Origin of the sequence: Halomonas sp. PBN3, from assembly GCF_000475415.1 — a bacterium.
Taxonomy (GTDB): domain Bacteria; phylum Pseudomonadota; class Gammaproteobacteria; order Pseudomonadales; family Halomonadaceae; genus Halomonas; species Halomonas shengliensis.
Window position 1 is genome coordinate 1 of sequence record NZ_AXCA01000013.1, and the last position, 42,839, is coordinate 42,839.

Genomic DNA, 42,839 nt, shown 5'->3' on the forward strand with positions numbered 1-42,839 from the left:
GGCCCGCCAGTGGCGGGCCCGATTGGAGTGGCGTGCCGGCAGGGAGCGTGCCCTATACCCAGCCGCCCAGCTCGTTGTCGATGATCGCGAGCAGCGCGGCGATATGGTCGTCGCGATCGTTGAGGCAAGGCACGTAGGTGAAGGTCTCCCCGCCCGCCTCCAGGAAGGCGTCGCGGATCTCCTCCTGAATCTCCTCCAGGGTCTCGACGCAGTCGGCGGAGAAGGCCGGCGATACCACCGCGATATGCTTCCTGCCCTGGCGGGCCAGCTCGGCCACATGCTCCACCGTCTGGGGCCCCACCCACTCCTCCGGCCCGAACTGCGACTGGAAGGCGGTCTGGATGGCGTCTCCCTCCCAGCCCAGCGCCTCGCGCAGCAGCCGCGTGGTCTTCTGGCACTGGCAGTGGTAGGGGTCGCCCTCCATCAGGAAGCGCTTGGGTACGCCGTGGTAGGAGGCCACCAGTACCTCGGGCGGCGTCTCGGCGGCGTCATACGCCTCGCGTACCGAGCTGGCCAGCGCCTCGACATAGCGGGGGTGCTCGAAGTAGGCGGGCACGGTACGTATCGCCGGCTGCCACTTGAGCTTCATCAGAGTGCGGAAGGCGTGGTCGTTGGCGGTGGCGGTGGTGGGCGAGGCGTACTGGGGATAGAGCGGGAAGAACAGGATCTTCTCGCAGCCTGCCGCCTGCAGGCGCCTGAGCACGCTGTCGGTGGAGGGGTTGCCGTAGCGCATGGCGAAGTCGACCATCACCCGCTCGCCGTAGCGCGCCTCGAGCCCCTCGGCCACCTTGCGGGTCTGCTCCCGGGTGATGGTCAGCAGTGGGCTCTCGTCCTTCTCGGTGTTCCAGATACCGCGATAGGCCTCGCCGGACTTGAAGGGCCGCCGCGCGAGGATGATCAGCTGCAGCAGCGGCTGCCACTTCCAGCTCGGGTAGTCCACCACCCGCTTGTCGGAGAGGAACTCACTGAGGTAGCGACGCATGGACCAGTAGTCGGTGGCGTCCGGGGTGCCCAGGTTGACCAGCACCACCCCGACCCGGGCGCGGGGGATGGCGGGATGGTCGGACGGGGCATGGGCCAGGCGGCCCTCACCAGGGCGGTCCATCTCGGGGCGAGCCGAATCCTGGGTCGGGGTGGTCATGGGCGGAGCTCCTTGGGTCGCTGCTCGGGCACTGCTTGAGGAGAGGCTAGTGTACCAGCCTCCTCGCCCCCGGCGGGGTGAAGTTGTACTATCAAGTGAATTTGTACAGCTCAGGATCAGCCCATCCCGCGGCCCGGGTGCTCGGCTATCGGCGCCTGGTGTGGCTGACTCGGTGTGGCTGACTCGGTGTGGCTGACTCGGTGTGGCTGAGCGGCCTGCCGGGTTCACAGGCGCGATGGACGCGGGATATCGATGGCCTGCCCGCCGCCGGGGGCGTCTAGGGCGCTGGCCGGTGGAGCGGCGGTGAGTCGTTCGCCGGGAAGCGGTCGACGGAAAGAGGTCAGGCCATAGCGCCGGAGCGATGCTCAGAAGACCAGCGGCATGCGTGAGGTCAGCGGGTCCTGGTAGTGAGTGGCGCGGCCGATCACCTCGTCGTGGGGCACCTGCTGGACCAGGTAGGCGCGGTGGATGCCGGCGCGCTTGAGCTCCACATAGACGTCGTCCAGGGCGCGGAACAGCACCGGCTTGCCGCGGCGGGTCAGCATGTGGCGCTGCCCCTCGATATCCTCCAGCTCCACCTGGTAGAAGCGGCTGCCGGCATGGCCGATGACGCGGATCTCGTAGTTGTCGTGATGGGCCACGAAGGCCTTGAGCTCGTGGAATTCCATGGATCCCTCCGGGGTATCTGGCAGGTGACATTCCCTGCAGCCTGAGGCCGCCCGATGACGCGGCGGTGACGGCTGCGTGTCGGGAATGTGACCCTCGCCACCCCGGGGAGTTCCTGGCGCTACTGGTAGTCGGAAGGGTCGATCGCCTTGCCCAGGGAGTTGCGGTCGACCCACTTGCCGGCCTTGGTCTCCTTGTAGCGGAACACCACGCGATCGCCCACCGCCACCGGCAGCTCGGCGTCCTCGGTCTGGTAGCTGTAGGTCTCACCCTCCACCACCAGCTGGTAGCGGTAGAGGTCGGGCATGCCCAGCCACTCCTTGAACGGGCCCTCGCGCTCCACCGACTGGAGCTCGCCGCGCGCCTCCAGCTTGGGGGTGCGGCGTCGATTGCCGCGCCGAAATCCACCTGCCATGCTGCCTCCTTCCTGTCCGGGTTCGAGGGGTGGGGATTATACGGCCCTGCCCCGCAGGCTCAAGCCGCGCCTACTCGCCGAAGGTGTCGCCGTAGCTGTCCGGCGCCAGGTCCTCGAAGCGGGTGTACTTGCCGATGAAGGCCATGTGCACGGTGCCGATAGGGCCGTTACGCTGCTTGCCGATGATCACCTCGGCGAGCCCTTGGTTGTCGGGGTTATCCGGATTGTAGACCTCGTCGCGATAGACGAAGGCGATGATGTCGGCATCCTGCTCGATGGCGCCCGACTCGCGCAGGTCCGACATCACCGGGCGCTTGTTGGGGCGCTGCTCCAGCGAGCGGTTGAGCTGGGAGAGCGCCACCACCGGGCAGCCGAACTCCTTGGCCAGCCCCTTGAGCGAGCGCGAGATCTCGGAGATCTCGCCGGTGCGGTTCTCGGAGAAGCCGGGGATCTGCATCAGCTGCAGGTAGTCGATCATGATCAGCGCCAGGTTGCCGTGCTCGCGCACCACCCGGCGGATCCGCGAGCGCATCTCGTTGGGCGAGAGCGCGGCGGTGTCGTCGATGAACAGCTGCTTGTCCTTGAGCAGGTTGACCGCCGAGGTCAGGCGCGGCCAGTCCTCGTCCTCCAGCTGGCCGGTACGCACCCGGGTCTGGTCGATGCGCCCCAGCGAGGAGAGCATGCGCAGCATCAGCGACTCGGCGGGCATCTCCATGGAGAACACCATCACCGGCTTGTCGCTGGCGATCACCGCGTGCTCGACCAGATTCATGGCGAAGGTGGTCTTGCCCATCGAGGGCCGCCCCGCGATGATCACCAGGTCCGAGGGCTGCAGCCCCGAGGTCATCTCGTCGAGGTCGCGAAAGCCGGTGGAGAGGCCGGTCATCTCCCCCTGCATGTTGAACAGCTCGTCGATGCGGTCCACCGCCTTGGCGAGCAGCTCGCTCATGCCCACCGGGCCGCCTGACTTGGGGCGCTCCTCGCTGATCTGGAACACCAGTCGCTCGGCCTCGTCCACCAGCTCATCGGCGGGGCGCCCCTGGGGGCTGAAGGCGCCATCGGCGATCTGGCTGGCGGCACGGATCAGCTTGCGCAGGGTGGCACGCTCGCGAACGATGTCGGCGTAGGCACGGATGTTGCTGGCCGAGGGGGTGTTGCGGGCCAGTTCGGCGAGATAGGCGAGCCCGCCCACGGTATCCAGCTGGTCGCGCCCCTCCAGCGCCTCGGAGAGGGTCACCACGTCCAGCGGCCTGGCACCCTCGGCGAGCTCCGCCATGACGTTGAAGATCAGGCGGTGCTCGTAGCGGTAGAAGTCGTCGGCCACCAGGCGGTCGGCGACGTTGTCCCACGCCTGGTTGTCGAGCATCAGCCCGCCCAGCACCGACTGCTCCGCCTCCAGCGAATGGGGCGGCACCTTGAGGGCGGCGGTTTCCTGGTCGTGCTCGAGGATCTCGGACATGCGCTGAATCACCCTGGGCGTTGCGGGGAGGCCATTCTACCCCAGTCGGCCCCATCGCCCCATGACTCTTCCCCCAACATGACGAGGGGCGCGGGGATCTCTCCCCGCGCCCCTCGTCAGGCGCTGCGGACGCGGCTTACTCGGCCACGACCACCACGCGCACGGTGGCGTCGACTTCCGCATGCAGGTGCAGCTGGATGTCGTACTCACCGGTGGCACGCAGCGGACCTTCGGGCATGCGCACCTCGCTCTTGGCCACCTCGATGCCGGCCGAGGAGATGGCCTCGGCCAGGTCGCGGGGACCGATGGAGCCGAACAGCTTGCCCTCGTCGCCGGCCTTGGCGACCAGGGAGAGCTCGATCTCGTTCAGCTGGGCGGCACGCGCCTCGGCCTCGGCCTTGCGCTCGGCGGCCTGGGCCTCGAGCTCGGCACGCTGGGCCTCGAAGGCCTCGATGTTGTCCTTGGTGGCCGGCACGGCGAGGCCGTAGGGCACCAGGTAGTTGCGGCCGTAGCCGGGCTTGACGGTGACCTGGTCACCCAGGCCGCCCAGCTTGCCAATCTTGTCGAGCAGAATGACTTCCATCTCGTAAACCTCTTGTCAGTCGCGGCTGGCCAGACGCCCGCGGATATCCGCGAAGACGTCGATGAAGGCCAGCAGCAGCACGATCAGAATCATGGGCCAGGTGGTGATCAGCAGCAGGTAGAAGGCGACCAGCCACAGCCCGTTCATCCCTTTCAGTCCGATAAAACCATGCACCAGCGCGATGCCGGCGACCAGCAGCGGCACCCACAGCAGCATGCCGAGCCCGGGCAGCCCCAGCACGCCGCCGACCACCCCGAGCACCACCAGCACGGCGAGCTCACGCGGCGAGAGGCGCAGGGCGTGGAACTCCTCGCGGAAGCCCCCGGGGTTGTAGAGCCCCGCCTGCCAGCTGCGCGCCAGGGCCAGGCAGGCCACGGCGGCGATCAGCACCATCAGGCCGGTGACCCCACCGATCAGCAGCGCCGCCAGCTGCTCGGTGTCGAGCCCCTGGCGGGTCAGCTCGGCAAGCAGGCGCGCCACCTCGGGGGAGGCCTGGCGCAGCTCGGCGAGCATCTCGCCGGTCCCCTGGGGCGGCAGGAAGACGCCCAGCTGGATCATCACCGCCCCGGCCAGGGCGCCGGCGATCAACGCCTCGCTCCAGCGCAGGCGGGCGCGCAGCACCACCGCCATCAGGGTGACCAGCAGCACGCTGGCCAGCGGGATGACATCCCCCTGCATCCACCACCAGCCCGAGGGCACGGCGGCGGCCAGGATCACCGGCAGCGCCGGGGAGAGCCCGCGGCGCAGGGTGACCAGGGCCGCGATGGCGGCCCCCAGCCAGAACAGCCAGGGGATCAGGGTGGCGACCACGGCCCCGCCGACGGCGTGGGGCGTGCCGCGCATCACCCAGCGGGCGATCGTCAGCATCGTGCCTGGCGCTTACTGGTGGCTATCGGTGTAGGGCAGCAGCGCCAGGTAGCGGGCGCGCTTGACGGCGGTCGCCAGCTGACGCTGGTAGCGGGCCTTGGTACCGGTGATGCGGCTGGGAACGATCTTGCCGGTCTCGGTGATGTAGGCCTTGAGGGTGTCCAGATCCTTGTAGTCGATCTGCTTCACGCCCTCGGCGGTGAAACGGCAGAACTTGCGGCGACGGAAAAAGCGTGCCATGTGAAGACTCCTTCAGACGTGCGATGGGGTGGGATCAGGCGGACTCGGCGCGGGGCTTCTCGTCGCGACGCGCGCGCTTCTCTTCCACCGGCTTCATCATCGGCGAGGCCTCGGTGACGGCTTCCTTGCAGCGCACCACCAGGCTGCGAATGATGGCGTCGTTGAAGCGGAAGATGTTCTCGATCTCGTCGAGGGTCTCGCCGCTGCACTCGACGTTCATCAGCACGTAGTGAGCCTTGTGGATCTTGTTGATCGGGTAGGCCAGGTGACGACGGCCCCAATCCTCGAGGCGATGCACGGTGCCGCCGTTCTCGGTGACGAGGCCGGTGTAGCGCTCGACCATGGCGGGAACCTGCTCGCTCTGGTCCGGGTGGACCATGAACACGATCTCGTAGTGACGCATGGGATCTCCTTGCGGTTTGGCAGCTTCCACGGGAGGACTCGGCGCTCCGGGGAAGCAAGGAGGTGATAGAAGAAACACGAACGCCCGCTCGATGGACGAACGGGCGCAAGCATTCTAAAGAGTGTGGACCTGGTGCGCAAGCGCATCAGCCGCGGCGCCAGGGCTATCGCAGTTACCGAACCAAGGGGCGCTGGGGATAAGCCGAAGAGGAGGTCCGAGGACCAGGGACGGCCGAGGTAGCGTACAGGGAGGTATTTACAGCGCCTCCTCGTAGGCTTATCGTCAGATCAGCCCCGAGCTATCGAGCAGCCAGGCTATCTGCGATAGCCCTGGCCGCGGCGCTGGCGCACGGCCTCGAACAGGCAGATGCCGGTGGCCACCGAGACGTTGAGGCTCGACACGCTGCCCACCATGGGCAGCTTGACCAGCTGGTCGCAGGCCTCGCGGGTCAGGCGCCGAAGCCCCTTGCCCTCGGCCCCCATCACCAGCGCCGTGGGCCCCGCCAGGTCGGCCTCGAAGACCAGCGCCTCGGCCTCGCCGGCGGTACCGGTGACCCAGACGCCCAGCGCCTTGAGCCTGGCCAGGGCACGGGCCAGGTTGGTGACCTGGTAGACCGGCACGCTCTCGGCGGCGCCGCAGGCCACCTTGCGCACCGTGGCGTTGAGTGGGGCGGCCTTGTCCTTGGGCACGATCACCCCGTCCACCCCGGCGGCATCGGCGCTGCGCAGGCAGGCGCCGAAGTTGTGCACGTCGGTGACGCCGTCCAGCACCAGCAGCAGCGGTGGCGCCTCACCGGGCCAGGCCTCCAGCCGGAACCACAGCTCGCTCTCGGCGGCGAAGGCGAGCGGCGCGGCGAAGGCGACGATGCCCTGGTGGGCGGCGCCCTGGGCCAGGCGGTCGAGCTCGTCGCGGGGGCGACGCTGCACCCGGGCGCCGCCGGCGCGGGCAGCCTCCACCAGCTCGGCCAGCCGCTCGCTGGCACTGCCCTCCTGGACCCACAGCTCGCGGGGCGTCTCGCCACGCTCGATCAGGGCACGCACGGCGTGCACGCCGAACACGCTCTCCAGCCCACCGGGGACGGCCGGCTTGCCCGTGGGCGGCCGGCGGCTTCGCTTCTGCTTCATGTCGCTCGCTTTCGTCAAACATCCCGGGCGGGCCGGACGGCCCGCCACCGCGGCTCAGCGCCGGCTGCGGCGCCGACGGTTGCCGCTGCGCTTGCGGCCATCGCCCTTGTCGGCCTTGTCACCCTGGGCGGCGGTGTCGCCTCGGGATGCCTCGGCCTTGGGCGGCTTGCCGCCGGCGCGGGCGCGCCCCTTATCGGGGGCGGCGTCCACCGCCCGGCGGCGGCGCGGCGAGCGCTTGGGACGGGGCTTGTCGTCGGCCAGGGCGAAGTCGATCTTGCGCTCGTCCAGGTCGACCCGGGCCACCTGCACGGTGACGCCATCCCCCAGGCGGTAGCTCATCCCCGAGCGTTCGCCCTTGAGGCGATGCTTCTCCGGCTCGTAGTGGTAGTAGTCGGAGGGCAGCGAGGTGACGTGCACCAGCCCCTCCACGTACACCTCGTCGAGCTGCACGAAGATGCCGAACTGGGTCACCGAGGAGATGGTGCCGTCGTAGACCTCGCCAAGCTTGTCGGACATGAACTCGCACTTGAGCCAGTCCTCGACGTCGCGGGTGGCGTCATCGGCGCGCCGCTCGGTCATCGAGCAGTGCTCGCCGAGCTCGAGCATCTGCTCGAAGGTGTAGGGCGCCCAGCGGCTGGGCGGCTCCACCGGGGCCCCGTCGGCGCGCAGCACGGTGTTGGTCTGGCGCGGGCCACGGATCACCGAGCGGATGGCGCGGTGCACGATCAGGTCGGGGTAGCGGCGGATCGGCGAGGTGAAGTGGGCATAGGCCGGATAGGCCAGGCCGAAGTGACCGTCGTTCTGGGGCGAGTAGACCGCACGGCTCATGGAGCGCAGCATCACCGTCTGGATGACGTCGGCGTCGGGGCGGTCGCGGATGACCTCGGCCAGCTCCTGGTAGTCCTGGGGGCTGGGGTCGTCGCCGCCGCCCAGGGAGAGCCCCAGCTCGGCGAGGAAGAGGCGCAGCTTGTCGAGGCGCTCCGGCGAGGGCTTCTCGTGGATACGGTAGAGCGCCGGCAGGTCATGCTTGTCGAGGAAGCGCGCGGTGGCCACGTTGGCCGCCAGCATGCACTCCTCGATCAGCTTGTGAGCATCGTTGCGGCTGCGCGGCACGATCTTCTCGATCTTGCGCTCGTCGTTGAAGACGATGGCGGTCTCGGTGGTCTCGAAGTCGATGGCCCCACGGGCCTCCCTCGCCTCGCGCAGCACCCGGTAGAGGGCGTGCAGGTTCTTGAGCGAGGGCACCAGCTCCCGGTACTCCTCGCGCAGCGCATCCCCGGCGGCATCGTCCTCGTCGAGGATCGCCGCCACCTTGTTGTAGGTGAGGCGCGCATGGGACTGGAACACCGCTTCATAGAAGCGGTAGCGACTGATGGTGCCGCTCTGGGAGATGTTCATCTCGCAGACCAGCGCCAGGCGGTCCACCGCCGGGTTGAGCGAGCAGAGCCCGTTGGAGAGCAGCTCCGGCAGCATCGGCACCACCTGCCCCGGGAAGTAGACCGAGTTGCCGCGGCGGACCGCCTCCTGGTCGAGGGGCGTGCCGGGGCGCACGTAGTGGGAGACATCGGCGATCGCCACCAGCAGCTTCCAGCTGCCCGACTTGGTCTTCCAGGCGCACACGGCGTCGTCGAAGTCCTTGGCGCTCTCGTCGTCGATGGTGACCAGCGGCAGGTGGCGCAGGTCGATGCGGTTGGCCTTGTCGGCCTCGGCCACCTCGGCGGACATCTCGCCGATCTGGTCATGCACCTCGGGCGGGAATTCGGCAGGGATCTCGTAGCTGCGGATGGCGATGTCGATCTCCATCCCCGGGTCCATGCGCTCGCCGAGCACCTCGATCACCTCGCCCACCGGCTGCACCCGGGTCTCGGGCTGCTTGACGATGCGCGCCGAGATCACCTGGCCATCCTTCGCCCCGCCGCAGGCGCTGTGGGGGATGATGACCTCCTGGGTGATGCGGGGGTTCTCCGGGATCAGGACCCCGAACTCGGGGGTGTTCTCGCGGTAGACGCCGACGATGGTCTGGGTGTTGCGCGACAGCACCTCGACGATGGTGGCCTCGTCGCGGCCGCGGCGGTCGCGGCCGCTGATGCGCGCCAGCACGTGGTCGCCATGGAAGACCCGGCGCATCTGCCGGGGCGGCAGCACCAGGTCGGGCTTCTTGCCGTCGTCGCGCAGCAGGAAGCCGAAACCGTCGCGGTGGCCGAGCACCTTGCCCTTGATCAGGTCGAGCTTGTCGATCAGCGCGTAGGCGCCGGCGCGGTTGCGCAGCACCTGGCCGTCACGCTCCATGGCCGCCAGGCGACGGCGCACCGCCTCCTGCAGCTCCTCGTCGTCGAGGCCGAGCAGGCGGCTCATGCTCTCGTGGGTGATCGGCTTTCCGACCTCCTCCAGGCGGGCGAGCAGGTACTCGCGGCTGGGGGCGGGCTTGTCGTACTTGTGGGCTTCGCGTTCCGCGTGCGGATCGTCGCTGAGCGTCCAGTGGGTCATGCGCAGAGCATCCTTGGCAGGGTCGCGGACGACATGGGGAGGGGGGCGCTCGGGCGCCGCGGGAACAGGGTGTCGCTTGGGGATTCGTTGGTCATGGCGCCAGTATAGCGCCGCGGGCGCGGCCACCCAACCATGGCGGCCGCCCGCGCGGGACAAAAAGTTGCTCGCGACCCGCCCACCCCTCTTGCAAAGCGCCAAGAATCGAGTACCATACGCGTCGCCTGCCCAGATGGCGGAATTGGTAGACGCGCTAGCTTCAGGTGCTAGTGTCCTTACGGACGTGGAGGTTCAAGTCCTCTTCTGGGCACCATCGCTCTTTCACAGCTCGACTCGCTCGTGTTTCGCCCAGGTGGCGGAATTGGTAGACGCGCTAGCTTCAGGTGCTAGTGTCCTTACGGACGTGGAGGTTCAAGTCCTCTCCTGGGCACCATCTCCTTCGGGAGACCGCGAACACGACGAGATGCATGATGCGCCCAGGTGGCGGAATTGGTAGACGCGCTAGCTTCAGGTGCTAGTGTCCTTACGGACGTGGAGGTTCAAGTCCTCTCCTGGGCACCACTCTTCGCGTCATGCAGGCTGAGAACAGACGATACCGACAGGAAACCGCGACCGTGATCGCGGTTTTTTTTTGTGCCTGCTCGATACGGGCTACTCGAAACGCCCGGGACGGTTCGCGACCTCCTCCAGGGCCCAGCCGCGGGGGCTCACCCCTCCCTCCAGCGCCTCGGCGGCGGCCTCGGGCAGGCGCGGGAAGAAGTCGAGTCCGGTGCGCGCCTCGATCGCATCGATGCTGACCAGGAAGTCGTCCAGCGGCTCGTCGCCCCGTACCCCCTGGGGCATCAGGAAGGCCAGGGCCATGGGGCGCTCCCCCGGCACCACCAGGATCTTGTAGAAGGCCTCCGGCACCTCCACCAAGCCCACCCGATTGAAGACGTTGTCGAGGAAGCGCTCGGGAAACACCGGCCCGGTGATCACCTGCAGCTCGCCGAGGCGCGGCGCGAAGTGATCCATCACCGCCTCCTCCAGGCGCTGCCACAGCCGCCGGTTGAGGTCGGGTCGCTGGGGACTCATGTTGCTCATGTAGAAGGTGTCACGCTGGGCCTCGCGCCCATGCACCGCGGCGATGGCGTAGTTGGGCGCCAGGTGGCCGCGGTCGAAGCCGCTACCGGCGTAGTGGTCGGTGCCGATGGGCCACAGGGTGCGCCAGTCCGCGCGGAAGTCGGGGCGTGCCCCGATGCGGCCGTCGCCCACCGGCGCGACGCGATAACCGACCCACAGCGCATTGACCCGCACATCAGACCAGCCGAGCAGGAAGCCGTCGTTGCGCAGCACCCGGTGGAAGCTGAGCGGCGAGGGCTCCTGCCACTCGGGCACGCCCATCCACACCAGAGTGTCGCGCAGCTCGCGCTCCTGGAGATGCCAGAGGCCCGCGGCCACCGCCACGAACAGCAGGGAAACGGCGAGGCGGCGCAGCGGGTGACCGCGGCGCCGGCGAGGGGAACGACGACTCATCCTTGACCGGCTTCCTGGGAATGATGGGCTGAGTGGCAGCGGGCGGGCTACCAGCCCAGCGAGAACATGGTCTCGAGATCGTGGCGGGAGTGCACCTGCATGGCGTTGAGGGTCTCGGTGTCGCGGATGCCCTCCACGGCGTTGAGGCGGCCGGTGACCAGCTCGGCGAGGCTCTCGAAGTCGCGGGTGCGCGCGATGGCCACCAGGTCGTAGCGGCCACAGGTGGAGTAGACCTCGCTGATCCCCTCCACGTCGGCCAGGCGCTCGGCCACCGCCTTCACCTGCCCCTTCTCGGCGTTGATCAGGATCACGGCATTCTGCATCGGGCTCTCTCCGGCATTCGCCCCGAGGGGCGCGTGGGCGGCGGGCGGCGACGGCCGCCCGGTGGTGGCAGGAGTATAACAGCGCCGGCGGGAGGGAAGAATCTCCCCGGGCCGCCCGCCGCGACGAGGTGTCGCAGGCAGGGAGTCGCGCCACCCGACGGGCTCGACTAGCATTGGGAAGAGCTCCGCCGGCCCCCGGCTGTCGGAACCTCGAGAGGTGGCCCACCACCCCCTGACGGGCAAGCGCCCGACCGTGACCGGAAACGCAACGAGAAGGAGATCCCATGGCCAACCATAGCCGCCGCGACTTCATGCGCCACAGCCTGATGGGCATCGCCGCCCTGCCGCTGGGCGCCGGTATCCTCTCCAGCAAGGCGTTCGCCCAGGACCTGCCGCCGCTGGACCCCTCCGCGGAGCAGGCCCAGGCGCTGAACTACGTGGAGAACGCCGCCGATGCCGCCGACCACCCCGCCTATGCGGAGGGCGAGCGCTGCGACAACTGCATGTTCTTCCAGGCCGACACCAACGGCTGCCAGCTCTTCCCGCAGAACAGCGTGGCACCGGGCGGCTGGTGCCAGTCCTGGACCGCCAAGAGCTGAGGCCGGGGCGACTCTGGTCGCCCACCGCCGCCTAAGGAGGACCCGCGCCACGGCGCGGGTCCTGTCGTTTGACGGGAAGGAAAACGGGCAGCGGCCAACGACGGAGAGAGGCGCGCCGTTCAGGCGCGCTCGGCTTCCTCGTCGGGCAGCGGCCACTGGTAGCGTCGCACCACATGGTCGTCATGCACCGACTCCAGGCACACGGGGAAGCCCCACAACTGGTGCAGGTGGCGGATCACCGGGTAGACGCTGCGCGCCAGGGGGCGACGGTCGTCCTGGACGTGGCGCAGGGTCAGCGAGCGGTCGCCACGGATGTCCGCCGAGTAGACCTGGATGTTGGGCTCGCGCACCGACAGCGCGTACTGGGCAGCCAGCGCCTCGCGGATGCGCCGGTAGCCGCGCTCGTCGTGGATCGCCGCCACCTCCAGCATCTCCTCCTGGTCATCGTCCACCAGCATGAACAGCTTGAGGTCGCGGATCACCTTGGGCGAGAGGAACTGCTGGATGAAGGACTCGTCCTTGAAATTGCGCATGGCGAACTCCAGGGTCTCGCGCCAGTCGCCGCCGGCGGTATCGGGGAACCAGCGGCGGTCCTCCTCGGTGGGCGCCTCGCACATGCGCCGGAGGTCGGTGAAGATGGCGAAGCCCAGCGCATAGGGGTTGATGCCGTTGAACCAGGGACTGTCGAAGGCGGGCTGCTGGACCACCGCGGTGTGGGACTGCAGGAACTCCAGCATCAATCCCTCGTCCACCGCGCCATCATCAAAGAGGCGGTTCATCAGGGTGTAGTGCCAGAAGGTGGCCCAGCCCTCGTTCATCACCTGGGTCTGGCGCTGGGGATAGAAGTACTGCGCCAGCTTGCGCACGATGCGCACCACCTCGCGCTGCCACGGCGCCAGCAGCGGGGCGTTCTTCTCGATGAAGTAGAGCAGGTTCTCCTGGGGCTCCGGCGGATAGCGGCCGCCGGCGTGCAGGCCCAACGGGTCCTCCGCGTCCTGCTCGCCGCCCAGCGCCTCCGGCGAGGGGCGCCCGGGGATGGTGCGCCACAGCATGTTGACCTGGGCCTGGAGGTGCTCCTCCCGCTCCTTCTGGCGGCGCGCCTCCTCGGCGGCGGAGATCGGCGAGGGGCGCTTGTAGCGGTCGACCCCGTAGTTCTGCAGGGCGTGGCAGGCATCGAGCAGCTGCTCCACCGCGGCGACGCCGTGGCGCTCCTCGCACTCGGCGATGTACTTCCGCGCGAACACCAGGTAGTCGATGATCGAACTGGCGTCGGTCCAGGTGCGGAACAGGTAGTTGCCCTTGAAGAAGGAGTTGTGGCCGTAGCAGGCGTGGGCCATCACCAGCACCTGCATCATCAGGGTGTTCTCCTCCATCAGGTAGGCGATGCAGGGATCGGAGTTGATGACGAGCTCGTAGGCCAGTCCCATCTGGCCACGGCGATAGGCCTGCTCCACGGCCAGGAACTGCTTGCCGAAGGACCAGTGGTGGTAGCCCACCGGCATGCCCACGCTGGCGTAGGCGTCCATCATCTGCTCGGAGGTGATCACCTCGATCTGGTTGGGGTAGGTGTCGAGGCGATACTCGTCCGCCAGCCGCGCGATCTCGCGCTCGAACTCGGCGAGCACCTCGAAGTTCCAGTCGGAGCCCGTGGCGATGGGCTTGCGTCGGGTCATGGGACCTCCTCGGCCTGGTGCCGGCACTCAGCCGCCGGCCATGCGGCGCTTGAACAGCTCGCGGAACACGGGATAGATGTCGCCGGCCTCGACGATCTGACGCATGGCGAAGCGCGCCGGGAACTCCGCGGCCACCGTCTCGTACTCCTCCCACAGCGCCTGGTGGGCATGGGGGGTGATCTCCACGTAGGTGAAGTACTGCAGGCGCGGCATCAGCCGCTTGACCAGCAGGTCGCGGCAGGCCACCGAGTCGTCGTCCCAGTTGTCGCCGTCCGAGGCCTGGGCCACGTAGAGGTTCCACTGCCCCGGGGGGTAGCGCGCCTCGATGATCTCGTCGACCAGGGTGAGGGCGCTGGAGACGATGGTGCCGCCGGTCTCCCGGGAGTAGAAGAACTCCTCCTCGTCCACCTCGCGGGCGGCGGTGTGGTGACGCACGAAGACCAGCTCGACCTTCTCGTAGTTGCGCTCCAGGAAGAGGTAGAGCAGCAGGAAGAAGCGCTTGGCGATGTCCTTGTGGGCCTGGGTCATGGAGCCGGAGACGTCCATCACGCAGAACATCACCGCCTTGCTGGAGGGCTGGGGCTGGTTGACCAGGTGGTTGTAGCGCAGGTCGTAGGTGTCGATGAAGGGCACCGCCTCCAGGCGCTTCTCCAGACGCTCCACCTCGGCCTTGAGCTCGGCGATGCGCGCCGGGTTGCGCAGCACCGGGTCCTTGCGCTCCTCGGCCTCCAGCGCCTCGCGGGCCTCGCGCAGGGCGCGGCGGATCGGGGCGCGCATGGCGATGCGCCGGGCGTGGGCCTCGCGCATGGAGCGCACGATGTTGATCCGCGCCGGCACCCCCTCCCGGGAGACCCCGGCACGCACCGGACGCACCTCGTCGAGGTCCACCAGGTTCTTGCGCTCCAGGTGGGGCAGCTCCAGGCCGTCGAAGACGAAGTCGAGGAACTCCTCCCGGGAGAGGGTGAAGGCGAACTCATCGACCCCCTCGCCCTGGTTGGAGGCGCTCCCCTCCCCCGCGCCGTCGCCGCCACCCCCGCCGCCGCCGGGGCGGCGCAGGCGATCCCCCTCGACGAACTCCTTGTTGCCGGGGGCAACGATGCGCCGCCTGCCGCCGGTACCGTGCTGGAAGACCGGCTCGGAGATGTCGCGGGCGGGGATCGAGACCTTCTCGCCACGCTCCATGTCGGTGATGGAGCGACGGTTGACCGCCTCCTCCACCGAACGCTTGATATGGGTGCGGTAGCGGTCGAGGAAGCGCTGGCGGTTGACCGCGCTCTTGTGCTTGGCGTTGGCCCGTCGATCGATAAAGTAGCTCATGCTCTCACCCTCGGCGCCGGTGTGTCTCGGCTGTTGCAGTGGCCTGCGGCGTTTCGGCGACAGGGGGAGACGGACACGCGGTGCCTCCCCTCCTTGGGCACTCGCTGTTTCATCCCTGGAAAGGATGCCCTTCTCCCCCTGTCCCCGTGCCGAGCGCAGCCGGCTACTGGGACTTGCGCACCCGCAGGTACCACTCGGAGAGCAGGCGCACCTGTTTCTCGGTGTAGCCGCGCTCCTTCATGCGCGCCACGAAGTCCTCGTGCTTCTTCTGGTCGGCGCTGGAGGCCTTGGCGTTGAAGGAGATCACCGGCAGCAGCTCCTCGGTGTTGGCGAACATCTTGTGCTCGATCACCCCGCGCAGCTTCTCGTAGGACTGCCAGCTGGGGTTCATGCCGTTGTTCTGGGCACGCGCCCGCAGCACGAAGTTGACCACCTCGTGGCGGAAGTCCTTGGGATTGGAGATGCCCGCCGGCTTCTCGATCTTCTCCAGCTCCTCGTTCAGGGCCTGGCGGTCGAGGAACTCGCCGGTCTCGGGGTCGCGGTACTCCTGGTCCTGGATCCAGAAGTCGGCGTAGGTGACGTAGCGGTCGAAGATGTTCTGGCCGTACTCGGAGTAGGACTCCAGGTAGGCGGTCTGGATCTCCTTGCCGATGAAGTCGACATAGCGCGGCGCCAGGTACTCCTTGATGAAGCGCAGGTAGCGCTCGAAGGTCTCCCGGGGCAGCTGTTCCTGCTCCAGGCGCTGCTCCAGCACGTAAAGCAGGTGCACCGGGTTGGCGGCCACCTCGTGGCTGTCGAAGTTGAACACCTTGGAGAGGATCTTGAAGGCGAAGCGGGTGGAGAGGCCGTCCATGCCCTCGTCGACCCCGGCGGCGTCGCGGTACTCTTGGATCGACTTGGCCTTGGGGTCGGTGTCCTTGAGGTTCTCGCCGTCGTAGACCCGCATCTTCGAATAGATGCTGGAGTTCTCCGGCTCCTTGAGCCGCGAGAGCACCGAGAACTGGGCAAGCATGCGCAGGGTATCCGGGGCGCAGGGCGCCTCGGCCAGCGACGAGTGCTCGAGCAGCTTCTCGTAGATCTTCACCTCCTCGGAGACGCGCAGGCAGTAGGGCACCTTGACGATGTAGACGCGGTCGAGGAAGGCCTCGTTGTTGCGGTTGTTACGGAAGGTCTGCCACTCGCTCTCGTTGGAGTGGGCCAGCACGACGCCCTCGAAGGGAATCGCCCCCATGCCCTCGGTGGGGTTGTAGTTGCCCTCCTGGGTGGCGGTCAGCAGCGGATGCAGCACCTTGATGGGCGCCTTAAACATCTCCACGAACTCCATCAGCCCCTGGTTGGCCTTGCACAGGCCACCAGAGAAGCTGTAGGCGTCGGGGTCGTCCTGGGAGTGCAGCTCGAGCTGGCGGATGTCCACCTTGCCCACCAGCGAGGAGATGTCCTGGTTGTTCTCGTCACCGGGCTCGGTCTTGGAGATGGCGACCTGGTTGAGCCGCGAGGGGTAGAGGCGCACCACCCGGAACTGGCTGATGTCGCCGCCATACTCCTTGAGGCGCTTGGCCGCCCAGGGGGACATCACGCTCTTCAGGTAGCGCCGCGGGATGCCGTACTCCTTCTCCAGCAGCTCGCCGTCCTCCTCCGGCGAGAACAGCCCCAGCGGCGACTCGAACACCGGGGAGTCCTTGATGGCGTAGAAGGGCACGCGCTCCATCAGCAGCTTGAGCCGCTCGGCCAGCGACGACTTGCCGCCGCCCACCGGCCCCAGCAGGTAGAGGATCTGCTTGCGCTCCTCGAGGCCCTGGGCGGCGTGACGGAAGTAGGCGACGATCTGCTCGATCGCCTCCTCCATGCCGTAGAACTCCGAGAAGGCCGGGTAGCGGCGGATCACCTTGTTGGAGAAGATGCGCGACAGCCGCGGATCCTTGGCCGTGTCGATGACCTCCGGCTCGCCGATCGCCTGGAGCATGCGCTCGGCGGCCGAGGCGTAGGCCATCGGCTCGTCGCGACACAGCTCCAGGTACTCCGGCAGGCTCATCTCCTCCTGCTGGGTGCGGGCGAAACGGTTCTGCACATGGTCGAAGATGCTCATCGATGCCTCCTTAAGCCCGATGGCTCGGCGCCGGGGCGGGGCGCGCGAGGACAGGGTCACCCTCAGCGTAGCCAGGCGCCGCTCCCGGGAGCGGACCATCCGTCAACGTTCGGGCCTATCCTCTGAGAGCCTGTGCCGTGGCAGGGGTTCGCTGAATCCTGTGCCGATCCATTCAACGCAGCGGGCCCGCCACCCCTCGATGGCGGGCCCGCGGGGCCAGGGCGTGGCGAGGAAGGGCGCGCTCAGAGGGCGGCGGCCACCCGCGTGCCCTGATCGATGGCGCGCTTGGCATCGAGCTCGGCGGGCTCGTCCGCGCCGCCGATCCGATGCACCTCGACCCCGGCGGCGCGCAGCGGCGCCTCGAGCTCACGCACCGGCTCCTGGCCGGCGCAGACCACCACGCTATCGACCTCGAGCAGGCGCGGCTCGCCCTGGTGGCGGATATGCAGGCCCGCCGCGTCGATGCGCAGGTACTCGCAGCCGGCCAGGGTCTCGACACCGCGCTGGCGCAGCGAGGCGCGATGCACCCAGCCGGTGGTCTTGCCGAGCCCCTTGCCCGGCTTGCTGGCCTTGCGCTGCAGCAGGAAGACCCGGCGCGGCACCTCCGGGGGACGGGGGGCGGCCAGCCCACCCGGAGTGGCGACCGAGAGGTCGACCCCCCACTCCGCGCACCAGGCGTCGCGGTCCAGCGCCGGTCGGTCAGCGTGGGTCAGAAGCTCCGCCACGTCGAAGCCGATGCCGCCGGCGCCGATGATCGCCACCCGCGGGCCAACCCGCTCCGGATGGCGGATCGCCGTGGGGTAGTCGAGCACCTCGGGGCGCTCGCTGCCGGGCAGCGTGAGGCGCCGCGGACGCACGCCGCTGGCCAGCACCACGGCGTCGAAGCCGGCCAGGGTCGCCGCCTCGGCCTCGCGGCCGAGGTGCACCGTCACGCCGTGGCGGTCGAGCATCACCCGGAAGTAGCGCAGGGTCTCGGCGAACTCCTCCTTGCCGGGGATCTGGCGGGCCAGGTGGAACTGTCCGCCCAGTTCGGCGCCACGCTCGAAGAGGGTCACCGCATGGCCGCGGCGGGCCGCGGTCAGCGCCGCGGCGAGCCCCGCCGGCCCGCCGCCCACCACGGCGATGCGCCGGGGCTCGGCGGCGGGGACGATCGCAAGCTCGCTCTCGTGGCCGGCGCGCGGATTGACCAGGCAGGAGGTGATGCGGCCGGCGAAGGTGTGGTCGAGGCAGGCCTGGTTGCAGGCGATGCAGGTGTTGATCTCCTCGCTGCGCCCGGCGGCGGCCTTGCTTACCCAGGCCGGGTCGGCCAGGAAGGGGCGTGCCATGGAGACCATGTCGGCATGCCCCTCGGCCAGCACGCGCTCGGCGACCTCCGGCATGTTGATGCGGTTGGTAGCGATCAGAGGCAGCGCCACCTCGCCGCGCAGGCGCCGGGTCACCTCGGTGAAGGCCGCCCGCGGCACGCTGGTGACGATGGTGGGAATGCGCGCCTCGTGCCAGCCGATGCCGCTGTTGAGGGCATCGGCGCCAGCAGCCTCGATGGCCCTGGCCAGCGCCACCACCTCGTCATGGGTGCTGCCCTCCTCCACCAGGTCGATCAGGGAGAGGCGGAAGATCACCAGGAAGTCGTCGCCCACCGCCGCCCGGATGCGCCGCACCACCTCCACCGGGAAGCGGATGCGGTTGGCGAAGGTGCCGCCCCAGGCGTCGTCGCGATGGTTGGTGCGCCGGCAGATGAACTGGTTGATCAGGTACCCCTCGGAGCCCATCACCTCCACCCCATCGTAACCCGCCCGCTGTGCCAGCACCGCGCAGCGCACATAGTCCTCGATCTGGCTTTCCACCTCCTCGCCGGTCAGCGCCCGGGGGGCGGCGGGGTTGATCGGCGCTTGGAGCGCCGAGGGGGCCACCGGCGAAGGCGTGTAGGCGTAGCGCCCGGCGTGGAGGATCTGCAGGCAGATCCGCCCCCCCTCGTCGTGCACCGCCTCCACCATCCGGCGGTGGTCGGCCAGCGGCGCCTCGTCCTGCAACGTCGCCGCGCCGTTGAACACCGCCCCCTCGGGGTTGGGGGCGATGCCACCGGTGACGATCAGCCCCACGCCCTCGCGCACCCGCTCGGCGTAGAAGGCCGCCAGGCGCGCAAAGCCGCCAGGCGCCTCTTCCAGGTTGGTGTGCATCGAGCCCATCAGGATGCGGTTGGGGAGGCGCAGGTGGCCAAGCGTCATGGGCTGGAAGAGGTGGGGATAGGCGGTCATGGCGCGGCTCCGGGCATCAGGGACGTGGTGGTCGGCATGCATTCAAACAACTGTATGATAGTTGACCGGAACGTGCAAAGCCGGCAGGCGTGGCGCAGGAGGCAGGGAGAACACGGAGGGGCGCATCGGGCGGGCGACGGCAAGGCGGCGGGCGCGCACACGAAGAAGCCCCGAGCATGGCTCGGGGCTTCAGGAATTCGTGGCGAACGATGGCGGACCGGACGGGACTCGAACCCGCGACCTCCGGCGTGACAGGCCGGCATTCTAACCAACTGAACTACCGGTCCGCGTGGTGGGTGATACCGGATTCGAACCAGTGACCCCCAGCATGTGAGGCTGGTGCTCTAACCAACTGAGCTAATCACCCACGATGTCGCACTGCGATGTCAGGCCTTGATGGCGGACCGGACGGGACTCGAACCCGCGACCTCCGGCGTGACAGGCCGGCATTCTAACCAACTGAACTACCGGTCCGCAACAGGGCTGACGATTCGGAAACACGGTGGCGGACCGGACGGGACTCGAACCCGCGACCTCCGGCGTGACAGGCCGGCATTCTAACCAACTGAACTACCGGTCCGCAGCGTGTTACCTACGTGATTCGGGACTGCCGAGGCAGTGGTGGGTGGTACAGGGTTCGAACCTGTGACCCCCAGCTTGTAAGGCTGGTGCTCTCCCAGCTGAGCTAACCACCCCCGGTCACGTGGCGCTGCATTCTACAGGGGCGGCCTTCAATGTCAACGCTTTTCGTCCACCGGCGTCGACGAGCGCTTTGGCCGTGGATTCATTCACTTGCGCCGCGGACTGGCGTGGCCATGAAGGCGGCGATGGCGGCGGCCCCCTGGTCGATCAGCGCCGCCTGGGTGAGCCCGGAGGCGCGCCGCGGTTTCCAGTCGTGGTCACCATCCTCGAGCCAGTGCAGGCGCGCCACCGACGGCAACGCATAGCCCGCCACCTCCTCCCGGGTGCCGAAGGGGTCCCGCGTGCCCTGCACCACCAGGGTGGGGCAGGCCAGTGCGGGCCAGTGATCGAGACGCAGGCGCTCCGGCCTGCGCGGCGGGTGGAAGGGGTAGCCACACAGCACCAGGCCCGCGGCACCGTCGCGGGCGGCGACCAGGCTGGCCACCCGACCGCCCAGGGACTTGCCGCCCAGCCACAGCGGCGGCAGCTCGGGGTGTGACAGAAGGTCGCACCAGGCGGTGAACTCCCCCACCAGGTGGTCGATGCGTGGCGGCGGAAGGCGGCGCCCCTCCCGGCGCATCCGCTGCAGGTAGGCGAACTCGATGGCCAGAGTCTGCACCCCCTGGTCGGCCAGGGCCTCGCGCAGGCGTTGCAGGAACGTGGAATCCTGGCCGGCGCCCGCTCCGTGGGCGATCAGCAGGCGGCCGAGGCGCGGCTCGCCGCGCACCTCCAGGTGGCCATGGGGTAGCCACCAGCGCCCCGTTTCGCCGTCGATCAGGCGGCGGAGGCACTCGCTCGCGCCGATGGGGACGTCATCCCGACAGGCAGCATGTGACACGGAATCTCCTCGTGAGTTCTCGGGCTAAGCCGATTGGCGTGTTCAGGATCATGCCCGGCTGGGGTAGAATCCCCCGCGAATTGACCTGCATCATCCTCAGGGAGGCGGCGTCCGTGACAAACTGACGCAGCTTTATCTCCTACCGCGTTCGATGGGAACCCGACATGAGCACAGCACTTGAACACCCGACCTACAACTACAAGGTAGTTCGGCAGTTCGCGATCATGACCGTGGTCTGGGGCATCGTGGGCATGACACTCGGTGTCATCCTCGCCGCCCAGCTGGTCTGGCCCGAACTGAACCTCGGACTGCCCTGGACGAGCTTCGGCCGCCTGCGTCCGCTGCACACCAATGCCGTGATCTTCGCCTTCGGCGGCTCGGCACTCTTCGCCACCTCCTACTACGTGGTGCAGCGCACCTGCCAGACACGCCTGTTCTCGGACAGGCTGGCCGCCTTCACCTTCTGGGGCTGGCAGGCGGTGATCCTCTCCGCTGTCGCCACCCTACCGCTTGGCTTCACCTCCACCAAGGAGTATGCCGAGCTGGAGTGGCCGATCGACATCCTGATCGCCGTGGTCTGGATCAGCTATGCCGTCGTGTTCCTGATGACCATCAAGCGGCGCCAGACCTCCCACATCTACGTGGCCAACTGGTTCTTCGCCGCCTTCATCCTGACAGTGGCAGTGCTGCACATCGTCAACAACGCGGCGATTCCCGTCACTCCGATGTTCGCGACCTCTGTCTACGCCGGCGCCGTCGACGCCATGGTGCAGTGGTGGTACGGCCATAACGCGGTGGGCTTCTTCCTGACCGCCGGCTTCCTGGGGATGATGTACTACTTCGTGCCCAAGCAGGCCGAACGCCCGGTCTACTCCTACCGGCTCTCCATCGTCCACTTCTGGGCGCTGATCATGGTCTACATGTGGGCCGGCCCGCACCACCTGCACTACACCGCCCTGCCCAACTGGGCGCAGTCGCTGGGCATGATCATGTCGATCATCCTGCTGGCCCCCTCCTGGGGCGGCATGATCAACGGCATGATGACCCTCTCCGGCGCCTGGCATAAGCTGCGCACCGACCCGACCCTGCGCTTCCTGGTGGTGGCCCTCTCCTTCTACGGCATGTCCACCTTCGAGGGCCCGATGATGGCGGTGAAGACCGTCAACGCCCTCTCCCACTACACCGACTGGACCATCGGCCACGTCCACGCCGGCGCCCTGGGCTGGGTGGCGATGATCACCATCGGCTCCATGTACCACCTGATCCCGCGCCTGTTCGGCCGCACCGAGATGCACTCGGTCAACCTGATCGCCGTGCACTTCTGGCTGGCCACCATCGGCACCGTGCTCTACATCGCCTCCATGTGGGTCAATGGCATCCTCCAGGGCCTGATGTGGCGCGCCATCAACCCCGACGGCACCCTGATGTACACCTTCGTCGAAGCCGTCGAGGCCAGTGGCCCGGGTTACATCGTGCGCATGATCGGCGGCCTGTGCTGGGTCGTGGGCATGCTGATCATGGCCTACAACGTCACCATGACCGTCAAGCGCGGTGAGGGTGCTCGCCAGCCGCTTCCGCAGACCGCCTGAGCCTAAGGGAACGAGACTTCCAATGAGACACGAGATCGTCGAAAAGAACGTCGGCCTGCTCGCCGTGCTGATCCTGGTGGTGATCAGTTTCGGCGGCATGGCGGAGGTAGTGCCGCTGTTCTTCCAGAAACAGACCACGGAGCCGGTGGAGGGCCTCGAGCCCCTCTCGGCCCTGGAACTCGAGGGACGCGGCATCTACCGTCGCGAAGGCTGCGTGGGCTGCCACTCCCAGATGGTGCGCCCGTTCCGTGCCGAGACCGAACGCTACGGCCCCTATACCGTGGCCGGCGAAACCGTCTACGACCACAACTTCCTGTGGGGCTCCAAGCGCACCGGGCCGGACCTGGCCCGCGTCGGTGGCCGCTACAGCGACGACTGGCACCGCGCCCACCTGTACAACCCGCGTGACGTGGTCCCCGAGTCGATCATGCCCGCCTACCCGTGGCTGTTCGAGAACACCCTCGACGGCGAGGACACCCCGAAGAAGATGCGTGCCCTGCGTGCCCTCGGCGTGCCCTACACCGATGAGCAGATCGAGAACGCCACCCGCGAGGTTCGCGGCGAGCAGGAGATCACCGCACTGATCGCCTACCTGCAGCAGCTGGGCACCGTCCTCAAGGACCAATGACATGGATAGCGGCACCGTCAGCGGCATCGTCACCGGCATCCTGATCGTGACCTTCATCGGCATCACGGTGTGGGCCTACTCGAAGCGGCGCAAGCCGGACTTCGACGAGGCGGCCAACCTGCCCTTCGCCGACGATGACGAGCAACCGAACCGTGACACGAGCGCCTCGCCGAACGGGGCCGATTCCCGCAAGCACAAGGGAGACAGGAACACATGAACAATCTCTGGGGTGACTCCCTTTCCGGGTTCTGGAGCGCCTGGATCATCGTCATCACGCTGGGCTCCATCGGGATTGCCTTCTGGCTGCTCTACGCCAACCGCAAGACCGACAAGACCCCTGATGCCGAAGGCAACGTCGACACCACCGGCCACGCCGCCGACGGCATCGAGGAGTACGACAACCCGCTGCCGCGCTGGTGGTTCCAGCTCTACGTGGGCACGGTGATCTTCGCGCTGGGCTACCTGGTGCTCTATCCGGGCCTGGGCAACTTCGCCGGCGTGCTGGGCTGGAGCCAGGAGGGCCAGTGGGAAGAGGAGGTCGAGCGCGCCGAGGAGCGCTTCACGCCGATCTTCGCCCAGTACCAGGAGGTGCCGATCCCCGAGCTCGCCCAGGACGCCGAGGCGATGCAGGTGGCCGAGCGCATCTTCCTCAACAACTGCGCGGTGTGCCACGGCTCCGGTGCCCAGGGCGGCTACGGTTTCCCCAACCTGACCGACGACGAGTGGCTCTACGGCGGCGAGCCGGAGAACATCCTGGCGACCCTCAACAACGGCCGCAACGGTCTGATGCCCTCCTGGCAGCAGCTCGGCGAGGAGAACATCGAGAACGTCACCCAGCATGTGCTCGCGCTCTCCGGCAACGAGCATGACGCCGAGCGCGCCGAGAGTGGCGCGGCGACCTTCGCCTCGGTGTGTGCCGCCTGCCACATGCCCGACGGCACCGGCAACCAGGCGCTGGGCGCCCCCAACCTGACCAACGACATCTGGCTCTACCTGCAGCCCGGCCAGGAGGTCGCCGACGCGGTGCGCCAGACCCTGCGCAACGGCCGCAACGGCCACATGCCGGCTCAGGCCGCCTACATCGGCGAGGAGCGCGTCCACCTGGTGGCCGCCTACGTCTACAGCCTGCGCGACCAGGACTGAGACACCCGCCCATGAGGCACGGAGAGGGTGCGACGCCAGGTCGCACCCTTTCTCGTTTGTGCGGTGCGTCGATACAATAGGCGCGTCCCGGCCCGAGCCCGTTCGGACCTCACCCTTCCTGCCGTGAGCCAGCCATGAGCGACAAGATCCCCACCCGTGATGTCACCCCCTACTCGGCGGAGACGGTGCAGCAGGAGATGTACGCCCGCCGCCGCCATATCTACGTGCGCGAGATCAAGGGCCTGTTCCAGAAGGTCCGCCGCAGCGCCAACTGGGCGCTGATGCTGGCCTTCTTCGTGCTGCCCTGGGTGCCCTGGGGAGATCGGCCAGCGATCTGGTTCGACCTGCCGGGCCGCGAGTTCCATATCCTCGGCGCCACCTTCTACCCCCAGGAGTTCATGCTGCTCTCCTGGCTGCTGATCATCTGCGCCTTCGGGCTGTTCTTCATCACGGTGTTCGCCGGCCGCGTGTGGTGCGGCTACACCTGCCCGCAGAGCGTCTGGACCTTCCTGTTCATCTGGGTCGAGCATCGTCTGGAGGGGTCACGCAACCGCCGCATCAAGCTCGACAGGCAGCCGATGAACGCCGACAAGCTGTGGCGCAAGGGGACCAAACACGCCATCTGGCTGGCCATCGCCCTGGCCACCGGCATCACCTTCGTCGGCTACTTCACCCCCATCCGCGACCTGGTGGTGGAGCTGCCGACCCTCGAGGCCCATGGCTGGTCCTACTTCTGGGTGGGCTTCTTCCTGGTCTTCACCTACCTCAACGCCGGCTGGCTGCGCGAGCAGGTATGCATCTACATGTGCCCCTACGCCCGCTTCCAGTCGGTGATGTTCGACCGCGACACCCTGATCGTCTCCTACGACGCCGCCCGCGGCGAGCCGCGCGGCGCTCGCAAGAAGAGCCTCTCCCACGCCGAGGCCCGCGAGGCCGGCCACGGCGACTGCATCGACTGCGACCTCTGCGTGCAGGTCTGCCCCACCGGCATCGACATCCGCGACGGCCTGCAGTACGAGTGCATCACTTGTGCCGCCTGCATCGACGCCTGCGACAGCGTGATGGACAAGATGGGCTACCCCCGCGGACTGATCCGCTACACCACCGAGAACGCCCTGGAGGGCAAGCCGACGCACATCCTGCGTCCGCGCCTGATGGGCTACCTCGCCGCCCTGCTGGTGATGATCGGACTCTTCGTGTGGGCGGTCGGCGACCGGACCCCGCTGGACTTCGACCTCGAGCGCGACCGCAACCGGCTCTTCCAGGCCACCGCCGACGGCCGCATCAGCAACGCCTACACGCTGACGGTGCGCAACCTGGACGGCGAGGCGCATGCCTATCGCATCGAGGCCTCGGGCCTGCCCGGCCTGGCGCTCGACGCCGACAGCATCCGCGTGCCGGCCAGCGACTCGCGCCAGCGGGTGATCACCCTCAGCGCCCCGGCCGAGGCCATCGAGCAGCCGAGCCACGCCATCACCCTGCGACTGACCGCCGAGGCGGCCCCCGACATCAGCCTGGAGCGCGAGGCACGCTTCCTCGGCGACCTGCGGAGATAAGATGAGCGACGACATCAAGCCCTGGTACAAGCAGTTCTGGCCCTGGTTCCTGATCGGCCTGCTGCTCTCCTCGATCACCTTCAGCATGATCTACCTGGCGTTCTCGATCCGCTTCTACGACGGCTCGGTGGGGGGCGACTACTACGAGCGCGGCCTGGCGATCAACGAGCAGCTCGCCAAGCAGGAGCACGCCCAGGCGCTGGGCCTGGCCGCCCGCCTGCGGGTGGACAACCGCACCGGCGACGTGGTGGTGGACCTCGCCGGCCCGCGCCAGCCCGAGCGGTTGCACCTGGCACTGATCTTCCCCACCGACAGCGACTTCGATCGCGAGCTGACCCTCCAGCATGTCCGCGAGGGCCGCTACGTCACCACCCTGGACGAGCCGCTGCGCCACCGCTGGTACCTGCAGCTGCAGCCCGAGGCCGGCGAAGGGGCCGAATGGCGGCTGACCGGCGAGGCCAGCTTCCCCAGCGATGACGAGGCCGAGCTGGAGCCGGGCCTCTAGCCCCGCGATGAGCGAGAACGCCGACACGCCCCAGGCGCGCCCCTGCTACCACTGCGGCACCCCGGTGCCCGCGGGGGCCCCCTGGTCGATCACTCTGGACGACAGCCGCCATCCGCTGTGCTGCCCCGGCTGCGAGGCGGTGGCCCACGCCATCGTCGACGGCGGTCTGGCCAGCTACTACCGTTTCCGCATCGAGCTGCCGGAGCGTCCCGAGGATCGTGATGCCGCCCGCGCCGAGACCTGGGCGGTGTTCGACGACCCCGGCCTGCAGCGCCAGTTCGTGCATCCCGAGGGCGACGACAGCGGCCGCGTCCACGCCACCCTGGCGGTGGACGGCATCACCTGTGCGGCCTGCGCCTGGCTGATCGAGCATCGCCTCAACGCCCTTCCGGGGCTGGCCTCCAGCGCGGTCAACCTCAGCCACCACCGGGTGCGGGTGAGCTGGGACCCGGCGCGCCTCAGGCTCTCGCAGATCCTCGCCGAGCTTTCGGCCATCGGCTACCAGGCCCAGCCCTGGGAGCCTGACGAGGCCCAGGCGCGCCTGCAGCGCGAAGAGCGCATGACCGTGCGGCGGCTGATCGTCGCCGCGGTGGGCATGGCCCAGGTGATGATGTTCTCGATCCCCATCTACGTGGCGGGCCCCGGGGAGATCAGCGCCGACTTCAACGCGCTGTTCCACTGGCTCTCCTTCGCCCTGGCGACCCCGGTGGTCTTCTTCTCCGCCCTGCCCTTCTTCCGCAACGCGCTGCGCGACCTGCGCACCCGGGTGCTGGGCATGGACGTGCCGGTCTCCATCGCCATCGGCGGCGCCTACCTGGCCAGCGGCTATGCGGTGCTCGCCGGCCAGGGGGAGGTCTACTTCGACTCGGTGGCGATGTTCACCTTCTTCCTGCTCTTCGGCCGCTACGTGGAGGCGCGCGCCCGGCGTCGCAGCGGCCATACCGGCAACGCCCTTGCCGGCGCCCTGCCCCTCTCGGCAATCCGCCTCACCGCGGCGGGCGAGGAGCGCATTTTGCCCGCCGGCGAGCTCGCCGCCGGCGACCGGGTGCTGGTCAAGCCGGGCCACGCCGTGCCCGCCGACGGCGTGGTCGAGGAGGGCGAATCGAGCCTCGACGAATCGATGCTCACCGGCGAGTACCTGCCGGTGACCCGCGGCGTCGGCGACACCGTCACCGGTGGCAGCCACAACGTGGAGAGCCCGCTGGTGGTGCGGGTCACCCATGCCGGCCGCGACGCCCGGGTCTCCGGCATCGTCGACCTCACCGACCGCGCCTTCGCCAGCCGCCCGCGCCTGGCCCAGATGGCCGCGCGCATGGCCCACCTGTTCGTGCTGCGCCTGCTGTTCGTGGCCCTCGGTGTGGCCATCGTGTGGTGGTTCATCGACCCCTCCCGGGTGCTGTGGATCACCCTCTCGGTGCTGGTGGTGACCTGCCCCTGTGCCCTGGCGCTGGCCACCCCCACGGCGCTCACCGCCGGCCACGGCCAGCTGCGCCGGCGCGGCGTGCTGGTGACCCGTGCCGACGCCATCGAGGCGCTTTCCCAGGTCGACCGAGTGATCCTCGACAAGACCGGCACCCTGACCACGGGGCGCATGAGCCTGGTGGAGACGCGCCCGCTGAGCGAGCTCGACGCCGGCACGGCGCGGCGCCTGGCCGCCGCCCTGGAGGCGCGCTCCGAGCACCCCATCGCGCGCGCCTTCCAGCCCTTCCGCGATGCCAGCCGTCGCGCCGAGGATGTCGTCAGCCGTCCCGGCCTGGGCCTCGAGGGACGCATCGAGGGCCGCGCCTGGCGCCTGGGCCGGCCCGACTTCGCCGCCCCGGCCAGCCCCCCGGCCGCCCCCGGGGAGGGGCAGTGGCTGCTGCTCGCCGAGGCCGGCGAGCCGCGCTGCTGGTTCCGCCTGCAGGACCAGGTGCGCGAGGACGCCGCCGAGGCCATCGCCACCCTGGCCGCACAGGGCCTGGCCGTGGAGCTGCTCTCCGGCGACACCCCGGCGGCGGCCGAGGCGCTGGCCGCGCGCCTCGGCATCGGCACCGCCGAGGGCGGCGCCAGCCCCGAGCGCAAGCTCGAGCGCATCCGCGAGTGCCAGGCCGACGGCGAGAAGGTGGCCATGGTGGGCGACGGCATCAACGACGTGCCGGTGCTGGCCGGCGCCGATGTCGCCATCGCCATGAACGGCGCCACCGACCTGGCCCGCACCAGCGCCGACGCCATCCTGCTGAGCCCGCGCCTGACGCGCATCCCCGAGGCGGTGGCGCTGTGCCGCGCCACCCGCCGGGTGATGCGCCAGAACATGCTATGGTCGGTGGTCTACAACGCCTCGGCGATGCCGCTGGCCGCGATCGGCCTGGTGCCGCCCTGGCTGGCCGCCATCGGCATGTCGGCCAGTTCCCTGGTGGTGGTGGGCAATGCCCTGCGCCTCAATCGCTTCCGCGGCCCCCGCGCCGGCGACGCCGCGGCCCCGACCGCATCCTCCCGGGAGGCCAACGCATGAGCATCCTCTACCTGCTGATCCCGCTGTCGCTGATCCTGCTGGGACTGGCCGTGTGGGCCTTCTTCTGGGCGGTGAAGCACGACCAGTTCGAGGACCTGGAGGGACCGGCCTACCGTATCCTCTTCGATGACGACGACAACGACCGCCCCGCCGAGCCGCGCCGGAGTGGGGAAGCCCGGGACGACACCGGCGACGGCGCCGAGTCGCCGGCCGCGGGTCCCGACGACGAGGGGCGTTGATGGACCCCACCGGGCTCGACCTGCCGCCGCTCGCCGCGGCCTTCGTCTTCGGGCTGCTGGGCGGCGCCCACTGCATCGGCATGTGCGGCGGCATCATGAGTGCCCTGACCTTCGCGGTGCCCCCCAGCATGCGCCACCCGGCACGCCTTACCGGCCTGTTGCTGGGCTACAACCTGGGACGCATCGCCAGCTACATGATCGCCGGTGCCCTGGCGGCGGCGCTGGGTACCCTGCTCTCGCTGACCGCCCCCGCCCGCCTCGTCCTGCAGGGGCTCGCCGCGCTGATGCTGATCCTGATGGCGCTGTATATCGCCGACTGGTGGAAGGGGCTGCTCAGGGTCGAGGCGCTGGGCCGACGCCTGTGGCGCCATCTGGAGCCGGTCGGGCGGCGGCTGATGCCGGTGGTCAGGGTGCCCCAGGCGGTGGCGCTGGGCGCGGTGTGGGGCTGGCTGCCCTGCGGCCTGGTCTACTCCATGCTGGCCTGGAGCCTGGCGGTGGCCGACCCGCTGCACGGCGCGGCGCTGATGGGCGCCTTCGGGCTCGGCACCCTGCCGGCGCTGCTGGCCACCGGCCTCGCCGCCCGCCAGCTCGCCGGCCTGATCCGCCACCCGGCGACCCGCACTCTGGCCGCGCTGTCGATCATCGCCTTCGCCCTCTGGCAGCTGTGGACGCTGCTGCCCGTCCACTCGGGTTTCCACGCCGGTTAGCGACTATTCCACGCCGGATTGACGCAGCTCAACGCCGGTCGGGCCGCGCACCCCTAGCATGAGAGCATGCCCACAACCCGGAGCCTGCCCATGTCCGTCCCTGCCCAGCGCCCCCCGGCTGCCGATCCCGACGGGACCCTGCCGTCGACCGGCGGTGGCGACCTGGTCGCGGCGGCCCAGGTCTGCACGCCGACCCCGCGGGACTACCGCCCCGAGATCGGCGCCGCCGCCCTGGAGGAGGCCCTGGCCGGCCGTCCCGCCGAGGCCCCGCTGGCGCTCAAGGTGCGCCTGCCCTTCTGCCGCCAGGCCTGCCGCTTCTGCGCCAGCCGGCGCGTGCCCTCCCGGGACAGCCGCCAGGCCGAGCCCTACCTGTCGCGGCTCGACCGCGAGATGGTGCTGGCGCGACGTCGCCTGGCGGGGCTGCCGGCGGTGACGCGCCTGCACTGGGGCGGCGGCGCCCCCGCCTTCCTGGCCCTGGACCAGATGAGCGACCTCTTCGACCGCCTCGACGCCCGCTTCGGGCTCTCCGGCGCCCGGGAGCGCGACTTCAGCATCGAGCTCGACCCCCGCGAGGCGGACATGCTTACCCTGCGCCACCTCCAGGCGCTGGGCTTCAACCGCCTGACGCTGGGCGTGGCGGAACTCGACCCGCGCGTGCAGCAGGCGATCAACCGCGTACAGCCCCGCGCCCTGACCGAGGCGCTGGTGGACGAGGCGGACCGCCTGGGCTTCCGCGAGCTGACGCTCTCGGTGATGCTCGGCCTGCCCTTCCAGACCCCGGCGGGCCTCGCCGATACCCTCGAGCAGCTGATCGCCATGGCGCCGGCGCGGATCCGCCTCACCCGCTACGACCACCACCCCGAGCGCCACCCCGACCAGCGCGCCATCCACCGCGACTGGTTGCCCGATGCCGCCAGCCGGGGCCGGCTGGTGGCCGAGGCCCGCCAGCGCCTGGCCGCGGCCGGCTATGTGCATGTCGGCCTCGGCCTGCACGCCCGCCCCGACGACCGCCTGGCCCGGGCGCTGGCCGATGCCACGCTCGGCCACGGCCCGCTGGGCTTCTCCGCGGGCCCCGCCGGCGACCTGCTGGGCCTGGGGGTGGGGGCGACCACGCGGCTGGGCGATCTCTGGGTGCGCAACGCCGAGGCCCTCGGCGACTACGAGGCCGCCCTCGACGCCGGTCGGCTGCCCACCGCCGCCGGCTGCCGCCTCGACGACGCCGGCCACCGACGCCGGGCGATCCTCGAGGGGCTGCTCGGCGGCCAGGGCCTGCCACGGGAGGAGACGATCGGCGAGGGCCTGCCGGCGCTGCTCGCCGAGGGGCTGATGGAGCGCCTCGGCGAGACCCTGCGCCTGACCGAGGCGGGGCGCTGGCGGCTGCCGCGGGTGCTGGAGGGCCTGGGCGTCCTGCCGAAGGCCTGACGCCGAAACACCTCCGGCGAACGGCGCCGGAGACAGCGCCTGGCGAGCCCCTACCCCTTTCGGGGTGGTTTGCCCTGCCCGCGCTTTGCTCCATAATGGCCCCATGACCACGATCAAGAAGGAAAGGGCCATGGCGGACACCCTCACCGGCCGACGGCGTTCGGTGCTGCAGGAGACGCGCTGTCAGACCTGCAGCCTGAGCTCGCTCTGCCTGCCGCTGGCACTGGAGGTGGAGGACATGGACCAGTTCGACGCCATCATCCGCCGCCGGGCGCCACTCAAGAAGGGCGAGGCGCTGTTCCGCCAGGGCAGCCCCTTCACCAGCGTCTTCGCGGTGCGCTCGGGGAGCCTCAAGCAGGTCACCACCGAAGGCAGCGGCGAGGACCAGCTGACCAACTTCTACCTGCCCAGCGAGCTGGTGGGCCTCGACGGCATCGACGAGGAGCACTACCCCGGTACCGTGGTGGCGCTGGAGACCACCACCGTCTGCGAGATCCCCTTCGATCGCCTGGATCACCTCTCCGAGTCCCTGCCGGAGCTGCGCGGCCAGCTCTACCGCAGCATGAGCAAGGAGCTGCGTGACGACCGTCGCATGATGCGCCTGCTGTCGCGCAAGACCGCCGACCAGCGCCTGGCCAGCTTCTTCACCAGCCTCTCCGAGCGCTTCCGCCGCCGCGGCTACTCCCCCTACAGCTTCCGCCTCTCCATGTCCCGGGCCGACATCGGCAACTACCTGGGGCTGGCGGTGGAGACGGTGAGCCGCATCCTGGGCCGCTTCCAGAGCCAGGGGCTGGTGGCGGTCTCCGGCCGCGAGGTCAACATCCTCGACCTGACGGCGCTCACCCGCCTGGCCGAGGAAGAGGGTGCGCACTGAAGCTGCAAGGCGGCATGAGGAGCCAGCCAACAGGTGTATCGCAATGACTCGTAGCGAGAGGCGCCGGGGACTGGTCGTAGAGGGGGTCCGAGGACCAGGGATGGCCGAGGTAGCGCCCATGGACGGGTTCACAGCGCCCCCTCGAAGGCCAGTCGCCGGAACAGCCTTGAGCGAGTCAGCCATCGGCGATAGCGCTTAGTCAGGGGGTTCCTTGAAGGTCACTGCTTGTCGCTGACCTACTCGTTCAAGATATCGATCCGCCTGGCCTGCATATTCGCCTGCTTCGCCTCCAGACCGGCGAAATCGAAGAGCTCGCGGTCGGCCAGCTGGGAGGGGGCGACGTTGGTCACCGCATTGAACATGCTCTCCAGGCGCCCGGGGTGCTTCGCCTCCCACTCGGCGAGCATCTCCTTGACCACCTGGCGCTGCAGGTTGGGCTGGGAGCCGCACAGGTTGCAGGGGATGATCGGGAAGGCCATGCGCCGGGCGAACTCGGCGATGTCCGCCTCGCGGCAGTAGGCGAGCGGCCGGATCACCATGTTGCGGCCGTCGTCGGAGAGCAGCTTGGGAGGCATCGCCTTGAGGCTGCCGGCGAAGAAGAGGTTGAGGAACAGCGTCTCGAGGATGTCCTCGCGATGGTGCCCCAGGGCGATCTTGTTGGCGCCGATCTCCTCGGCGAAGCCGTAGAGGGAGCCGCGCCGCAGCCGCGAGCAGAGTGCGCAGGTGGTCTTGCCCTCGGGGGTCTTCTCCTTGACCACCGAGTAGGTGTCGCGCTCGAGGATGTGGTACTCGACGCCGATGCCGTCCAGGTACTCGGGCAGCACGTGCTCGGGGAAGCCCGGCTGCTTCTGGTCGAGGTTGACCGCCACCAGCGAGAAGTCCACCGGGGCGTTGCGCTGCAGGCTGCGCAGGATCTCCAGCAGGGTGTAGCTGTCCTTGCCGCCGGAGAGGCACACCATCACTCGGTCACCATCGTGGATCATGCCGTAGTCGATGATGGCGTTGCCCACCTGGCGCCGCAGGCGCTTCTGCAGCTTGTTGAACTCGCGTTTCTCCCGGGCGTCCGGGGCCTCGGCGGCGGGCTTCTGGTCGGGGGTGGCGGAGGCGGGCGTCGCGGGAGCCCCCTGATGCTCGCGGGGATCGAAGGTCACGGCGTCTTGCATGGGTCTTGGCGCTGCCAGTGCGGGCGAAAGTGGAGAGGGCGCCATCCTACCATCGGCGGCGCCCTCAGGCGACGCCGACGCTCAGGCCAGCTGGTCGCTCGGCTCGAGGCCGCGCTCCAGGCGCAGGAACATCAGCGCGGTGGTCACCGCGTCGCCCAGGGCGGTGTGGCGCCCCATCACCGGCACGCCGAGGCGCTCCGCCACCCGCTCGAAGCGCGGCTGGCCGTCGATCTCCGGGTGACGACGACGCAGCCGGCGGCGCCACAGCTGGGCCACGTCCACGGTGGCGTTGGGCAGCTCGAAGCCGAAGCGCGGCCTGAGCTCGCGGTTGAGGATCGCCAGGTCGAAGTCAAGGTGCCAGCCCACCAGTGGCCGGTTGCCGACGAAGTCGAGCAGCCGGGCCAGGGCCGCCTCGACGCTCTCGCCGTTGGCCAGGTCCACGCCGCGCAGGCCGTGGATGCGGATGGAATCGCTGGTCAGCGAGGCGGGGCGCGCCAGGCGCAGGTCGAGGGAGTCGCTGGTCAGGATGCGGTCGCCCCGCACGCGCACCGCGGCGATCGACACCAGCTCGGCGCTGCGGGTATCCAGGCCGGTGGTCTCGGTGTCGATCACCACCATCTCGTCGCCGGTGTAGGGATGGAACAGCCAGGCATATTCGCCATCGGCGTGGCGGCGCCGGTCCGCGGCGCGCCTCAAGGCCTTGAGCATGACGGTCTCCTTGTGTCGTTGTCGTTCCGTCGGGTCATGAATACTCCAGGTGGAAGCGGTGGGAGAGGCGCTGCTTGAAGTCCTTGACGATATGCAGCGCCTCGCGCAGCAGGTCGCGCTCCAGGGAGGAGAGTTCCTGGACCACCACGCGGTCGGGGCGGGTGTCCTCGGCGTCGCCCTCGCGGCGCGCCAGCTGCTGGCGCAGGCGCAGCTCGGTGAACAGCGACAGCGCCTCGGCCAGGTCCTCGGCGAAGCGCGGCTCCAGCCGGCCGTCCTCGGCCAGGGCGTCGAGGCGTTCCAGGGTCGAGGTGGGGCGGATGCCGCGCTCCAGCGCCATCACCCTCACCCCGTGGACGATGGGGAAGATGCCGCCCTTCTTGATGTCGATGCCGTGCTGGGGCTTCTTCAGGGAGCCGAACAGGGTCAGCGGGGTCGAGAAGCGCAGGGCGGTGCGGGCGAAGTAGGAGAGCAGCAGCTCGTTGCCGGCGCACTGGGCGAAGAGGTCGTCGCGCACCCGGTCGAGCAGCGCCGGGTTGCCCGCCACCGCATGGGAGTCGAGCATGATGGCGAGCTTCATCAGGCTGTCGCCGTCGCGGGCCTCGATCCAGCGGGCGATGCGCCGCTGCCACTGGCTCACCGTGCCCACCCACTCGGGGTTGGAGACCATGATGTTGCCGGGACAGGGCGGATAGCCCAGCTCGATCAGGGTCTCGGTGAGGCGCTGCATCTGCTCGGCGCAGTCGGGCCAGTCGAGGTCGTCGGCGAGGATCAGGCCGTTGTCCTGGTCGGTCTTGAGGATCTGCTCGCCGCGCCCCTCGCTGCCCATCACCATCAGGCAGCTGTCGCCGTGGTAGCGCTCGTCCACCAGGAAGCCCCAGGCCTTGTTGATGATGCGCCCGTTGAGCGCCGCCAGAAGCCCCATGGCGAAGCGCAGCTTGACCCCCTGGGCCATCAGCGCCCGCACCAGCTCGGGGGTGCGGCGGCTGGCGGCGGCCAGCGCCTCCAGGCTCTCCGCCTGCTCCACCTGCAGGCTCACCACGTAGCTGCGGCTGGAGAAGTAGCTGAGCACGTCGGTCAGCTCCACCACCCCCGCCGGCGCCTCGCCCTGCATCACCACCACCCGCTCCACCTTGTGGCGGGTCATGATCACCAGCGCCTCGAACAGGTACTGGCCCGGGGCCACGGTGATCAGCTCGGCACGCCCCAACCCCTCCAGCGGGCAGTCACGGCCACGCTCGTCCACCACCAGGGCGTTGAGCAGGTCGGTCTTGGTGACCATGCCGTGGCCATCGTCCCGGGCCACCAGCAGCGAGTCGGCGTGGCGCTCGTTGATGGTCGCCACCGCCTCGGCGATGGTGGTGGTGGCCGGCACCACCAGCGGCTCGCGCATGCACTCGTCCACCGTCGCCAGCATGAAGCCGGCCATGGTCACCCCGCCCTCGGCACGCTGCTCGGTGAGCAGCCGCGTCTTGTGGGCCAGGGTCTGGCGGAAGAATTCGGCGAAGGGCGGGTAGTCGTCGCACAGCGCCAGGAAGAGGGCGCTGGGCAGCAGGTAGCAGAGGCTCTCCTGCTCGGCGCGGAAGCGATAGCGACTCTTGCCGTTGAGGATGCTGATGGCCCCGAACAGGTCGCCCTGGGTGTAGTGGCCGATCCGCTCCCGGGCCGCGGGCTGGGTGGTGTCGATCTCGGCCACCTCGCCCTTGTGGATCAGGAAGACGTACTCGCCGGGATGGCCCGCCTCGAGGATGATCTCGTCGCGGTCGAAGTAGGCCAGGTCGACCCCCTGACGCACGCGCTCGCGACCGGCGTCGTCGAGCAGCGTGAAGGGCGGCTGGGAGAGATCGAGATCGACCATGGCATGACCTCACGGATCCGCGCCGCGTCCCGAGTCCCGGGAGCGGGACCCACACACGGCGGCGACGTTGTTATTGGTGTCCGCAGGCGTGATCGGCAGTGGCTCGAGCCGACGACACATCGGTGCGTGAAAGGAGCATAACAACCGCCACACCCACCCGGTAAGCTAGACGATCGTCTCCCCCGCCGGCCGCCTAGACCTTGGTCCTATCCTGCGTCATCCCCCTAGACAAAGGTCCAATCATGGCGAGATATACCATCGTTCTATGCCGCCTTGCGCCCTCCGGCTATTTTCCACCTCACTCTCTCTCAACCGACTGAAATAAAAGAGATCGTTGGAGAGGCATTGAATCGCTTTCCTCTCATGATACGAAAGTCTGGGATTCATTTTCGCCACTCATTGACCACTATCCACCTGAATCATGCAGGGCAATCGCACGCCACCACTGCGCCTTCCGGTCCGGGGCCGTGCGATTGCTCTGGTGATCCTCCAACCACCGACTGCGCAAGTTCCCTAGCTCAACAACAAGTGGAGAACACGACATGGCAGAAGAGAAAATCGACTCAACGGAATACTGGAAGGCCAACGTCCGCCTCATCGCGGGCTGCCTGGTCGTCTGGGCCTTCGTCTCCTATGGCTGCGCCATCCTGTTCCGGCCGCTACTGGCCGGCATCGCGGTGGGCGGGACCGACCTGGGCTTCTGGTTCGCTCAGCAGGGCTCGATCCTCACCTTCATCTGCCTGATCTTCTTCTACGCCTGGCGCATGAACCAACTCGACAAGAAATTCGGCCTCGGGGAGTAACCAAGAATGAGTCAATTTGCCATCAACCTGCTGTTCGTAGGGGCCTCGTTCGCCCTCTACATCGGCATCGCGATCTGGGCCCGAGCGGGCTCGACGAAGGACTTCTATGTCGCGGGCGGCGGCGTCCATCCGGTGACCAACGGCATGGCCACCGCCGCCGACTGGATGTCCGCCGCGTCGTTCATCTCCATGGCCGGCCTGCTGGCCTCCGGGGGCTACGCCAACTCCACCTTCCTGATGGGCTGGACCGGCGGCTACGTCATCCTGGCCATGCTGCTGGCGCCCTACCTGCGCAAGTTCGGCAAGTTCACGGTGCCGGACTTCATCGGTGACCGCTTCTACAGCAAGACGGCACGCCTGGTGGCCGTGGTCTGCCTGATCGTCGCCTCGGTGACCTACGTCATCGGCCAGATGACCGGTGCCGGCGTGGCCTTCTCGCGCTTCCTCGAGGTGCCCAACACCGCCGGCATCTGGATCGCCGCGGCCATCGTCTTCCTCTACGCCGTGTTCGGCGGCATGAAGGGCATCACCTACACCCAGGTGGCCCAGTACATCGTGCTGATCATCGCCTACACCATCCCGGCGGTGTTCATCGCCATGCAGCTGACCGGCAACCCGATCCCCATGTTCGGGATGTTCAGCACCCACACCGAGTCCGGCCTGCCGCTGCTGGAGAAGCTCGACGAGGTGGTCAACGCCCTGGGCTTCCGCGACTACACCGCGGATGTCGACAACAAGCTCAACATGGTGCTCTTCACCCTCTCGCTGATGGTGGGTACCGCGGGCCTGCCCCACGTCATCATCCGCTTCTTCACCGTGCCCAGGGTCGCCGACGCACGCTGGTCCGCCGGCTGGGCGCTGGTGTTCATCGCCCTGCTCTACCTCACCGCCCCCGCCGTGGGCTCCATGGCCCGCCTCAACCTGATGACCACCGTCTATCCGGAGATGGCCGGCCAGGTCGAGGACTACGAGGCGGCCGCCGGTGATGCCATCCTCTACGAGGAGCGTCCCGACTGGGTGCGCACCTGGGAGGAGACCGGGCTGATCACCTTCACCGACAAGAACGACGACGGTCGCATCCAGTTCTACAACGACGGCAACGAGGCCTTCGCCGACACCGCCGAGGCACGCGGCTGGGAAGGCAGCGAGCTCACCGTCAACAACGACATCCTGGTACTCGCCAACCCCGAGATCGCCAACCTGCCCGGCTGGGTCATCGGCCTGATCGCCGCCGGCGGCATCGCGGCCGCCCTCTCCACCGCCGCGGGCCTGCTGCTGGCCATCTCCTCGGCGATCAGCCACGACCTGATCCGCAACATGATCAACCCCAACATCACCGAGAAGGGCGAGATGCTGGCGGCACGGATCTCCATGGCCGGTGCCATCCTGCTGGCGACCTACCTGGGCCTCAACCCGCCGGGCTTCGCCGCCCAGACGGTGGCACTCGCCTTCGGCATCGCCGGCGCGTCGCTGTTCCCGGCGCTGATGATGGGGATCTTCTCCAAGCGGGTGAACAACAAGGGCGCGGTCGCCGGCATGCTGGCCGGTCTTGTGACCACCCTGCTCTACATCTTCACCTACCTGGGCTGGTTCTTCGTGCCGGAGACCAACATGCTGCCCAACACCCCGGATAACTGGATCCTGGGCATCTCACCGCTCTCCTTCGGCGCGGTGGGGGCGATCTTCAACTTCACGGTCGCCTACCTGGTGTCCAACGCCACCGAGGAGCCGCCCCAAGAGATCCAGGACCTGGTGGAGAGCGTTCGCTATCCCAAGGGCGCCGGCACGGCCACCGGCCACTGACCTGCCGCTCCGTCTGAGCCATAATGGCTCGCCTGGCCCGGTTCGCCGGGCCGGTCAACCCTCTACCGATCGGGCTTCCTCAGGGAAGCCCGATTGCGTTGCACACTTCCCTATCACGACAAGGATGACCCATGATTTGGCACTTGATCGCGGCGGTCTTCGCCGGCCTCGGCGCGGCGGGCATCGGCCTGCTGCTGAGAACCCTCAGCGGCAAGCGCCTGCCGCGCTGGCTCATCCCCGCCCTGGCGGGCCTGGGCATGCTGGGCTACCAGGTCCAGACCGAGTACAGCTGGTACGCGCACAAGCGCGGCCTGCTGCCCGACAGCGCACGGGTGGTACAGGTCGAGCAGGACGCCATGTTCTGGCGCCCCTGGACCTACCTCTTCCCCATGACCACCGGCTTCAGCGTGGTCGATACCCAGAGCATGTCGGTGCAGGAGCAGGGGGGCGAGAAGCAGGTCGAGTTCCTGCTCTATCGCTTCGAGAAGCAGGTCCAGGACCGGGTCAGCCACCAGGCCTGGCTGATGAACTGTGCCACCCGCGAGACCCTGCCGCTGGAGGGTGAGGCGCGCGAACCGCGCCTGGACGAGATGCGCCGGCTCGGCGAGCAGGCCCCGCTCTACCGCGCCCTCTGCGAGGAGAGCGACTGACCCGGGCGCCTGCCCTCCGGCGAGCCATTGCCCTAGAATGGGCGCCGACACCCAGGGAGGAAGCTCATGTTCTCAGGCTGGCTGCTGGTCGCCATCTCGCTGCTCTATATCGCCGTGCTGTTCGGCATCGCCTGGCATGGTGATCGCCATGCCCGGCGCCACGGCGCTAGCCAGCGGCGGCCGATCATCTACAGCCTGGCGCTGGCCATCTACTGCACCTCCTGGACCTTCTCCGGCGCGGTGGGCCAGGCCGCCAGCGGCGGCTGGTCCTTCGCCAGCATCTATGTCGGGCCGATCCTCACCTTCCTGCTGTTCTGGCCGGTGCTGGCCAAGATGATCCGGGTCGCCAAGCACCAGAACGTCACCTCCATCGCCGACTTCATCGCCTCGCGCTACGGCAAGGCCCAGTCGCTGGCCGCCTTCGCCAGCCTGGTGGCGCTGATCGGCACCCTGCCCTACATCGCCCTGCAGCTGAAGGCGGTGGCCACCTCCTTCAGCGTGCTGACCGCCGACACCGACGCCACCACCGCACCGCTGTTCGCCGATACCGCCTTCTACGTGGCGCTGGTGATGGCCGCCTTCGCCATCCTCTTCGGCACCCGCCACACCGATGCCACCGAGCACCACGAGGGCCTGATCCACGCCGTGGCCTTCGAGTCGCTGGTCAAGCTGGTGGCCTTCGTCACCCTGGGCGCCTACGTCACCTGGGGGATGTTCGACGGCCTGGGCGACCTGTTGGCCCACGCCGAGAGCCAGCTGGAGCTGCAGCGCCAGCTGGCCGAGCAGGACTTCGGCCGCAGCTTCTGGGCCCAGACCCTGCTGGCCATGCTGGCGATCCTCTGCCTGCCCCGCCAGTTCCATGTCGCGGTGGTGGAGAACACCCATCGCGACGACGCGCGCACCGCGCGCTGGCTGTTCCCGCTCTACCTGCTGGCCTTCGCCTTCTTCGTGGTGCCGCTGGCCGCCGCCGGCCTGACCCTGTTCGCCGGCGGCGACGTGGAGCCGGACACCTTCGTGCTGGCGCTGCCCCTGGCCGCCGACAGCACCTGGCTGACCCTGCTCACCTTCATCGGCGGCTTCTCGGCGGCCACCGGCATGGTGATCGTCGCCGCGGTGGCGGTGTCGATCATGATCTCCAACGAGATCGTCATCCCGGCGCTGTTCCGCCTGCGCTGGTTCGACACCAAGGCCCGGGACTACGGCCGGCTGGTGCTGCGCGCGCGGCGCATCACCATCGGCGTGGTGCTGGCCATGGCCTACGGCTTCTACCAGCTGATCGGCGAGTTCACCTCGCTGGCCTCCATCGGCATGCTCTCCTTCGCCGCCGCCGCCCAGTTCGCCCCGGCGCTGATCGGCGGGCTCTACTGGAAGCGCGGCAACCGCCTGGGGGTGATCGTGGGCATGAACGCCGGCTTCGCCATCTGGGCCTACAGCCTGCTGATGCCGGCGATGATCACCGCCGGGGTCCTGCCGGGGAGCTGGATGAGCGGTGGCCCCTTCGGCGTCGCCTGGCTCGCTCCCACCTCGCTGTTCGGCCTCAACGTGGGTGACGGCTTCACCCACGGTGTCATGCTCTCGCTGGGGCTCAACCTCTTCTGCTACATCTTTGTCTCCCAGGTCACCTCCCAGCGGGTGGTCGAGCGTATCCAGGCCTCGCTGTTCGTCGACAGCGTCGAGACCCGCCAGACCTCGGTGAACCGCCCCTGGACCGGCGCCACCACGGTGGGCGACCTCAAGGTGCTGTGCGAGCGCTTCCTGGGCGCGCACCAGGTGAGCCGCGCCTTCGACGACTACGCCCGGCGTAGCGGCAAGCCGCTGGAGGACGGCACCCGCGCCTCCATCGACGTCATCCAGTTTACCGAACGCTTCCTGGCCTCGGTGCTCGGCGCCTCCTCGGCGCGCATCGTGGTCAACTCGGCGCTACAGGGGCGCGGCATCGGCATCTCCGACGTGATCTCCATCGTCGACGAGGCCTCCCAGGTGCTGGAGTTCAACCGCGCCCTGCTCCAGGCCACCATCGAGAACATCAACCAGGGCATCAGCGTGGTGGACCAGAACCTGCGCCTGGTGGTGTGGAACCAGCGCTACCTGGAGCTGTTCCGCTTCCCCGACCACCTGATCCGGGTGGGCGCGCCGATCGACAAGATCTTCCGCTACAACGCCCACAACGGCGAGTACGGCCCCGGCGACTCCGAGGAGCACGTCCAGCTGCTGCTCGACAACATCCGCGAGGGACAGCCCCACCGCTATGTGCGCTACCGCCAGGACGGCAGCGTGCTGGAGGTGCAGGGCAACCCCATGCCCGGCGGCGGTTTCGTCTACACCTACCAGGACATCACCCAGCAGAAGCGCATCGAGGAGGCGCTGATCCGCTCGGAGAACAACATCCGCATCTACACGGACAACGTCCCCGCGCTGATCGCCTACTTCGACAAGGAGTGCCGCTACCTCTTCACCAACCGCGCCTACGAGCAGGCCTTCGGTATCGACCGCAACGCGGTGATCGGCAAGCGGGTGCAGGAGGTGATCCCCGACGAGATGGCCCGCGAGCGTGAGCCCTGGATCGAGCAGGCGCTCTCCGGCGAGCGGGTCAGCTTCGAGGTGTCGCTGCGTCTCCCCGAGGGGCGCCGCTACATGCTGGTGACCTACACCCCCCACTTCGGCGACAGCGGCGCGATACTCGGCTTCTTCGCCCTCTACCAGGACATCACCGAGCGCCGCCTGGCGGAGATCGCCCTCAAGGAGACCAACGAGACCCTCGAGGAGCGGGTCCGCGAGCGCACCCAGGCGCTCTCCGAGGCCAACGCCGCCCTGCGCCAGGAGAACCGCGTGCGCGCGGAGGCGGAGCAGGCGCTGCGCCAGGCCAAGCAGGTGGCCGAGGATGCCAACGCCTCCAAGACCCGCTTCCTGGCCGCCGCCAGCCACGACCTCCTGCAGCCGCTCAACGCCGCGCGACTGTTCACCTCGGCGCTCTCCCAGGAGATGGACGCCGACGACATGAAGCGCACCATCGGCCATATCGATGGCTCGCTGCAGGCCGCCGAGGAGCTGCTCGGCACCCTGCTCGACATCTCCAAGCTGGATGCCGGCGCCCTCACCCCGCGGCGCAGCCACTTCGCCCTGGCCGACATCTTCCGCCCGCTGCGCGCCGAGTTCGAGGTGATGGCCGAGGATCGCGGCCTCGACCTGGTGGTGGTGCCGACCCGCCAGTGGGTCGACAGCGACCCCCAGATGCTGCGTCGGATCATCCAGAACTTCCTATCGAATGCCATCCGCTACACCCAGGAGGGACGCGTGCTACTGGGCTGCCGCCGCCAGGGCGACCGGCTCTCCATCCAGGTGTGGGACTCCGGCCCCGGCATCCCGGCCTCCAAGCAGGCGGAGATCTTCCAGGAGTTCCGCCGCCTCGACCAAGCCTCGCGTCACAAGGAGAGCGAGAAGGGACTGGGGCTCGGCCTCTCCATCGCCGACCGCATGAGCCGGGTGCTGGACCACCCCATTCGGGTGTACTCGCGGGAGGGTCACGGCACCATGTTCGCAGTCGGCGTGCCGGTGGTGGCCCCACGCAGCGAGGCGGAGCAGGCCGAGGAGGCCGCCGCCCCGCGCCGGGCCGGCAACAAGCTGGCCGGCACGCGTATCCTGTGCATCGACAACGAGACGCTGATCCTCGAGGGGATGAAGGCGATGCTCTCCGGCTGGGGCTGCGAGGTGTTCACCGCCACCTCCATCGGCGGTGCCAAGTCGGTGCTGCGCCACCTCGACGGCGACCCCGACGCGATCCTCGCCGACTACCACCTGGACAACGAGGTCACCGGCCTGATGGCTCTGGAGGCCCTCGGCGAGCGGCTGGCCGGCGCGGTGCCCGGCATCGTCATCACCGCCGACCGCACCGAGGAGGTGGCCGAGGAGGTCAGGCGCGCCGGCTACCAGCTGCTGCTCAAGCCGGTGCGCCCCGCCGCCCTGCGCGCCCTGCTCACCCGCACCCTGCAGGCCAGCCGGGCGGAGAAGTAGGCCAAGGAGCAAGGAGCAAGGAG

General features: G+C 68.8%; 36 protein-coding genes and 8 tRNA genes. 19 read left to right on the forward strand and 25 right to left on the reverse strand.

Features of this window, described 5'->3' with window-relative positions; translation table 11 throughout:
* Positions 1 to 52: 52 nt before the first annotated feature.
* From hemH to rnr, 10 genes are all read right to left on the reverse strand, one after another.
* Positions 53 to 1,141: a ferrochelatase gene (hemH, locus tag Q673_RS20500; protein WP_023004500.1), complete on the reverse strand. Its 1,089-nt coding sequence runs from the start codon at positions 1,139 to 1,141 to the stop codon at positions 53 to 55.
* Between the two features lie 365 nt (positions 1,142 to 1,506).
* Entirely contained in the window at positions 1,507 to 1,809 is a 303-nt protein-coding gene (locus Q673_RS20505) for a DUF6482 family protein (RefSeq protein WP_023004501.1), read from the reverse strand.
* 119 nt (positions 1,810 to 1,928) lie between these two features.
* Positions 1,929 to 2,222 carry a hypothetical protein gene (locus Q673_RS20510; RefSeq protein WP_023004502.1) on the reverse strand — a complete coding sequence of 98 codons (294 nt, stop codon included), beginning with the start codon at positions 2,220 to 2,222 and terminating at the stop codon, positions 1,929 to 1,931.
* 70 nt (positions 2,223 to 2,292) lie between these two features.
* Complete coding sequence (dnaB, locus tag Q673_RS20515; protein ID WP_023004503.1) at positions 2,293 to 3,681, reverse strand: replicative DNA helicase; 1,389 nt, start codon at positions 3,679 to 3,681, stop codon at positions 2,293 to 2,295.
* 136 nt (positions 3,682 to 3,817) lie between these two features.
* The gene (rplI, locus tag Q673_RS20520; protein ID WP_023004504.1) at positions 3,818 to 4,264 is read right to left on the reverse strand and encodes a 50S ribosomal protein L9; all 447 of its coding nucleotides are present in this window, start codon (positions 4,262 to 4,264) and stop codon (positions 3,818 to 3,820) included.
* Between the two features lie 15 nt (positions 4,265 to 4,279).
* Complete coding sequence (locus Q673_RS20525) at positions 4,280 to 5,131, reverse strand: hypothetical protein (RefSeq protein WP_023004505.1); 852 nt, start codon at positions 5,129 to 5,131, stop codon at positions 4,280 to 4,282.
* 12 nt (positions 5,132 to 5,143) lie between these two features.
* Positions 5,144 to 5,371: a 30S ribosomal protein S18 gene (gene rpsR / locus Q673_RS20530; RefSeq protein ID WP_023004506.1), complete on the reverse strand. Its 228-nt coding sequence runs from the start codon at positions 5,369 to 5,371 to the stop codon at positions 5,144 to 5,146.
* Between the two features lie 34 nt (positions 5,372 to 5,405).
* The gene (rpsF, locus tag Q673_RS20535; RefSeq protein ID WP_023004507.1) at positions 5,406 to 5,774 is read right to left on the reverse strand and encodes a 30S ribosomal protein S6; all 369 of its coding nucleotides are present in this window, start codon (positions 5,772 to 5,774) and stop codon (positions 5,406 to 5,408) included.
* Between the two features lie 314 nt (positions 5,775 to 6,088).
* A complete protein-coding gene (rlmB, locus tag Q673_RS20540; protein ID WP_023004508.1) occupies positions 6,089 to 6,898 on the reverse strand; it encodes a 23S rRNA (guanosine(2251)-2'-O)-methyltransferase RlmB in 810 nt (269 codons plus the stop codon).
* A gap of 54 nt (positions 6,899 to 6,952) precedes the next feature.
* Positions 6,953 to 9,385: a ribonuclease R gene (gene rnr, locus Q673_RS20545; protein WP_023004509.1), complete on the reverse strand. Its 2,433-nt coding sequence runs from the start codon at positions 9,383 to 9,385 to the stop codon at positions 6,953 to 6,955.
* Between the two features lie 223 nt (positions 9,386 to 9,608).
* Between rnr and Q673_RS20550 the strand changes: the two genes are divergently transcribed.
* The 3 genes from Q673_RS20550 to Q673_RS20560 all read left to right on the forward strand — a co-directional run bounded on the left by Q673_RS20550 (position 9,609) and on the right by Q673_RS20560 (position 9,943).
* Positions 9,609 to 9,695 (forward strand) — tRNA-Leu (locus Q673_RS20550).
* A gap of 33 nt (positions 9,696 to 9,728) precedes the next feature.
* A tRNA-Leu gene (locus Q673_RS20555) sits at positions 9,729 to 9,815 on the forward strand.
* Between the two features lie 41 nt (positions 9,816 to 9,856).
* A tRNA-Leu gene (locus Q673_RS20560) sits at positions 9,857 to 9,943 on the forward strand.
* A 90-nt stretch (positions 9,944 to 10,033) separates the two neighbouring features.
* Here the strand turns inward: Q673_RS20560 and Q673_RS20565 are convergent.
* The gene (locus tag Q673_RS20565; protein WP_023004510.1) at positions 10,034 to 10,897 is read right to left on the reverse strand and encodes a DNA/RNA non-specific endonuclease; all 864 of its coding nucleotides are present in this window, start codon (positions 10,895 to 10,897) and stop codon (positions 10,034 to 10,036) included.
* A 47-nt stretch (positions 10,898 to 10,944) separates the two neighbouring features.
* Positions 10,945 to 11,220: an Lrp/AsnC family transcriptional regulator gene (locus tag Q673_RS20570; RefSeq protein WP_023004511.1), complete on the reverse strand. Its 276-nt coding sequence runs from the start codon at positions 11,218 to 11,220 to the stop codon at positions 10,945 to 10,947.
* Positions 11,221 to 11,504: 284 nt separating this feature from the next.
* Here Q673_RS20570 and Q673_RS20575 point away from each other — a divergent pair, with 284 nt between their 5' ends.
* On the forward strand, positions 11,505 to 11,819 hold the full coding sequence (locus tag Q673_RS20575) for a high-potential iron-sulfur protein (protein WP_023004512.1): 315 nt from the start codon (positions 11,505 to 11,507) through the stop codon (positions 11,817 to 11,819).
* Between the two features lie 119 nt (positions 11,820 to 11,938).
* Here Q673_RS20575 and Q673_RS20580 read toward each other — a convergent pair whose 3' ends face one another.
* The 10 genes from Q673_RS20580 to Q673_RS20625 all read right to left on the reverse strand — a co-directional run bounded on the left by Q673_RS20580 (position 11,939) and on the right by Q673_RS20625 (position 20,669).
* On the reverse strand, positions 11,939 to 13,492 hold the full coding sequence (locus Q673_RS20580) for a SpoVR family protein (protein WP_023004513.1): 1,554 nt from the start codon (positions 13,490 to 13,492) through the stop codon (positions 11,939 to 11,941).
* Positions 13,493 to 13,519: 27 nt separating this feature from the next.
* Positions 13,520 to 14,809, reverse strand: coding sequence for a YeaH/YhbH family protein (locus Q673_RS20585; RefSeq protein ID WP_023004514.1), 1,290 nt, complete (start codon positions 14,807 to 14,809; stop codon positions 13,520 to 13,522).
* 163 nt (positions 14,810 to 14,972) lie between these two features.
* Positions 14,973 to 16,895, reverse strand: coding sequence for a PrkA family serine protein kinase (locus Q673_RS20590; protein ID WP_023004515.1), 1,923 nt, complete (start codon positions 16,893 to 16,895; stop codon positions 14,973 to 14,975).
* A 242-nt stretch (positions 16,896 to 17,137) separates the two neighbouring features.
* Positions 17,138 to 19,150, reverse strand: coding sequence for an NADPH-dependent 2,4-dienoyl-CoA reductase (locus Q673_RS20595; protein WP_023004516.1), 2,013 nt, complete (start codon positions 19,148 to 19,150; stop codon positions 17,138 to 17,140).
* A gap of 210 nt (positions 19,151 to 19,360) precedes the next feature.
* A tRNA-Asp gene (locus Q673_RS20600) sits at positions 19,361 to 19,437 on the reverse strand.
* A gap of 3 nt (positions 19,438 to 19,440) precedes the next feature.
* A tRNA-Val gene (locus Q673_RS20605) sits at positions 19,441 to 19,517 on the reverse strand.
* A gap of 30 nt (positions 19,518 to 19,547) precedes the next feature.
* Positions 19,548 to 19,624, reverse strand: a tRNA-Asp gene (locus tag Q673_RS20610).
* A 29-nt stretch (positions 19,625 to 19,653) separates the two neighbouring features.
* A tRNA-Asp gene (locus Q673_RS20615) sits at positions 19,654 to 19,730 on the reverse strand.
* Between the two features lie 39 nt (positions 19,731 to 19,769).
* A tRNA-Val gene (locus tag Q673_RS20620) sits at positions 19,770 to 19,845 on the reverse strand.
* Between the two features lie 89 nt (positions 19,846 to 19,934).
* A complete protein-coding gene (locus Q673_RS20625; protein WP_023004517.1) occupies positions 19,935 to 20,669 on the reverse strand; it encodes an alpha/beta family hydrolase in 735 nt (244 codons plus the stop codon).
* Positions 20,670 to 20,833: 164 nt separating this feature from the next.
* Here Q673_RS20625 and ccoN point away from each other — a divergent pair, with 164 nt between their 5' ends.
* The 11 genes from ccoN to fnr all read left to right on the forward strand — a co-directional run bounded on the left by ccoN (position 20,834) and on the right by fnr (position 31,823).
* Positions 20,834 to 22,258 (forward strand): cytochrome-c oxidase, cbb3-type subunit I, encoded by a 1,425-nt coding sequence (gene ccoN / locus Q673_RS20630; RefSeq protein ID WP_023004518.1) that lies wholly within the window; start codon positions 20,834 to 20,836, stop codon positions 22,256 to 22,258.
* 22 nt (positions 22,259 to 22,280) lie between these two features.
* Entirely contained in the window at positions 22,281 to 22,886 is a 606-nt protein-coding gene (gene ccoO / locus Q673_RS20635) for a cytochrome-c oxidase, cbb3-type subunit II (RefSeq protein WP_023004519.1), read from the forward strand.
* 1 nt (position 22,887) lies between these two features.
* Positions 22,888 to 23,103, forward strand: coding sequence for a CcoQ/FixQ family Cbb3-type cytochrome c oxidase assembly chaperone (locus tag Q673_RS20640; protein WP_023004520.1), 216 nt, complete (start codon positions 22,888 to 22,890; stop codon positions 23,101 to 23,103).
* Positions 23,100 to 24,029: a cytochrome-c oxidase, cbb3-type subunit III gene (gene ccoP / locus Q673_RS20645; RefSeq protein WP_023004521.1), complete on the forward strand. Its 930-nt coding sequence runs from the start codon at positions 23,100 to 23,102 to the stop codon at positions 24,027 to 24,029. Before Q673_RS20640 ends, ccoP begins: the two co-directional genes overlap by 4 nt.
* A gap of 134 nt (positions 24,030 to 24,163) precedes the next feature.
* Positions 24,164 to 25,585 (forward strand): cytochrome c oxidase accessory protein CcoG, encoded by a 1,422-nt coding sequence (ccoG, locus tag Q673_RS20650; RefSeq protein WP_023004522.1) that lies wholly within the window; start codon positions 24,164 to 24,166, stop codon positions 25,583 to 25,585.
* Position 25,586: 1 nt separating this feature from the next.
* Positions 25,587 to 26,090 (forward strand): FixH family protein, encoded by a 504-nt coding sequence (locus Q673_RS20655; RefSeq protein ID WP_023004523.1) that lies wholly within the window; start codon positions 25,587 to 25,589, stop codon positions 26,088 to 26,090.
* Positions 26,091 to 26,097: 7 nt separating this feature from the next.
* Positions 26,098 to 28,581 carry a heavy metal translocating P-type ATPase gene (locus Q673_RS20660; RefSeq protein ID WP_023004524.1) on the forward strand — a complete coding sequence of 828 codons (2,484 nt, stop codon included), beginning with the start codon at positions 26,098 to 26,100 and terminating at the stop codon, positions 28,579 to 28,581.
* Complete coding sequence (gene ccoS, locus Q673_RS36890) at positions 28,578 to 28,820, forward strand: cbb3-type cytochrome oxidase assembly protein CcoS (RefSeq protein ID WP_023004525.1); 243 nt, start codon at positions 28,578 to 28,580, stop codon at positions 28,818 to 28,820. Before Q673_RS20660 ends, ccoS begins: the two co-directional genes overlap by 4 nt.
* Positions 28,820 to 29,527 carry a sulfite exporter TauE/SafE family protein gene (locus Q673_RS20670; protein WP_023004526.1) on the forward strand — a complete coding sequence of 236 codons (708 nt, stop codon included), beginning with the start codon at positions 28,820 to 28,822 and terminating at the stop codon, positions 29,525 to 29,527. Before ccoS ends, Q673_RS20670 begins: the two co-directional genes overlap by 1 nt.
* 90 nt (positions 29,528 to 29,617) lie before the next feature.
* The gene (locus Q673_RS0117905) at positions 29,618 to 30,949 is read left to right on the forward strand and encodes a radical SAM protein (protein WP_023004527.1); all 1,332 of its coding nucleotides are present in this window, start codon (positions 29,618 to 29,620) and stop codon (positions 30,947 to 30,949) included.
* 130 nt (positions 30,950 to 31,079) lie between these two features.
* The gene (fnr, locus tag Q673_RS20675) at positions 31,080 to 31,823 is read left to right on the forward strand and encodes a fumarate/nitrate reduction transcriptional regulator Fnr (protein ID WP_023004528.1); all 744 of its coding nucleotides are present in this window, start codon (positions 31,080 to 31,082) and stop codon (positions 31,821 to 31,823) included.
* Between the two features lie 236 nt (positions 31,824 to 32,059).
* On the opposite strand, the gene ttcA is transcribed toward fnr, so the two are convergent.
* From ttcA to Q673_RS20690, 3 genes are all read right to left on the reverse strand, one after another.
* Positions 32,060 to 32,986 carry a tRNA 2-thiocytidine(32) synthetase TtcA gene (gene ttcA / locus Q673_RS20680; protein ID WP_023004529.1) on the reverse strand — a complete coding sequence of 309 codons (927 nt, stop codon included), beginning with the start codon at positions 32,984 to 32,986 and terminating at the stop codon, positions 32,060 to 32,062.
* Between the two features lie 81 nt (positions 32,987 to 33,067).
* Entirely contained in the window at positions 33,068 to 33,694 is a 627-nt protein-coding gene (locus Q673_RS20685) for a 3'-5' exonuclease (protein ID WP_023004530.1), read from the reverse strand.
* Between the two features lie 34 nt (positions 33,695 to 33,728).
* On the reverse strand, positions 33,729 to 35,549 hold the full coding sequence (locus Q673_RS20690) for a DUF294 nucleotidyltransferase-like domain-containing protein (protein WP_023004531.1): 1,821 nt from the start codon (positions 35,547 to 35,549) through the stop codon (positions 33,729 to 33,731).
* A gap of 542 nt (positions 35,550 to 36,091) precedes the next feature.
* Here Q673_RS20690 and Q673_RS20695 point away from each other — a divergent pair.
* The 4 genes from Q673_RS20695 to Q673_RS20710 all read left to right on the forward strand — a co-directional run bounded on the left by Q673_RS20695 (position 36,092) and on the right by Q673_RS20710 (position 42,816).
* Positions 36,092 to 36,352 (forward strand): DUF4212 domain-containing protein, encoded by a 261-nt coding sequence (locus Q673_RS20695; RefSeq protein ID WP_023004532.1) that lies wholly within the window; start codon positions 36,092 to 36,094, stop codon positions 36,350 to 36,352.
* 6 nt (positions 36,353 to 36,358) lie between these two features.
* Positions 36,359 to 38,155 carry a sodium:solute symporter family protein gene (locus tag Q673_RS20700; protein ID WP_023004533.1) on the forward strand — a complete coding sequence of 599 codons (1,797 nt, stop codon included), beginning with the start codon at positions 36,359 to 36,361 and terminating at the stop codon, positions 38,153 to 38,155.
* Positions 38,156 to 38,286: 131 nt separating this feature from the next.
* Positions 38,287 to 38,805, forward strand: a complete 519-nt coding sequence (locus tag Q673_RS20705; protein WP_023004534.1) for a hypothetical protein — start codon at positions 38,287 to 38,289, stop codon at positions 38,803 to 38,805.
* Positions 38,806 to 38,871: 66 nt separating this feature from the next.
* Positions 38,872 to 42,816, forward strand: a complete 3,945-nt coding sequence (locus tag Q673_RS20710) for a hybrid sensor histidine kinase/response regulator (RefSeq protein WP_023004535.1) — start codon at positions 38,872 to 38,874, stop codon at positions 42,814 to 42,816.
* The last annotated feature ends 23 nt before the right edge of the window (positions 42,817 to 42,839 follow it).

Bases quoted from the DNA above. Each gene is read 5' to 3' on its own strand.
- Q673_RS20505 (WP_023004501.1), bottom strand. From the start codon at position 1,809: ATGGAATTCCACGAGCTCAAGGCCTTCGTGGCCCATCACGACAACTAC.
- rpsF (WP_023004507.1), bottom strand. From the start codon at position 5,774: ATGCGTCACTACGAGATCGTGTTCATGGTCCACCCGGACCAGAGCGAG.
- Q673_RS20640 (WP_023004520.1), top strand. From the start codon at position 22,888: ATGGATAGCGGCACCGTCAGCGGCATCGTCACCGGCATCCTGATCGTG.
- Q673_RS20590 (WP_023004515.1), bottom strand. From the start codon at position 16,895: ATGAGCATCTTCGACCATGTGCAGAACCGTTTCGCCCGCACCCAGCAG.
- ccoS (WP_023004525.1), top strand. From the start codon at position 28,578: ATGAGCATCCTCTACCTGCTGATCCCGCTGTCGCTGATCCTGCTGGGA.
- Q673_RS20510 (WP_023004502.1), bottom strand. From the start codon at position 2,222: ATGGCAGGTGGATTTCGGCGCGGCAATCGACGCCGCACCCCCAAGCTG.
- ttcA (WP_023004529.1), bottom strand. From the start codon at position 32,986: ATGCAAGACGCCGTGACCTTCGATCCCCGCGAGCATCAGGGGGCTCCC.
- Q673_RS20700 (WP_023004533.1), top strand. From the start codon at position 36,359: ATGAGTCAATTTGCCATCAACCTGCTGTTCGTAGGGGCCTCGTTCGCC.
- dnaB (WP_023004503.1), bottom strand. From the start codon at position 3,681: ATGTCCGAGATCCTCGAGCACGACCAGGAAACCGCCGCCCTCAAGGTG.
- Q673_RS20570 (WP_023004511.1), bottom strand. From the start codon at position 11,220: ATGCAGAATGCCGTGATCCTGATCAACGCCGAGAAGGGGCAGGTGAAG.
- rlmB (WP_023004508.1), bottom strand. From the start codon at position 6,898: ATGAAGCAGAAGCGAAGCCGCCGGCCGCCCACGGGCAAGCCGGCCGTC.
- ccoG (WP_023004522.1), top strand. From the start codon at position 24,164: ATGAGCGACAAGATCCCCACCCGTGATGTCACCCCCTACTCGGCGGAG.
- rpsR (WP_023004506.1), bottom strand. From the start codon at position 5,371: ATGGCACGCTTTTTCCGTCGCCGCAAGTTCTGCCGTTTCACCGCCGAG.
- rplI (WP_023004504.1), bottom strand. From the start codon at position 4,264: ATGGAAGTCATTCTGCTCGACAAGATTGGCAAGCTGGGCGGCCTGGGT.
- Q673_RS20580 (WP_023004513.1), bottom strand. From the start codon at position 13,492: ATGACCCGACGCAAGCCCATCGCCACGGGCTCCGACTGGAACTTCGAG.
- ccoP (WP_023004521.1), top strand. From the start codon at position 23,100: ATGAACAATCTCTGGGGTGACTCCCTTTCCGGGTTCTGGAGCGCCTGG.
- ccoN (WP_023004518.1), top strand. From the start codon at position 20,834: ATGAGCACAGCACTTGAACACCCGACCTACAACTACAAGGTAGTTCGG.
- Q673_RS20565 (WP_023004510.1), bottom strand. From the start codon at position 10,897: ATGAGTCGTCGTTCCCCTCGCCGGCGCCGCGGTCACCCGCTGCGCCGC.
- Q673_RS20685 (WP_023004530.1), bottom strand. From the start codon at position 33,694: ATGCTCAAGGCCTTGAGGCGCGCCGCGGACCGGCGCCGCCACGCCGAT.
- Q673_RS20690 (WP_023004531.1), bottom strand. From the start codon at position 35,549: ATGGTCGATCTCGATCTCTCCCAGCCGCCCTTCACGCTGCTCGACGAC.
- Q673_RS20710 (WP_023004535.1), top strand. From the start codon at position 38,872: ATGTTCTCAGGCTGGCTGCTGGTCGCCATCTCGCTGCTCTATATCGCC.
- hemH (WP_023004500.1), bottom strand. From the start codon at position 1,141: ATGACCACCCCGACCCAGGATTCGGCTCGCCCCGAGATGGACCGCCCT.
- Q673_RS20695 (WP_023004532.1), top strand. From the start codon at position 36,092: ATGGCAGAAGAGAAAATCGACTCAACGGAATACTGGAAGGCCAACGTC.
- Q673_RS20525 (WP_023004505.1), bottom strand. From the start codon at position 5,131: ATGCTGACGATCGCCCGCTGGGTGATGCGCGGCACGCCCCACGCCGTC.
- Q673_RS20575 (WP_023004512.1), top strand. From the start codon at position 11,505: ATGGCCAACCATAGCCGCCGCGACTTCATGCGCCACAGCCTGATGGGC.
- Q673_RS20660 (WP_023004524.1), top strand. From the start codon at position 26,098: ATGAGCGAGAACGCCGACACGCCCCAGGCGCGCCCCTGCTACCACTGC.
- ccoO (WP_023004519.1), top strand. From the start codon at position 22,281: ATGAGACACGAGATCGTCGAAAAGAACGTCGGCCTGCTCGCCGTGCTG.
- Q673_RS20585 (WP_023004514.1), bottom strand. From the start codon at position 14,809: ATGAGCTACTTTATCGATCGACGGGCCAACGCCAAGCACAAGAGCGCG.
- Q673_RS20705 (WP_023004534.1), top strand. From the start codon at position 38,287: ATGATTTGGCACTTGATCGCGGCGGTCTTCGCCGGCCTCGGCGCGGCG.
- Q673_RS20670 (WP_023004526.1), top strand. From the start codon at position 28,820: ATGGACCCCACCGGGCTCGACCTGCCGCCGCTCGCCGCGGCCTTCGTC.
- Q673_RS0117905 (WP_023004527.1), top strand. From the start codon at position 29,618: ATGTCCGTCCCTGCCCAGCGCCCCCCGGCTGCCGATCCCGACGGGACC.
- Q673_RS20595 (WP_023004516.1), bottom strand. From the start codon at position 19,150: ATGACCGCCTATCCCCACCTCTTCCAGCCCATGACGCTTGGCCACCTG.
- Q673_RS20655 (WP_023004523.1), top strand. From the start codon at position 25,587: ATGAGCGACGACATCAAGCCCTGGTACAAGCAGTTCTGGCCCTGGTTC.
- rnr (WP_023004509.1), bottom strand. From the start codon at position 9,385: ATGACCCACTGGACGCTCAGCGACGATCCGCACGCGGAACGCGAAGCC.
- fnr (WP_023004528.1), top strand. From the start codon at position 31,080: ATGGCGGACACCCTCACCGGCCGACGGCGTTCGGTGCTGCAGGAGACG.